At 63.8% G+C, this 57671-nt stretch carries 40 protein-coding genes (1 of these 40 cut by a window edge); 19 read left to right on the top strand and 21 right to left on the bottom strand.

What is annotated here, in order from left to right; all coding sequences use genetic code 11:
- From ACFRAH_RS03290 to ACFRAH_RS03270, 5 genes are all read left to right on the top strand, one after another.
- Window positions 1-785: the 3' portion of an MFS transporter gene (locus ACFRAH_RS03290; protein ID WP_377989485.1), read on the top strand. Its footprint begins 427 nt before the window's first position; 785 of the gene's 1212 nt are visible here — the last part of the coding sequence; its start codon lies beyond the left edge, outside the window; the stop codon is at window positions 783-785.
- Window positions 786-1136: 351 nt separating this feature from the next.
- The gene (locus ACFRAH_RS03285) at window positions 1137-2822 is read left to right on the top strand and encodes a multicopper oxidase family protein (protein WP_377989484.1); all 1686 of its coding nucleotides are present in this window, start codon (window positions 1137-1139) and stop codon (window positions 2820-2822) included.
- A 239-nt stretch (window positions 2823-3061) separates the two neighbouring features.
- Window positions 3062-3775 carry a hypothetical protein gene (locus ACFRAH_RS03280; protein ID WP_377989483.1) on the top strand — a complete coding sequence of 238 codons (714 nt, stop codon included), beginning with the start codon at window positions 3062-3064 and terminating at the stop codon, window positions 3773-3775.
- Window positions 3776-3777: 2 nt separating this feature from the next.
- Complete coding sequence (locus tag ACFRAH_RS03275) at window positions 3778-4356, top strand: hypothetical protein (RefSeq protein WP_377989482.1); 579 nt, start codon at window positions 3778-3780, stop codon at window positions 4354-4356.
- A 108-nt stretch (window positions 4357-4464) separates the two neighbouring features.
- Window positions 4465-5043, top strand: coding sequence for an HNH endonuclease (locus ACFRAH_RS03270; RefSeq protein ID WP_377989481.1), 579 nt, complete (start codon window positions 4465-4467; stop codon window positions 5041-5043).
- A gap of 111 nt (window positions 5044-5154) precedes the next feature.
- On the opposite strand, the gene mgtA is transcribed toward ACFRAH_RS03270, so the two are convergent.
- From mgtA to ACFRAH_RS03240, 6 genes are all read right to left on the bottom strand, one after another.
- Complete coding sequence (gene mgtA, locus ACFRAH_RS03265; protein ID WP_377989480.1) at window positions 5155-7827, bottom strand: magnesium-translocating P-type ATPase; 2673 nt, start codon at window positions 7825-7827, stop codon at window positions 5155-5157.
- Window positions 7828-8060: 233 nt separating this feature from the next.
- Window positions 8061-9530 (bottom strand): mannitol dehydrogenase family protein, encoded by a 1470-nt coding sequence (locus ACFRAH_RS03260; RefSeq protein ID WP_377989479.1) that lies wholly within the window; start codon window positions 9528-9530, stop codon window positions 8061-8063.
- A 25-nt stretch (window positions 9531-9555) separates the two neighbouring features.
- Window positions 9556-10617, bottom strand: a complete 1062-nt coding sequence (locus tag ACFRAH_RS03255) for an NAD(P)-dependent alcohol dehydrogenase (protein WP_377989478.1) — start codon at window positions 10615-10617, stop codon at window positions 9556-9558.
- A 45-nt stretch (window positions 10618-10662) separates the two neighbouring features.
- On the bottom strand, window positions 10663-11589 hold the full coding sequence (locus tag ACFRAH_RS03250) for a carbohydrate ABC transporter permease (RefSeq protein WP_377989477.1): 927 nt from the start codon (window positions 11587-11589) through the stop codon (window positions 10663-10665).
- Window positions 11586-12584, bottom strand: a complete 999-nt coding sequence (locus ACFRAH_RS03245; RefSeq protein WP_377989476.1) for a carbohydrate ABC transporter permease — start codon at window positions 12582-12584, stop codon at window positions 11586-11588. Before ACFRAH_RS03245 ends, ACFRAH_RS03250 begins: the two co-directional genes overlap by 4 nt.
- Window positions 12585-12610: 26 nt before the next feature.
- A complete protein-coding gene (locus ACFRAH_RS03240) occupies window positions 12611-13957 on the bottom strand; it encodes an ABC transporter substrate-binding protein (protein WP_377989475.1) in 1347 nt (448 codons plus the stop codon).
- A gap of 172 nt (window positions 13958-14129) precedes the next feature.
- Between ACFRAH_RS03240 and ACFRAH_RS03235 the strand changes: the two genes are divergently transcribed.
- Window positions 14130-15089: a sugar-binding transcriptional regulator gene (locus ACFRAH_RS03235; RefSeq protein ID WP_377989474.1), complete on the top strand. Its 960-nt coding sequence runs from the start codon at window positions 14130-14132 to the stop codon at window positions 15087-15089.
- A 13-nt stretch (window positions 15090-15102) separates the two neighbouring features.
- Here the strand turns inward: ACFRAH_RS03235 and ACFRAH_RS03230 are convergent, their stop codons facing one another.
- From ACFRAH_RS03230 to ACFRAH_RS03215, 4 genes are all read right to left on the bottom strand, one after another.
- Window positions 15103-15258, bottom strand: coding sequence for a hypothetical protein (locus ACFRAH_RS03230; protein WP_377989473.1), 156 nt, complete (start codon window positions 15256-15258; stop codon window positions 15103-15105).
- On the bottom strand, window positions 15255-15380 hold the full coding sequence (locus tag ACFRAH_RS03225) for a hypothetical protein (protein WP_377989472.1): 126 nt from the start codon (window positions 15378-15380) through the stop codon (window positions 15255-15257). Before ACFRAH_RS03225 ends, ACFRAH_RS03230 begins: the two co-directional genes overlap by 4 nt.
- Window positions 15381-15603: 223 nt before the next feature.
- A complete protein-coding gene (locus ACFRAH_RS03220) occupies window positions 15604-16113 on the bottom strand; it encodes a hypothetical protein (protein ID WP_377989471.1) in 510 nt (169 codons plus the stop codon).
- A gap of 44 nt (window positions 16114-16157) precedes the next feature.
- Window positions 16158-17369 (bottom strand): FAD-dependent monooxygenase, encoded by a 1212-nt coding sequence (locus tag ACFRAH_RS03215; protein WP_377989470.1) that lies wholly within the window; start codon window positions 17367-17369, stop codon window positions 16158-16160.
- Window positions 17370-17553: 184 nt separating this feature from the next.
- On the opposite strand from ACFRAH_RS03215, the gene ACFRAH_RS03210 reads away from it, so the two are divergent.
- Genes ACFRAH_RS03210 through ACFRAH_RS03195 form a run of 4 tightly spaced genes read left to right on the top strand, consistent with a single transcriptional unit; the run spans window position 17554 to window position 24293 of the window.
- Window positions 17554-18996, top strand: a complete 1443-nt coding sequence (locus tag ACFRAH_RS03210; RefSeq protein WP_377989469.1) for a DUF3375 domain-containing protein — start codon at window positions 17554-17556, stop codon at window positions 18994-18996.
- Window positions 18993-19652, top strand: a complete 660-nt coding sequence (locus ACFRAH_RS03205) for a DUF4194 domain-containing protein (RefSeq protein ID WP_377989468.1) — start codon at window positions 18993-18995, stop codon at window positions 19650-19652. Before ACFRAH_RS03210 ends, ACFRAH_RS03205 begins: the two co-directional genes overlap by 4 nt.
- Complete coding sequence (locus tag ACFRAH_RS03200; RefSeq protein WP_377989467.1) at window positions 19649-23041, top strand: ATP-binding protein; 3393 nt, start codon at window positions 19649-19651, stop codon at window positions 23039-23041. Before ACFRAH_RS03205 ends, ACFRAH_RS03200 begins: the two co-directional genes overlap by 4 nt.
- The gene (locus tag ACFRAH_RS03195; protein ID WP_377989466.1) at window positions 23031-24293 is read left to right on the top strand and encodes a Wadjet anti-phage system protein JetD domain-containing protein; all 1263 of its coding nucleotides are present in this window, start codon (window positions 23031-23033) and stop codon (window positions 24291-24293) included. The genes ACFRAH_RS03200 and ACFRAH_RS03195 overlap by 11 nt, the downstream gene beginning before the upstream one ends.
- A 242-nt stretch (window positions 24294-24535) precedes the next feature.
- On the opposite strand, the gene ACFRAH_RS03190 is transcribed toward ACFRAH_RS03195, so the two are convergent.
- From ACFRAH_RS03190 to ACFRAH_RS03180, 3 genes are read right to left on the bottom strand one after another with little or no spacing between them, the layout of a single operon-like run.
- Entirely contained in the window at window positions 24536-26677 is a 2142-nt protein-coding gene (locus tag ACFRAH_RS03190; RefSeq protein ID WP_377989465.1) for an AAA family ATPase, read from the bottom strand.
- Entirely contained in the window at window positions 26664-27230 is a 567-nt protein-coding gene (locus tag ACFRAH_RS03185) for a hypothetical protein (protein WP_377989464.1), read from the bottom strand. The genes ACFRAH_RS03190 and ACFRAH_RS03185 overlap by 14 nt, the downstream gene beginning before the upstream one ends.
- Entirely contained in the window at window positions 27227-28564 is a 1338-nt protein-coding gene (locus ACFRAH_RS03180; RefSeq protein WP_377989463.1) for an SIR2 family protein, read from the bottom strand. The genes ACFRAH_RS03185 and ACFRAH_RS03180 overlap by 4 nt, the downstream gene beginning before the upstream one ends.
- Before the next feature lie 424 nt (window positions 28565-28988).
- Here ACFRAH_RS03180 and ACFRAH_RS03175 point away from each other — a divergent pair, with 424 nt between their 5' ends.
- Entirely contained in the window at window positions 28989-29771 is a 783-nt protein-coding gene (locus ACFRAH_RS03175; RefSeq protein ID WP_377989515.1) for a GntR family transcriptional regulator, read from the top strand.
- A 167-nt stretch (window positions 29772-29938) separates the two neighbouring features.
- On the opposite strand, the gene ACFRAH_RS03170 is transcribed toward ACFRAH_RS03175, so the two are convergent.
- The 5 genes from ACFRAH_RS03170 to ACFRAH_RS03150 all read right to left on the bottom strand — a co-directional run bounded on the left by ACFRAH_RS03170 (window position 29939) and on the right by ACFRAH_RS03150 (window position 36510).
- Entirely contained in the window at window positions 29939-30913 is a 975-nt protein-coding gene (locus ACFRAH_RS03170) for an Ltp family lipoprotein (protein ID WP_377989462.1), read from the bottom strand.
- Between the two features lie 554 nt (window positions 30914-31467).
- Window positions 31468-32730 carry a S8 family serine peptidase gene (locus tag ACFRAH_RS03165; protein ID WP_377989461.1) on the bottom strand — a complete coding sequence of 421 codons (1263 nt, stop codon included), beginning with the start codon at window positions 32728-32730 and terminating at the stop codon, window positions 31468-31470.
- Between the two features lie 78 nt (window positions 32731-32808).
- The gene (locus tag ACFRAH_RS03160; RefSeq protein ID WP_377989460.1) at window positions 32809-33657 is read right to left on the bottom strand and encodes an esterase/lipase family protein; all 849 of its coding nucleotides are present in this window, start codon (window positions 33655-33657) and stop codon (window positions 32809-32811) included.
- Window positions 33658-34044: 387 nt separating this feature from the next.
- The gene (locus ACFRAH_RS03155; RefSeq protein ID WP_377989459.1) at window positions 34045-35046 is read right to left on the bottom strand and encodes a nucleoside hydrolase; all 1002 of its coding nucleotides are present in this window, start codon (window positions 35044-35046) and stop codon (window positions 34045-34047) included.
- Between the two features lie 33 nt (window positions 35047-35079).
- The gene (locus ACFRAH_RS03150) at window positions 35080-36510 is read right to left on the bottom strand and encodes an MFS transporter (protein WP_377989458.1); all 1431 of its coding nucleotides are present in this window, start codon (window positions 36508-36510) and stop codon (window positions 35080-35082) included.
- A 143-nt stretch (window positions 36511-36653) separates the two neighbouring features.
- Here ACFRAH_RS03150 and ACFRAH_RS03145 point away from each other — a divergent pair, with 143 nt between their 5' ends.
- On the top strand, window positions 36654-37526 hold the full coding sequence (locus tag ACFRAH_RS03145; protein ID WP_377989457.1) for a ribokinase: 873 nt from the start codon (window positions 36654-36656) through the stop codon (window positions 37524-37526).
- On the top strand, window positions 37523-38035 hold the full coding sequence (locus tag ACFRAH_RS03140; protein WP_377989456.1) for a GNAT family N-acetyltransferase: 513 nt from the start codon (window positions 37523-37525) through the stop codon (window positions 38033-38035). Before ACFRAH_RS03145 ends, ACFRAH_RS03140 begins: the two co-directional genes overlap by 4 nt.
- A 1093-nt stretch (window positions 38036-39128) precedes the next feature.
- On the opposite strand, the gene ACFRAH_RS03135 is transcribed toward ACFRAH_RS03140, so the two are convergent.
- On the bottom strand, window positions 39129-39599 hold the full coding sequence (locus ACFRAH_RS03135) for a very short patch repair endonuclease (RefSeq protein ID WP_377989455.1): 471 nt from the start codon (window positions 39597-39599) through the stop codon (window positions 39129-39131).
- A gap of 723 nt (window positions 39600-40322) precedes the next feature.
- The gene (locus tag ACFRAH_RS03130; protein WP_377989514.1) at window positions 40323-40658 is read right to left on the bottom strand and encodes a reverse transcriptase domain-containing protein; all 336 of its coding nucleotides are present in this window, start codon (window positions 40656-40658) and stop codon (window positions 40323-40325) included.
- 663 nt (window positions 40659-41321) lie between these two features.
- Between ACFRAH_RS03130 and ACFRAH_RS03125 the strand changes: the two genes are divergently transcribed.
- The 6 genes from ACFRAH_RS03125 (at window position 41322) to drmC (ending at window position 56325) form a co-directional block, all read left to right on the top strand.
- Window positions 41322-42482: a DNA cytosine methyltransferase gene (locus tag ACFRAH_RS03125; protein WP_377989454.1), complete on the top strand. Its 1161-nt coding sequence runs from the start codon at window positions 41322-41324 to the stop codon at window positions 42480-42482.
- A gap of 62 nt (window positions 42483-42544) precedes the next feature.
- Window positions 42545-45757 (top strand): DISARM system SNF2-like helicase DrmD, encoded by a 3213-nt coding sequence (gene drmD, locus ACFRAH_RS03120; protein WP_377989453.1) that lies wholly within the window; start codon window positions 42545-42547, stop codon window positions 45755-45757.
- Window positions 45747-49784 carry an Eco57I restriction-modification methylase domain-containing protein gene (locus ACFRAH_RS03115; RefSeq protein WP_377989452.1) on the top strand — a complete coding sequence of 1346 codons (4038 nt, stop codon included), beginning with the start codon at window positions 45747-45749 and terminating at the stop codon, window positions 49782-49784. The genes drmD and ACFRAH_RS03115 overlap by 11 nt, the downstream gene beginning before the upstream one ends.
- Window positions 49785-53522: a DISARM system helicase DrmA gene (drmA, locus tag ACFRAH_RS03110; RefSeq protein ID WP_377989451.1), complete on the top strand. Its 3738-nt coding sequence runs from the start codon at window positions 49785-49787 to the stop codon at window positions 53520-53522.
- Window positions 53519-55594 carry a DrmB family protein gene (drmB, locus tag ACFRAH_RS03105; RefSeq protein ID WP_377989450.1) on the top strand — a complete coding sequence of 692 codons (2076 nt, stop codon included), beginning with the start codon at window positions 53519-53521 and terminating at the stop codon, window positions 55592-55594. Before drmA ends, drmB begins: the two co-directional genes overlap by 4 nt.
- Window positions 55595-55599: 5 nt before the next feature.
- Window positions 55600-56325, top strand: a complete 726-nt coding sequence (drmC, locus tag ACFRAH_RS03100; RefSeq protein ID WP_377989449.1) for a DISARM system phospholipase D-like protein DrmC — start codon at window positions 55600-55602, stop codon at window positions 56323-56325.
- A 187-nt stretch (window positions 56326-56512) separates the two neighbouring features.
- Here the strand turns inward: drmC and ACFRAH_RS03095 are convergent, their stop codons facing one another.
- Window positions 56513-57415 (bottom strand): DUF3883 domain-containing protein, encoded by a 903-nt coding sequence (locus tag ACFRAH_RS03095; protein ID WP_377989448.1) that lies wholly within the window; start codon window positions 57413-57415, stop codon window positions 56513-56515.
- Between the last annotated feature and the right edge of the window lie 256 nt (window positions 57416-57671).

Below are 57671 nucleotides of genomic sequence, written 5' to 3'. Positions count from 1 at the left end.
TCGCGGCCGTCACCACTGCGGCCGCCACCATCGGCCTTGCCCTCGGCGTCTTCCTCTCCGGAGTGCTCGTCGAGTTCGGGCCGGCCCCGCGGGAGCTCACCTTCTGCGTGTTCGCCGCGCTCCTCCTGGGTTGCGCGGTCGCCCTCGCCACCCGCCCCGAGACCGTTGCCCGCACGCCCGGCGCCTGGTCCTCGCTGATCCCGCGGCTGGCGGTTCCGACGGCGTCACGCCCCTTTCTGCCCCTTGCTTCCGGCGTCTTTGTGGCCACCTGGGCGTTCGGCGGCTACTTCACGTCGTTCGGCCCCTCCATCGCGGCCGACGACCTCGGCTCGCACAGCCCCCTGGTCGCGGCCTCCGTGTACGCCTCCTACATGGCGCCGGGTTTCCTAGGCGGGTTCCTCGCGGGACGCTTCACCCCCGCGGCCGCGCAGCGCACAGGCATGACGCTGGTCGCCGCCGCGGGAATCGGGCTCGCAGTCGCCAGCACGGCGGGCATCCTCGGCCTGTTTATCGGCGCGGGCGTTGTGGGCGGCGTCGGGATGGGCCTGGCCACCTCCGGCAGCATGAACACGCTCCTGCCCGAGGCGCTCCCCCGCGAGCGCGCGGGCCTGCTCGCCGTCATCTACGCCATCTCGTACACCGGGTCCGCCGTTCCCAGCCTGGTCGCCGGGCAGGCCAGCCGGGTCCTCAGCCTCCCCGTCATCACCGCCGGCTACGCCGTCCTCGCCGTCCTCGTCTGGCTCGCCACACTCATCGCAGCCCGGAACCCTGCGCCCGTGCGCTGAGAGTTTTTGTACAGATAATGGCTCCTGAAGCGCCTTAGGCGGCCATTATCTGTACGAAAACTCGGGGTGCAGTTGCTTCTGCTGTTTTGTAAAGCCCGACGGCGGGAGGCAAGTCCGACGGCGGACCGCAAGTGCCGCCGTCGGATGTTTGTTCTGTCTTATCCCGAGGCAGTCAACGCCCCATTTGGGTGGAGCGCAGGCTGCGCCGGCAAGGTTTTCCCAACGCGTCCGGCCGACACTGGCGTCGCTGCACTTCAGGTCTTTGCATCTCCAGGGGGAGGACGGACTCGCGGCTACCGGTCGCGGGCCTTTGTATGTCAATACATGTGATCCCGATGCATGGAGGAGACAATGGCGTCTCGCAGGGAAGTACTGAAACTTGGTGTGGTGGGCGCTGCCATGACCGGAGTGCTGGCCGGCGGCGCTGAGCCGACGGCCACTGAGCCGATAACTCAGAGCCAGCTTGCCCCGCAGAACCGGCCGGTCCCGTTCAGGGCTGTCTTCCGGCGGCCCCCGGAGCTCGTTCCGTTCCAGAAGGGCTTCGACGGCGGCGACCCCAAGCGGCCGTTCGAGCGCTACGCCCTCACCCAGAAACTCGGGCAGGCCCGCATGCTGCCGGGCCTCACCACCACTCTGGCCGGGTACAACGGGATCTTTCCGGGCCCCACCATCCGGGCCAGGCAGGGCACCCGGATCGAGGTGCGGATCCGCAACGCGTTCCCGTCGCAGGGACTGGTCCAACAGGGGACACCCAGCACCTCCACGCACCTGCACGGCTCGGCGTCCCTGCCCCAGTACGACGGCTATGCCAACGACATCACGGTTCCCGGCTTCTTCAAGAACTACCACTATCCAAACAGGCAGACATCCCGCACGCTGTGGTATCACGACCACAAGCACCACATCACCGCCCAGAATGTGTATTCGGGACTGGCCGGGTTCTACCCGCTGTCGGACCGTTTTGAACGGGCGCAGCTGCCGCAGGGCGAGTTCGATGTGCCGCTGATGATTTCCGACGCGCTGTTCCAGGCGGACGGCTCGCTCGGGTACAACGACAACGGACAAAAGGGGCTGTGGGGCGACATCATCCTGGTCAACGGGGTGCCCTGGCCCACCATGAAGGTCAAACCGCGCATCTACCGTTTCCGCGTGCTCGACGCATCGATCTCACGTTCCTACCGGCCCACCCTCTCCAACGGTGAACCTATTTATATCGTCGGCACCGATGCGGGCATGACGCCGGTGGTCCAGGCCGTCTCGTCGTGGCGGCAGGGCACTGCGGAGCGCACCGAAATCCTGATCGACTTCCGCAAGTACAGGACCGGGCAGACCGTCGACCTGCGCAACCTCAGCAACAAGAACAACCTCGACTTTGCCAACACGGAGAAGATCATGCGGTTCCAGGTGGTGGCCGATTCGGGGTCCGGGGCCGGGTCCATCTCCGCCATCCCGACGAGGCTGGACAACGGCGGCTCGCCCAGGGCGTCCCAGGGCGGCATCGACACCATGAGCCTGACCCTGGCGATGGCCACGGTGAAGAGGCAGCTCAGGTTCGAGCGCGAGAACGGCCAGTGGAGCATCAACGGGGTCCTGTGGGACGACATCGAAAGGTCCGGGTTCACCTTGCTGTTCGGCAACCCGCGGCCCTTCGCCGTCGAGCAGTGGACCATCGTCAACCAGTCCGGCGGATGGTTCCACCCGGTGCACATCCACCTGATCGACGCCAAAATCATCGCCCGCAACACCAACGGCGGCAAACCCTTCGCCTGGGAGCTCGGGCCCAAGGATGTCTTCTACGCCGGTGAGAACGAGTCCATCACCGCGCTGATGCAGTTCGACTCCACCCCGCAGGAGGGAGGGCGTTACATGATCCACTGCCACAACCTGGTCCACGAGGACCACGACATGATGGTTCAGTACGCCGTGGGTGACCTGCGGACCAACAACCCGATCACCGCCGACCCGCCCAGGCGTGATCCGCTGTCCGCGAGCGCCTTCCCGCCCGTGTACCGGCCGCTCTTCCCGGCGGGGACGTGAGTCCTGGCCAAAGCCCGCCGGCGTCATAAGAGTTTTTGTCCAGATAATGGCTCCTGAAGGCCCTCGAGCGGCCATTATCTGTACAAAAACTCGGGGCAAGGGTGCCTGAACCGAGCCCCAAGACAACGTCGGCCCCGGGCCTTACAATGAGCATTCACAGGCAGGTGCGCGGGCGCTCCTGCTTCGTTCATGGGCGGTGTAAGCAGCCTTGAACGGATCATGAATGGGGATGATTGATCATGAGCGACGGCGCATCCGACTCCGGACCGGAACCCCGCGCCGTCCCGCCGCGAAAACCGCCGGATCCGCCTCGCCTCGGAGGAACACCGAAGGAAAGCCCGACGGCGGCCAACGGGCCGCCTGCCCCGCTCACCATGCGCGTGGCGGGCAGCGAGGACAGGCCTGCGCCGCTCGACAATTACGCAGACTTCATCGCACGGCTGGATGCCGCGGCCGGCAAGCTCACTCCGCGGCGGGACGCGCTCAGCACCGCCCTTGGCGCTGCGGAAATGCTCTTCACCCAGAACCAGGCAGGGCTCGAACTGTGGGGTCAGCGTCTCTCGCTCATCAGCCAGCTCCTGGCCCGGCACAGCAGCACCAATGAGGCGCGGAGATACAGCACCTTGAGGGAACTTCATGACGTTGCCGTCAAGATGGAGCGGATGTTCACCAGCCGCACGCACCGAGTGCAGGAAGTGTGCCGGACCATCCGTGCGCGCCGGGACCAGATCGAAACGTCACTGTTTGACCTGGAGAAGAGCAGGGTCAAGCTGGCGTCGTCCCGGATGCTCGCGCTGGAGCGGGAGAATCTCCGGAAGGTGGCCGATGACCTTTCCCTGTCCCCGGCGGGCGTCAGCCTTGGCTTCCCGGATCCGGGCCTTCGGGAAAGCCTTCGGGAGGCGCGGGAAGCAATCATGATGGCCGAGGCCCTGCTGGAAGTGAAAGGGAACTGATCATGCCAACTCAACGGACCGAGACCCGGGAAGTCTGCAGCTTCACCTCCAAGCAATGGAGCGGCAGGCCGGCCGACGGCGCGGGCGCAACCTTCGGCGGGTTTTCCGTCATTGGCTTCGTCCTGTGCCTGCTCCTGATGACCTTCACGCCTGCGCTCCGGGACGTCGGCGCCACGATGCTGTTCGTCGCCGTCTTCGCCACGACGTTCACGGTCCTTGCCCTCCTCGCCAAGAATTCGGCCGAGCGGGCATTTCTGCAGCGGCTGACCGGGACTGTGAATGAGGTGATCCTTGAACTGACGGCGGACCGGACCACGCAGATCTCGCCCGATGGACTCCGCTCGCTCATCGTCAACCGAGGGCGCCTCCCGCTGATGGTGAACGGGGTGTCCGGCCTGCAGCTGAAGGTCGCGCCGCTGCGCTCACCGAAGCCGAACCCGAACGCCAAGCCGACAACGGAGGCGGTCACCACGACGCGGATCGTCATCGCCGCCACCCCTCCCGATTACGGCATCAGCAGCTTTGACCGTCTCCTCGAAACCGCAACCACCGACCCGGGCTTCAATTCCGCCACGTCATAGTGCAGTAGACCCGTAGTGCGGCACTACGGGAGTTTTGTACAGATAATGGCTCCTGAAGCGCCTTTAGCGGCCATTATCTGTACAAAAACTCTGAGCCTTGGGGGACAAATGCTGGAATTGACGCGCATTTACTGGACGCGGGTGGCCCTGCGGGCGGCATACTCAGGGGCCATCATATGGCTGGCCGCCGCCGTCGTCCTTTCCTTCCGGCCCAACACAGTCCACCTAACCCTCGGCACGAGCCGCCCCTCGGTCTCCGACATCCTGACCAAGATGTTCGACGGCGTCCTGGCGGCGGCCACAGCCCCGGGGCTCGTCATGCTTGCCCTTGTGATCACTGCACTCATCATCCGCTCCCGGGACGTCCGCCGGCGGGATCCGGTCCGGCGCTTCACCCGCCAGCAGCGCCGCGAGGGCATGGCCCGCGCCGGCGGGCAGTGCGAGATGGAGGCCGGCTTCCGCCGTCGTTGTTCCCGGGCTGCAGAGCATGGCGACCACTTCTACCCGTGGTCCAAGGGCGGTTCCACCAGCCTGCAGAACTTCGTCGCGGCGTGCAGCAGGTGCAACCGGGCAAAGGGCGCGCAGATCCCGTCGCCCGCGCAGCAGGAAAGGCTGGAACGACGACGGCGAACCTACGTTGCGCTCGACGGTGCGGTCGCCGCCGGGGAACGGCAGCCGCTCCCCTAATGGGGGGAACAGGGCGAAATTTTTGTACAGATAATGGCTCCTGAAGCGCCTTTAGCGGCCATTATCTGTACAAAAACTCTGATGCAGACGGACGACGGCGGGACTCGCCTGTCATTTCGCGCGCACCTTGACGGGGGCGCTGAAGCGGAACGCCCGGCGGGAGATGTGGTGTGTGACGTGGCGGCGGCGGACGGGCGGCGGCGCCGCCGGTATCTGCTGCGCGTCCCTGGCGAAGAACCAGCGCTTGGCGAACTCCACCAGCACCAGGTACACCACGGTCATCCCGAGCAGGGCCAGGAAGAACGGCACGGGGAGCGGGTCGAACTCCAGCAGGCCGGCCACCGGCGAGAGCGGCAGGAAGATCCCCAGGGCCACCACGCCCAGCGACGCCCCGAGGAGGCCCGGTGAGGGCCGGCTGCGCAGGAACGGCACCCGCCGGGTCCTGATGGCGAAAATGATCAGCGTCTGCGTGGCGATCGATTCAATGAACCAGCCCGCACGGAACTCCCCCGGCACCGCCTTGAACACCAGCAGCATCAGCGCGAAGGTGGCGAAGTCGAACAGCGAGCTGATGGGCCCGAAAAGGAGCATGAACCGCCGGATGAAGGCGATGTTCCAGTGCGACGGCGCCCGGAGCTGCTCCTTGTCCACGCGGTCGCCGGGAATGGCCAGCTGGCCGGTGTCGTACAGCAGGTTGTTGAGCAGGATCTGGCCCGGCAGCATCGGCAGGAAGCTCAGCACCACGGAGGCTGTGGCCGCGCTGAACATGTTCCCGAAGTTGCTGGAGGTGCCCATCAGGACGTACTTGATGGTGTTGGCAAAGATCCGGCGGCCCTCCATCACGCCGTCGGCCAGGACATCAAGGTCCTTGTCCAGCAGGACGACGTCCGCAGCGTCCTTGGCGACGTCGGTGGCACTGTCCACCGAGATGCCGATGTCCGCCTTGTGCAGGGCCAGGGCATCATTGACGCCGTCGCCCATGAAGCCCACCGCCCCGCCGCTTTGCCGGAGCAGCGTGATGATGCGCGCCTTCTGTTCCGGCGAGACGCGGGCGAAGATGGTGGCCGTCCGCGCGGCGGCGGCGAGGTCGGCGTCGGACATCTCCTCGACGGCGGCCCCCGTGAGCGTCCCGCCGGAAGGCACACCGAGATCCGTGCAGACTTTCTCGGCCACCTTGGCGTTGTCCCCGGTGGCGAGCTTCACCGAAATGCCCAGCGCCTCCAGCCGGTCCAGGGAATGCCGGGCGTTGGCCTTCGGCCGGTCCAGGAACACCAGGAAACCTGCCAGGGTGAGGCCGCGCTCCTCCGCCGCGGTCAGCTGGCCCAGCCCCGGAGCCGGCCGGGACGCCACCGCCACAACCCGGGAGCCGGCGTCGAACTGTTCATCCAGCAGCCTCTGCACGGCAGGTGAAACCGGTCCGCAGAGGGCCAGGACGTCTTCCGGCGCGCCCTTGGTGACCAGCCGGACCGGGCCGCCGGCCTCGCGCACCAGCACAGTGGTGCGGCGCCGCTGGTGGTCGAAGCCGATGAGGCCAAGGCGTTCAAAGCGTGCCGGCTCGAAGCCGGCCGCCCCGGGGCTCTCCCAGAGTGCCGCGTCCAAGGCATTTTGCCCGGCGGAGGAAAGCTTTGCGCAGGCGTAGTCGGCCTCTGTGGCCAGCAGCCCCAGGGTGAGCAGACCGGCGTCGGACACGTCCGGGGTGGCCGGGAGCGCACCGGTGAAACTGATCTTCCCCTCCGTGAGCGTGCCGGTCTTGTCCGTGACCAGGATGTCCATGTCCCCCAGGTCCTCGATGCAGACCAGCCGCTTCACCAGGACCTTCCGCCTGGCCAGCTGCCGGGTGCCGGTGGCCAGGCTGGTGCTGACGACGGCGGGAAGCAGCTGCGGGGTGATGCCCACGGCGATGGCCAGGGAGAACAGCAGCGATTCCAGCAGCGGGCGCCGCAGCAGCAGGTTGGCGATGAAGATCAGCGAGGTGAGCGCGATGGCCACCTGCAGGAGCAGGAAGGAGAACCGCCGGAGCCCCAGCTGGAATTCGGTCTGCGGCTGCCGTTCGCCCAGGCCCAGCGCAATCCGGCCGAATTCGGTGCGCCCGCCGGTGGCCACCACCACCCCGCTGCCGCTGCCGGACTGGATGACGGTGCCCATGAAGACGCAGGATGCGAGGTCGGCCAGGGGCGTTCCGGCTGGCACCGGAGCCGGGTCCTTGGCGGCGGGCTGGGATTCGCCGGTGAGGATGCTTTCGTCGCAGAGGAGGTTCTGGGCGGCCAGGATCCGGATGTCGGCGGGAACGATGGCGCCGAGGCTGAGATGGACGACGTCGCCGGGCACCAGGGCGGTGACGTCCACTTCCGCGGTGGTTCCGCCGCGCAGCACGGCGGCGCGGTGGGTGACGCGGGTGTGCAGGGCTTCTGAGGCGAGCTCGGCGCGGTATTCGTTGGTGAAGCCGAGTCCCACGCTGACCAGCAGGATCACGCCGATGACGATCGAGTTGGTGGCGTCGCCCAGGAACAGGGACAACGCCGCGGTGGCCAGCAGCAGGACCAGGATGGGGCTGGCGAACTGCCGACCCAGTACTGCCCAGGGGTTGGCCCGGTGGGTGCGGACGGCGTTCGGCCCGAGGTCCCGGAGCCGCCGGGCCGCTTCCTCGCCGGACAGGCCGGCTGCGCTGGAGCCCAGCCGGGCCAGGGTTTGCTGGGCGGCCAGGCTCGCGGCATCAGTGATCGGAAGTTGGAGGGAGCGCCGCTCCCCGACGCTGACGCCTGCCATGCTGATCCGTTCGGACACGTCGGAATCCGGATATCCGGGTTTACGGCTAAGCGTACGACGCGCAGCTGGGTGCGCCGGTGAAAAATTCTGTGGGTTGCCCGACGGCGGCCGCTCGGCTAACCGCGCCAATGTGCCGGGAGTTTTTGTACAGATAATGGCTCCTGGAGGCCCTTAAGCGGCCATTATCTGTACAAAAACTCCGGCGGTGGGGCGGACGACGGCGGGACTCGCCCGCCGTCGTCCGCTTGCGTTTACTTGGAGGCCAGTCCGCTCAGCGTTTCCTTCGCGCCGTGCCGGTGGAGGCTGGCCAGCGCGTCGGTGTACTCAGCGACAAACCGTTCGTTGTCGATGAGGTCCCCGAAGACTTCCCGGTTCGCGATGAAGGAGAGCGGGTCCTGCCGCTGGCACGCGGCGGCGGTCATCAGGGTGTCCTTGAGCCGGTCCACCACCTCGATCGGGCTGCCCTGCTCGTCCGTCCCCTCCGCATACCGGGCCCAGCTCGCCACGATCGCAGCGGACCGGCTGATGTCTCCCCCGTTCTCCAAGTTGATCCGGACCACGGGCAGGAGCCATTTCGGGATCCGGTCGGAGCTCTCGGCGCAGAGCCGGGCCAGGGTGTCGCGGACGTGCTCGTTGGAGAAGCGCTCAATCAGGGTCTTCTTGTACGTGTGCAGGTCGATGCCGGGCACCGGCTGCAGCGTGGGGGTCGCTTCCCTGTCCATGTAGTCCAGCAGGAACTGTGCGAACAGCGGGTCCTGCGCCGCCTCGTGGGCGTAGCGGTAGCCGGCGAGGTGGCCGAAGTAGCACATGCCCTGGTGGCTCGCGTTGAGGAGCCGCAGCTTCATCAGCTCATAAGGCTCCACGTCCTCCACGAGCTGCACGCCGGCCTTTTCGAAGGGCGGCCGTCCCAGGCTGAAGTGGTCCTCCAGCACCCACTGCTCAAAGGGCTCGCACACCACCGGCCACCCGTCCGACACACCGAACTCCTCCGCGATGGCCAGACGGTCCTCGTCCGTGGTGACGGGGGTGATCCGGTCCACCATGCTGTTGGGGAACGGCACGTTCTCCGTGACCCAGGTGCCCAGGGCCGGGTCCTTCAACGAGGCAAAGGCGGTGAACATCTTCCGTGCGACGTCGCCGTTGCCCTGGATGTTGTCGCAGGACATGACCGTGAACGGCGCCAGTCCCCTATCCCGTCGCCGGCGCAGCGCCTCGGTGACCAGCCCGAAGGTGGTCCGCGGCGCGGCATCCGGCTGGAGGTCGTGGACCACGTCGGGGTTGTCGGCGTCGAAGTCTCCGGTGACGTGGTGGAAGTTGTACCCGCCCTCGGTGACTGTCAGCGAAACGATCCGGACGGCGTCGGACGCCATTTTTTCAATCACGGCCTCGGGATCTTCAGGCGCGAAGAGGTATTCGATGATCGAGCCGATCACCCGCCCCTCCCGCGTCCCGTCGGGGTTCTTCACCACCAAGGTGTACAGGCAGTCCTGGCTGTCCATGACCTGCTTCATCCGGGCGTCGCCGGGCAGGACGCCCACGCCGCAGATGGCCCAGTCGTGCGCCAGGCCGGCATTCATCAGCTGGTCCAGGTACATGGCCTGGTGGGCGCGGTGGAAGCCGCCGACCCCGAAGTGGACGATGCCGGCGGCCAGGGCCGAGCGGTCATAGGACGGCCGGTCCAGGCTGACCGGGAGTTCGGCAAGCGTTGCGTTCGTGAGCATGTGCTGTTCCTTTCGGCGCGGGCTGTCAGCGGCCCGGGTAGACGACGGCTTTGAGCTGGCCGGGCTGCTTGCCGGCCTTGAGTGCTTCCTCTGATTCGGCCAGGCCGAACCTGCCGGTGACCAAAATGTCGAGGTCGACTTTCCCGTCGGCGAGAAGCTGGATGGCGAGCGGCCAGGTGTTGATGTAGCGGAAGACGCCGGAGAGCCAGATCTCCCGGTTCTGGATGTACGAGACGGGCAGTTCGACGTCGTCCGCCCCCAGCCCCACGAGGATCACCCTTCCGGCCGGCCCCACGGCCTTGATCCCGGAACGGACCGCCTGCGGTGCGCCGGAAGCGTCAATGAACGCATCGACGTCGAGCCCCTCCACGGTGTCCGTCCGGGCGTTGAGCGCGTGGGTGGCGCCGTGCTGCAGCGCGAAGGCGAGCCGGTCCTCGGCGATGTCGCTGATAAAGATTTCGGTGGCGCCGAACGCGCGGGCGGCCTGGGCGGCGATGATCCCGATGGGTCCGGCGCCGGCGATCAGTACGCGGCTGCCGGGGCGGATACCCGCCCGCTCGCAGGCCCACAGCCCTACGGAGAGCGGTTCGATCAGGGCGGCCGCCTCGTCGCTGACGGTGTCCGGGATGTCGTAGGCGAAGTCGGACTGGATGGTGACGTATTCGGTGAAGGCGCCGTCCACCGGCGGGGTGGCGTAGAACTCGATGTCCGGGCAGAGGTTGTACCGTCCGGCCCGACACTGCGTGCAGGTGCGGCACGGGCGTTGGGGTTCGACGGCGACCCGCTTGCCGATGCGGGCAGGGTCCACGGCGGTCCCGACGGCGGCGATCCGGCCGGAGAGCTCGTGGCCGAGGATCAGCGGGTGGTCCACCACGTACTCGCCGATCCGGCCGTGTTCGTAGTAGTGCACGTCGCTGCCGCAGACGCCGACGGCAGCCACCTGCACCAGGACCTGGTCCGGCTCGAGCTCCGGGACGGGCAGGGTATGCAGGGCCATCTCGCCCTGGCGTTTGAGGACGGCGGCGCGCATGGTGGCGGGCAGTTCGGGGTGTCCGACGGCGGGCGCGGACTGGGTCGTTGTCGTCATGGAGGTCATCCTTTGGAAGTTGAGAGCGTTACTTGGCGGCCGCTGCTACTTGACCGCGCCGAGCGACAGCCCCTGGACGAGCTTGTCCTGGGCGGCGAACCCGGCGAAGAGGACCGGCAGGGAGATCACGACGGCGGCCGCGCAGACTTTCGCGAGGAACAGGCCCTGGCCGGAGACGAAGCCGGTGAGGAACACCGGGGCGGTGCCGGCGACGACGCCGGTGAGGACGCGCGCCAGCAGGAGTTCGTTCCAGCTGAAGATGAAGCAGATCAGGGCGGTGGCGGCGATGCCCGGCATGGCGACGGGGGCGATGATCCTGCGCAGGATCAGCAGCAGGTTGGCGCCGTCGATCTGGGCCGCCTCGAGCATTTCCTCGGGGACCTCGGCGAGGAAGGAGCGCATCATCCACACCGCGATGGGCAGGTTCATGGACGTGTACATCAGGATCAGGAACCAGATGTTGTCCAGCGCGCCCACGGTCCTGGCGAACAGGTAGAGCGGCAGGATCGCGGCCACCACGGGCATCATCTTGGTGGAGAGGAAGAAGAACATCACGTCGGTCCACTTCTTCACCGGCCGGATGGAGAGGGCGTATGCGGCCGGGATGGCCAGTGCCAGCACCAGGACGGTGGAGAGGACCGAGGCGGTGGCGGAGTTGATCAGCGGCGGCCACGGGCTGACGCCGGACGTGGCGCCGAAGAACTCCCTGTAGGCGTCCAGGGTGAGGTCCGCGGCGACGGACGGCGGGTTGGTGGCGGCGTCGGTTTCGGAGTGGAAGGAGGTCAGGATCATCCACAGCACGGGCGTGGCGAAGAGCAGTGCCAGCAGCCACGCGGCGATGCCGGCGGCGGTGTTGTTCCGGGTGGGGTCCATCCGGGACTTGCTGCCGAACTTACCGAAAACGCGGGAACCGCGGGCATTCCCGACGGCGGGACCGGGCTGCGTGCTGTGGGGTGCGGTGAGGGTGCTCATCGTGCTGCCTCCTTCTTGAAGAGCGAGAAAACGGTGCGCAGGGCGAACGTCGCCACGATGATGGTGCCGATGACCACCACGACGCCGGCCGCGGAGGCCAGGCCGTATTCGTTGGCGAAGTAGAACGTCTGGTAGATGGCGTAGGGCAGGTTCGCAGTGCCCAGCCCGCCCGCGGTGAGGGTGAAGACGGAGTCGAAGTTCTGCACGATGTAGATCGCGCCGAGCAGGCCGCCGAGTTCGATGTACTGGCGCAGGTGCGGCAGGGTCAGGTGCCGGAAGATGGCCCAGGGGGTGGCGCCGTCCATCTGCGCCGCCTCCACGGTGTCCATCGGGCGGGACTGCAGGCCGGCGAGCAGGATGAGCATCATGAACGGGGTCCACTGCCAGACCAGGGACGCGATCACGGCCATCAGCGGCGCCTGGGAGAGCAGATCCAGCTGGGGCGCGGCGGCGCTGCCGAACAGCGACCACACCCATGTCAGGATCCCGTTGATCAGCCCGTAGGTCGGGTTCAGCAGCGCGTGCTTCCAGATCAGGGCCGCAGCCACGGGCACCACCAGGAACGGTGCGATCAGCAGGGTCCGGGCCAGTCCCCTGCCCATGAACTTCTTGTCCAGCAGAAGGGCCAGGCCCAGGCCGATGAGCAGGCTCAGCAGGACCACGGAAACGGTGAGCAGGATGGTGGTGAAGATGGCCTGGCGCAGGTCGGGGTCGGTGAGGACCGTGACGTAGTTCTCCAGGCCGGCGAACGCGGTCTTGCTCGGGCTGAGGCTGTTCCAGTTCAGGAACGAGATGATCAGCGTCACCACGAACGGAAGCTGGGTAACGATGATGAGGAAGACCAGGGCCGGCAGCAGCGGTGCGCGCCGCGCCCAGGCCAGGGCGCGTTCCCGTGAGCGAGCGTCCCGTGGGTTGGGGTTCCGTGGGCTGGTGTTCCGTGAGGATGTGGCTGCGCTGTGCCCCGGACGGGAGATACGCGCCGTTGCGGTGGTCATGGTGTTCTCCTGCGGTTGGGTTGAGGTCACTTGTACTTGTTGCCGACTTTTTCGGCGGCCTGCTGGCCCTTGGCCAGCGCGTCGGCCACGGTGCCCTGGCCGGCGATGGCGGAGCTGATCCCCTGGGAGACGCTGGTGCCCAGGGCGGCGAACTCGGGGATCCCGACGAACTGGATTCCGACGGCGGGGCGCGCCTGGGCGCCCGGGTTCTTCGGGTCGGCGTTCTCGATCGCGAAGCGTTCGGCCTTGAAGAACGGCGCGGCCTTCTGGAACTCGGCGTTCTCGTAGGTGGAGATCCGCTTGCCGGACGGGACCTTCGCCCAGCCGAGCTTGGCGGCCACGAGTTCCTCGTATTCCTTCGAGCTGGCCCAGGCGATGAACTTCCCGGCGGCATCCTGCTTCTTGGAGGCCGCCTGCATGGCCCAGGACCAGGTCCACAGCCAGCCGGAGGACGCCGTCTTCTTCACGGGTGCCTGGGCGTACCCGATCTTGCCCTTCACCGGTGAATCGGGAGCTTCGAGGGCGCCGGCGGCGGACGTGGCGTCGTACCACATGGCCACCTTGCCCTGGCTCATGTTGTTCAGGCACTCGGTGAACCCGGCCTGCGCGGCCCCGGCCTCGCCGTGCTCACGGACCAGCTTCGTATAGAACTCGGCGGCCGCGGTGAACTCGGGGGCGTTGACCTTCGCGTTCCAGTCCTTGTCGTACCAGGTACCGCCGAAGGTGTTCACCACCGTGGTCAGCGGGGCGAACACCTGTCCCCAGCCCGGCTGACCGCGGAGGCAGATTCCCTTCATGCCTGGCGCCGCGCCGTCGGCCTTGGCGGCAAGGTCTGCCACCTGATCCCACGTGGGCTTCTCCGGCATGGCCAGGCCCTTCGCGTCCAGGATGTCCTTGCGGTACATCAGGAACGAGGACTCGCCGTAGAACGGCTCGCCGTACAGCGTGCCGTCCTTGCCGGTGAGGGACGCGGTGTACGCGGGCAGGATGTCCGCCTGGTTGAACTGGGCATCCTTCGCCACGCTGTCCAGCGGCGCCAGCCACTTGTTGGCGGCGAAGAACGGGATCTCGTAGTTGGACAGGGAGGCGACGTCGTACTGGCCGGCCTGGCTGGAGAACTCCTGGCTGATCTTGGCCCGGACGTCGTTCTCCGGCAGGACCGTGTAGTTGACCTTGATCCCCGTTTCCCTGGTGAAGTTGTCCGCGGTCAGCTTCTGCAGGTCCTCCATCTGCGGGTTGTTCACCATCAGGACGTTGATGCTGTTCGGATCCCCCGCGCTGTTGCCGCCGCCGGCCCCCGCGCAAGCGGAGGCGGACAGGGCGATGCACAGGGCACCTGCGGCCAGCGAGGCGGCGCGCATCTTGGGACGCATAAGAACTCCTTTGTGCTCAAAAGTCAGGACCGCTGTTTCGGCTTCGGATCTCATCTGAGCTTGCTCATATGAGCAAACCGACGGCGCTCATCTGTCATGTGACTCTAGTCATATATACTCGTTTGAGCAAGGGGCGGTACTCAAATGATCAGATGTGCGAGAGGTGACGGGCATGACCGAGCTTTCCCATGAAGAGCTTCTGGCGCGCATCAGCAGCGAGTACTACCTGGAGAACCGGTCCAAGGTGGAGATCGGCAGCAGCTACGGGGTCTCGCGGTTCCAGGTGGCGCGGCTGCTCACGGAGGCCCTCGAGAAGGGCATCGTGGAGATCAAGGTGAATTTCCCGTCCCGCGTCTCCGCCGCCGACATCCGCCGCATCGAGAAGTTCCTGGGGATCGGCGAGGTGGTCGTTGCGGACACCAACGGGGACGTGATCCAGGCGCGCGGCATCCTGGCCAAGGCGGCCGCCGTCGAAATTTCACGGCAGGCACCGGCGGGCGGGACCATGGGCATCTCCTGGTCCCGCACCCTGGACGTGGCCTCCCGGCTGGTGCGGGAGCTTCCCAAGTGCGACGTCGTCCAGCTCGCCGGCGCGCTCCCCACCGAAGGTGAGAGCAACCCCCTGGAGCTGATCCAGCGGCTGGGGCATGCGAGCGGGGGTCTCACTTGGCCGCTCTGGGCACCTTTGGTGGTGGAAGATCCGACGACGGCGGCCGGCTTGCGCCGCCAGCCGGAGATCGCCGGGGCGCTGGCCAAGGCGGACTCACTCGACCTGGCAGTCGTCGCGATCGGCGCGTGGAAGCCCGGCACCTCGACGATCTGGGACCGGGCTGACGCTCAGGTGAGGCAGGAAGCGGTGGAGGCGGGCGCCGTCGGGGAATGCTCGGGGCGGCTGCTGAACGCCAAGGGCGTTGCGGTGGAATCGGTCCTGGATGAGCAGATCATCGCCGTCACCATCAAGCAGCTGCAACGGACCCCGAAGGTGATCGCCGTGGCGCAGGGGGAAGGGCGGGCTGAGGCCGTGCTGGCCGTGGCCAAGGCCGGCTTCGTCACCACGCTGATCATTGATTCGCCGCTGGCCAAGGCCCTGACCGACCTGATCGGCGGGGAGAAGCCACCGGACGCCGGGTAAGCGTGGCGCCGATTCAGTCGCGCTCGTACCGGGCAAGTGCCTCGATGTAGACAGCGGCGGTCTCTTGGTCGCCCCGGTCGGTGTACTTGGCGATGATGTTCGCCAGGTCGTGTTTGATCACCCAGTGCGCGTCGTAGGGTTCATGCGGGCGGGGAACGTAGTCGTTCATGTTGTCCCTCCCGCTTGCGCCTCTTCACGCTCCAGCAGATAGCGCAGAAATGCCGCCTGGTTGTCGATTTCCCGCTGCTTGCGCGGGGAGACCCAGTCCAGCACTTCTTTGTCCTCGGCCATGATGTTCCCCCTTTCCAGGTTATGGATTGATGGTGAACCCATTCCGGCAAGATCCGCGAAAGTTTCCTGCAAGATCGGCGAAGGTCTTCCTCCACACCAACGCGGGGTCACTTACCGCCCAATTTCGGCCCGTCATTGGGCGCCAAGTGACCCCGCGTTGCCTTCCCGCAGGCCCTCGGGGCGTCGGTCCGCGTCGGCGAGCGCCGTGAGCTACCTCGAGCGCCTAGACTCCCTTCGCTCTGGCCTGAACCAGATTGGCGAACGGCAGCTTTCCGTAAATCCCAATGAATTTCTCGTGGTACCTGGCTTCGGCAGAATTCACCTCGGATGCCGGCAGTTCCTTCCACGCGATGACTAGGGATTGGGAGTCGGCGAGTTGCCAAATGAGCCGACCGCCCCAGTGGCCCACAGGCTTCCCGCGGCCGAAATCGGTGAACTCCTGAATACGCTTTCGTAGTCCGCGATTGCCCGTGCTTCCTGCGCCTGCTTTCCCGATGTAGAGGATGTCCGTATCCTCGATCCACTCTGTTTCCAAGGCGGGTTGGAGCACAGACGGATCACGCCGCTTGAACCGGCCTCCCGAGCTCTTTGCAAGGAACACCCGCTCGAAGCCCACGGGTTTGAGCACCACATAGATTCCGGGGGCACGCGGAACCCGGTTGATGTCCAACTGTTCGAATGAACGGAATCCGGCGAACCCGTCGTCTTTTAGCGTCTGCTTGTTGATCTGCAATGCGTGTTCCTTAATCTGGGCCGTTGCGCCTGAGCAGATAGCAGCTATTCGAGGTGGGCGTAATCCGGTAGCGCGAACGCCTGGGCTGGTGGGTCGCCCCGGCTCATACGGGTGGCGATTCCACGCACCGCCCGCGTGCCGGCTACGCGCACAGCAGCCTGCAGCAGTGCGACGCCGGCCCGTGAAGTGGGGTTCGCGATCCTCGGCACGCCGGGCGGCAGTTTTTGGACCTGGTCGACCCATGGCCGCATTATCCGCTCGTACGCGGCCAGTCCATCGCGTAAGGCCGTGTGCTTGGCGATCTCTCCCGCCAGCACGTACGCCCCGACGACAGCGAGAGTGGTGCCCATCCCTGTCATCGGGGAAGGACAATGGGCGGCGTCACCGGCCAGCACGACGGGGCCTTTCGACCGTCGAGGGGCGTGCACTTGGCCCACTTCCTCGAAGTACAGGTCCTCGACGTCCTCCAGCGCTCCAAGTACCCGGTCGGTCTCCCAGCCGCCGCCGGAGAAGGTCTGGCGCAGCAGGGCGCGCTGCTCCTCCGGGGTCCGCCCGCTGGCGGCGTTGCGCTTTTCACCCCGGGTCAGCGTGCGGGTGATCAGCACACGCAGGGTGCCGTACCGGTCCGGCCGCAGGGAGATGGTGCCGCCTGGGGTGTTGAACCACCGCCACCAGTCGGTGTCCGAGTCGGTGCGGGCGATCGTGGCCCACGTCGCCTCCAGACCCAGGGACGTCACCACCGGTTCGTCACCGAAGACCAGCCTGCGGGTGTCGGAGCCGATGCCGTCGGCGGCGACGACGAGGTCGAACCGTTCCTCGCCGCCCTGCTCGAACGTCACCAGGGCGGCGTCGCCCTCCTGCTGAAGCGACGTGATGCGGTCGCCGAAGCGGTAGTCGGTACTGGCAGAGGTGTTGGAGACCAGCAGCTCGGCGAGGTCGCCGCGCAGGATCTCAACCTCTGAAGTCAGGCTCATGCCGCTTGGGTCCCCGACCGGAAACCGCGCCAGCGCCTGCCCACGCGCCCCGACGAACTCCAGCCCAGACTCGCCGGTGTGGGCCGCGCGGACCTGGTCCTCCAGCCCCATCCTCCGGATGACCTGAAGTCCCGCCCCGTTGACGTCAACGTTCTGCCCGCCGGTGCGCAGAGCCGGCGCCCGCTCCACAACCGTCGTGCGCCAGCCATAACGCTCCAGCCAGTAGGCCAGCGCCGGACCGGCGACGCTGGCGCCTGCGATCAAAGCGGAAGGAGTAGGCATGTTCCGAGGGTAGCCCAAGCAACCGCGCTGAAGATGCGGAAGAGTTTTTGTCCAGATAATGGCTTCTGGAAGCCTCTGAGCGGCCATTATCTGGACAAAAACTCGAAATGCGTTGCCTTTGGATGTCCGCGGTGCCCCTTAGAGTGAACTGACGGTAAGTCAGGCGCAGCACCGCGAGGACCGGATGGACTACTACGCAATCAACGCCCTGCGTGGGAATCATGCAGGCTGGTCCCTGCTGCGCGCCCAGAACGCCCCGCTCGCGATCTCGTTCTTCATGGCCGCCTTCACCGGTCCCAACCAGCGAAACCTGGGCCGGCAGCAGCTCATCGACAGCCTGGATGACGTGCTCTTCGGGCTGCGGGATGCCTACGGCGAGGACAAGTTCCCGCGGCAGGCAGCCGAATACCTGGATGACTGGGCCGCCCCCGAAAGGGCCTGGCTGCGGAAGTACTACATCCAGGGTCAGGACGAGCCCCGCTACGACCTCACGCCGGCGGCGGAGGACGTGGTCCGCTGGGTGGAGAGCCTGAAGGGCAGGGACTTCGTGGCCACCCAGTCGCGGCTCACCAGCATCTTTGCCGTCCTCGAGCGGCTGGTCCAGCAGTCCGAGACGGACCCCGAGGTGCGCCTGAACGAACTGCAACAGCAAAGAGACGCCATCGACGCCGAGATGCAGCGCATCCGCGACGGCAACATCCGGGTCATGACAGCCCCCGAAGCGCTGGACCACTTCCAACAGCTGCAAGCATTGGCCAAGGACCTCCTCTCCGACTTCCGCGAGGTCGAACAGAACTTCCGGAAACTGGACCGCCAGGTCCGCGAGCAGATCGCCACCTGGGACGGCACCCAGGGCGAGCTGCTGGAATCGATCTTCGCCAACCAGCAGGACATCAGCAGTTCCCTGCAGGGCCGGACGTTCCAGGGCTTCTGGGACTACCTCATGTCGCCGGAGTCACGGCGGAAACTGCAGGACCTCCTCCAAAGAGCCACACAGATCGAGGCACTGGCCAGCACGGAGAACCTCCACACGGTCACCAACCTGCACCAGGACTGGCTGCCCGCCGTCGAACAGACCCAGGGCACCGTCCGCCAGCTGTCCGAGCAGATGCGCCGGCTGCTGGACGACAAGGTGTTCCTGGAGAACAAGCGCATCATGCAGCTGATCCGGAGCGTCGAATCGGGCGCGCTGGCAACAAGGGAACAGCCGCCGTCGGGTGACTTCATCGCCATTGACGGTCCGCAGGTGGACATCACGTTGCCATTCGAACGGCCGCTGTATGAGCCGAGCCGGCGGGTCATGGTGGAGGACCACATCGAAACCGCCGACGACGCAGACGTGGACGCCGGCGCACTGTTCAGCCAGTTCCACGTGGACAAGGAACGGCTCAAAGCCAACATCGACGCCGTCCTCGCCGAGGCGGAACAGGCCACTCTCGCCGAGATCACAAAGAAGCACCCCGTTACGCAGGGGCTGGCGGAGATCGTGGCCTACTACCAGCTGGCCACGGAGTCGGACTGGGCCACCATCAACGCAGAGACTGAGCAGCAGATAGCCTGGCAACTGGAAGACGGCAGCATCCGCGAAGCCACCCTCGAACAGATCATCTTCGGAAGGCCCGCATGAATCCGGCAGCGCATTTCCCAGCCACCACCGAAACGGAAAGCCGCACGCCCGAGGAACTTCCCGGCGTCGTCACCCGGCTCTTCAAAGGCGTGCTGTACGCCGAAACTGACGAGAAGATCTGGCAGTCGCTGCTTGGCCTGTCCTCCCAAGTCCGCGACTACGTGTCCGTGCTGGGGCTGGACCTGATCCTGGACGAGTCCGAGGGCTACGCGTTCCTGAAGTCGCGCGAGGATCCGGATGGCACGCTCCCCCGGCTCATCGCGCGCCGCACGCTCACCTTCAACGTCAGCCTCCTGCTGGTGCTCCTCCGCCGCCGCATGCTGGAGTTCGACATCAACAGCAGCGAGGTCAGGCTCATCATGACCGAGCAGGACATCGTGGACATGGTCTCGCTGTTCCGGCCGGAATCCAGCAACGAGGCCCGGACTCTGGACCGGCTCCGGGCCGACATCAAGAAAGTGGTGGAGCTCGGCTTTCTCCGGAAGCTCAAGGGGCAGGCGGACACGTACGAGGTGGCCCGCATCCTCAAGGCGTTCGTGGACGCCCAGTGGCTGGAGGAGTTCGATACGCGGCTGGCGGACTACCGGGCGACGCTCGGCGGAACGCTGGGCGCCGGCACGCTGGGCGCCGGGACCTCCGAGGAGGACGGCAAGTGAGCACTGAAGTTCAGGACACCCTGTTCAGCCTGGAGGAAAAGACGGACGACGGCGGGACTCCCCCGGGTTTCCGGCTGCACCGTTTGGAGCTGCTCAACTGGGGGACGTTCCACCAGGGCGTGCGGACGTTCCGGCTGGACGGCGCCAACAGCCTCCTCACGGGCGACATCGGCTCGGGAAAATCGACGGTGGTGGACGCGATCACCACCCTGCTGCTGCCGGCCAACAAGATCGAGTACAACAAGGCGGCGGGCGCGCAGAAGAAGGAACGCTCGCTGATGTCGTACGTGCGCGGCTTCCACAAAAGCACGCGCAGCATCGGCGGCGAGTACTCCAGGCCGGTGGCGCTGCGCAGCACCGGCGCCCTGACCGTGGTGCTCGCCGTGTTTCGCAATGCGGTGCTCGGCAAGTCGGTCACCCTGGCCATCACGCTGTGGGCCACGCAGGAGGCCGGCCAGCCCAGCCGGTTCTACTCCCTGGCCGAGGCGGACCAGTCCATCGCGGTGGACTTCTCCAACTTCGGCCAGGACCCGGCGAAGCTGAAGAAGAAACTCCGCTCTGCCGGAGCGGCCGTGCACGACACCTTTGAGCCCTACGCCGCGGCCTTCAAGAGGCAGTTTGGCATCAGTGGCAACCAGGCCATGGAGCTGTTCCACCGCACGGTGTCCATGAAGCAGGTGGAAAACATCACCTCCTTCGTGCGGACCAACATGCTGGAGGAGGACAACGTCGCCGAGCGGATCGGCAAACTCATCCACCACTTCGACGACCTGAAAAAGGCCCACGAAGCGGTGCTGCGGGCCAAGGACCAGATCGCCCTGCTGACGCCCATCAGGGACGGCGCCGCCCAGCACGCGAAACTGAGCCACGACGACGAGCTGGCCCGCCAGCAGCGGGACCAGCTGCATCCCTGGTTCACGGACCGGAAGCTGCAGCTGAGCCTGGAGCACCAGCAGGAGCTGGAGCGGACCGGGGAACGGCTGAAGGAGGACAGTGCCAAACTCCGCACGGAGATTGCGGACAAGCGGCACGAGCTGCAGGCCGTGCAGGAGGATATTCGCACCAACGGCGGCGGCCGGCTTGCCGCGATCGACGCCGACGTCGCCCGGCTCGCTGTTGAGTCGCGGACCCAGCGGCAGCGCTTCGAGACCTACACGGAGGCCGCGAAGGACCTGGGACTGCGGACGCCCGAGGACCGGGTGCTGTTCGACAGCAACCGTGCCCGGCTTGGCGAGGTCGAGCAGCAGCTTGCCGCCCAGTCCGATGATCTGCAGGAGAGCCGCACGGCACTGACCATCACCCGCACCGGGCTCAACGCGCGTCTGACGGAGATCGGTGCAGAACTGCGCAGCCTGCAGTCCCGCCCGAACCTGCTGCCCATACCGCAACTGGAGCTCCGCCGTCGGCTGTGTGACGGGACGGGGATCGCGGAAGCGGCGCTGCCGTACGCCGGAGAGCTACTAAAGGTAAGGGACGGTGAGGGCGCGTGGGAGGGCGCGGCAGAGCGCACGCTGCACGGCTTCGCGCTGTCCCTGCTGGTGCCCGCCGAGCACTACGCGGCGGTCAGCAGCTGGGTGGACGCCAACAACCTCAAGGGCCGGCTGGTCTACCTGCGGATCGGGGAATCTCCGGCGGCCAGGACGGCGGAGCCGGGCACGCTGGCCGCGAAGATCGCTATCAAGCCGAACACCCCGTTCCGCAACTTCCTGCTGGACGAGCTCGCCACCCGGTTCGACCACTACTGCTGCGACACCCTCGAGGACTTCCGCCGCTACCCCAAGGCGCTCACCGTCAACGGGCAGCTCAAGGGCGGCCGGGGCCGGCACGAAAAGGATGACCGGCGGGAGCTCACGGACCGCCGCAACTACGTGCTCGGCTGGGACAACCACGACAAGATCAGCCGCTTCCTCACGGAGCAGGACGAGGTCAGGGGCCAGCTCCGGGTCACGGAGGCGCAGCTGGCCAAGGTGAACGAGAACCTCGGGGCGCTGGGCCGGCAGAACCAGCAGCTGGGCACCGTGCGGTCGGTGGCGGACTTCGGCGAGATCAGCTGGCAGCTCACGGCGCGGCGGATCGAGGAGCTCAAGGCCGAGAAGGCCGAGCTGGAAACCGCCAGCGACGTGCTCAAGCAACTGACCGCCAAGGAGTCCGCGGTGACCGCGGAGCTGGAACGGCTGGAGGAGCGGGCCGGCAAACTGCAGCAGCGTCTGGGCGAAAATAATAAGGACTCGAAAGACATTGCTGAGGCGATTGCGGACTGTCAGGAAACTCTCGCCGAGACTCCCCTGACGGACGACGGCGGGGTGCTGGCCGCCGTCGAACATCTCACCAAAGCGGCGCTTGGGGACAAGACGCTGACGTACAAGAACACAGGCACGGCGGAAAGCTCGGTCCGTGCCGGGCTGACGGATACCATCGACGCGCTGTCCAAGCGCATCGCGCGGGCGGCGGAGGGCACCGTCCGGCTGATGGCCGACTTCCGCAACAAGTACCCGAACGAGACCACGGACATCGACGCCACCCTCGAGGCGGCGCCGGACTACAACCGGCTGCTGGAGCAGCTGGTGAGCAATGACCTGCCGCGGTTCGAGGCGCACTTCAAGGACACGCTGAACCAGAACACCATCCACGAAGTGGTTGGACTAAATGCCTTCCTTGAAGGTCGGAAGCAGGACATTGTGTCGCGGATCCGCGACATCAACCAGACGCTAACGGGGATTGAGTACAACCCGGGCCGGCACATCCAGCTGGAGCACCAGAACAGCACCGACCTAGACGTCCGCCAATTCGGCATTGATCTGCGGGCGTGTTCGGAGGGGACCATCGGCGACGAGGACCAGTACTCGGAGCAGAAGTACCTGCAGGTGGAGCGGCTGATCGAGCGCTTCCGCGGCCGCGAGGGCAAGACCATGCTCGATGAACGATGGACTGCCAAGGTCACGGATGTGCGGAACTGGTTCACGTTCTCGGCGTCGGAGAAGTGGACGGAGACGGGCGAGGAGTTCGAGCACTTCACGGACTCGGGCGGTAAGTCCGGTGGGCAGAAGGAGAAGCTGGCGTACACGATTCTAGCGGCGGCGCTGGCGTTCCAGTTCGGGCTGGGGTCGGGGGCCTCGTCCAAGAAGGCCAACAGCGGCCGGAGTTTCCGGTTTGTGGTGATCGACGAGGCCTTCGGGCGCGGGTCGGACGAGTCGGCACGGTACGGGCTGCAGCTGTTCCAGCGCATGAAGCTGCAGCTGTTGATCGTCACGCCGCTGCAGAAGATCCACGTGATCGAGCCGTTCGTCTCGCACGTGGGGTTTGTGGCGAACACCAACGGCGACGATTCGCAGCTGCGCAACATGACCATCCAGGAGTACCGCGACGAACGGGACCGGCGTGCCGGCTGAGTCCTGGACCACGGTTTCCGGGTTGCGGGCGCTGTCGCTGAAGGCGTGGAACAGCGGTGCGCTGCTGCGGGAATTGCTGGAACCGTCGGGCGCATACCCGCGCCGCCGTTCGCTGAAACGCCCGACGGCGGCAGCCCCGTTGAGCGATTACGCTGCGGCCCATCGGTGGGCGGCTGAGCTGTTCGCCGGGGTTGGCCCGTACGAGCTGGAAACGGCGGAGGTGGGGCGCCGGACCGTGGGCTCCAACCGGGTCCCGGCCACGGCTGTGTTTGCCACCGTGGAGGACGAGGTTGGCTTCATCGGAAAGTCCCGGGAGGCGGCGCGGTTTCGGGACCTGACGGCTTCCCTCGGTGAGCTGGATCCGCTGCTGGCTGGCTGGGCGGCGCGGCGGCCGTTGAAGCTGCTTGAGCTTGGTTCGGATGCTCTGACAGCAGCACGAGTGGCGCTTTGGCTTCGGGACAACCCGGAGCCTGGGATCTACGTCCGCCAGCTCGGGCTGCCCGGAGTGCACACAAAGTTCATCGAACGAAACCGGCAGGTCATCGATCAGCTGCTTGCCGCCCTTTCGCTGGCATCCGAAGGCAGCGAAGAGGATACCGACGCCGATGCTTCGTCGGAGGTCGCCGAACCTGCTGTGGCTGGGTCTGATGCTGCCCTGGAAAACGGCACCGGCCGCACTCCCGCAGCCCGTTTTGCCCGCAGGCATGGGTTCCTGCATCCGCCGGAGCTCGTCCGGTTCCGCATCCTCGACCCCGGCATTCCTGCTCTGGGTGACGCACGGGACATCACCGTCACAGCTGAAGCCTTCAGCACTCTGAAGCTGCCGGTGCACACCGTCATTGCTACCGAGAAACAGATCAATTTCCTTGCGCTTCCGGAGCGGCCCGGAACCCTTGCCCTCTACGGGGCGGGTTATGGCTTTTCGTCACTGCGCGACGCGACTTGGCTTCGCGACTGCAAGGTCCTCTACTGGGGCGACATCGATACGCACGGCTTCCGGATCCTGGACCAGCTCCGTGCGGTCCACCCGCATGTGGAGAGCGTGCTGACGGATGATGAGACGTTGCTTGCGCACCAAGACTCTTGGGGATCGGAGCCGGCGCCGTCGAGGGCTGCGCTGACGAGACTCATGCCGGAGGAAGCCGCCCTGTACGAAGCGCTGGGCAACGACATGTATGGACTAGCCGTCCGCCTCGAGCAGGAGCTCATCAGTTGGGACTGGGCGCTGGACCGACTCCGCCCGGGGAATTGAGCTTGTCGAAACCAAAGTACCTTCCTCCTCGATGAACGCGAGTGGTATTTGTATAGGCGTGCTTCCCCCTAAACTGCCCGAATCCCCCTGTTAGCCCACGTCACTATCGTGGTTTTCAGCTTCCCGGCCACGTTGTAAAACAAGTTCACCTTGTGTGAGTAGCCCTTTAGGAATGCATCATCGTCTATCACGGATGTTGAATTGGAACTCGAAGCGCGAATCTACCGAAGTAGCATGTGCCCTTAGCCGGCTCGACCTAGCACACGAATCGGGTCCTCAAGAATCTGCCCATTCACGTCGCGCTCATCGACCGTGGGACCGCTGCGATCCCACCCAGTGAACCTGATGATCTTCGTTCGGGAGCCTTCGTCTCGCGGGGCAAGCTTTCGTTCGAGCAGCCCGGAGAGCCGTCTCTCATGTGTAGACACAATGAGCTGTCGCCGCGCCCTGAGGTGCCTGCAGAGGTCAGCAAACCCGAGTACATTCACATCATCCATCGACTGAACTGGGTCATCCAGCAATAGAAATGGCAATCCCGTGCCCTCCATCGAAAGACTCATCGCAATGAAGTAGGACAAGGCGACAATGTTGGCTTGCGAGGTAGAAAAGATCAAGAGCGGGTCTGCCGAAATGCGAGCCACAGGATCGATGACCAGGGGACTGGTAGTCCCCCTCCGATAATATGTGTCCAGCTCGAACTCAACAGTCTTGAACGCGGGATGTGGATCCAGACGGTGGAAGATATCCGCAACCAACGGTTGAATGGAACGGAGCCGCCTTTCAGTGACTTCTACTCTGGCCTCAAGCGTCTTCTCGGCGAGATGTCGCAGCCTTGCTGATCTAGTAGTCTCCGCGGCCAACTGACGTTCTACGGCGGCGACCGCTGCTTTCAAGCTGGTGCGTTCAGCAACGCCGCGCTCTATTGCATTCTGGTCGTCTTGGCGATCGAAAGTCTCCAAGAGGTCATGCAGGGCCCGGCGCGCTCCGCGAAAATACTCTGACACCGGAACCGCGATTGACCCAAAAAATTCGGTGGTGAATTGATCGAACCTCACGAGACGGATGTCCTCAGCGAGAGCTTCGACTGCGTCTGCAGCTGCCCTGTCCGCGACGCTGAAAGCCCGCCAGCTCTCGGCTCGCTGCTCGGCGGCGGCAAGTTCGTCCGCAGCCACGGAGGCCGTTCTTGAAGCGTTGTTGAAGTTGTTCGCCGACTCCACAAATGCTGTCTCCAGTTCGAGGAGTGTTCCGGTAGCCTCCGCCCGCTGAAGCAGCTCACGCTCAACATGCTCACGGTCGATACCCTGGCCACAAACTGGGCAGTCATCCGACAGCATCGGTATAGCAAGGGCAGCCAACTTTGCCACGTCGGCCGCCGTCAATCGCGCTGCGTTCAACTGTGACTGCGCCACCCCTCTTAGGATCTCGGCAGCGTCCCTCGCCTCCTTAGCCCGTTCGGCTTCCCCGCGAAGATCATCAATAGTGTCAGCGTTGGGACGATCCCCCAAGCCTTCGCGCAGCTGAGAGGCACGGCGGACGGCTGCGTGAGCGGAGTCTATAAGCTCGGCCGCGCGGCCGACTTCTGTAGCTGCGAAACGCACACCATCTGGCGACTCCAGGTTCAAATCAGCGTCGCTGAAGACCACTCCGACGGGCGTTGCGTGCAGCTTGGAGAGGACCTCATTGCGTATGGCTTCAATTTGGGGGCGACTCGCCAACCTTGCTTGCGCTGTCTCGAGTCGATCCTGTGCTTGCTTCAGCGCGACGACTAGCTCGGCGTGTTCACTCCAAACCTGTCCCTGACGGTCGGACGCCTGCTTCGCCACAGACTTCATAGCGTCCTCAAAGTCTTCCAGCGCTCCAAGTCCGAGCACTGTGCTCAACTGCCTATAGCGCTCCGCCGGCTTTGCTTCCAGCACACTCCGCAGCACGTCTTGCTGCATCAAACCGGAAGTGCCTAGCGCTGAATGGAGGGACAATTCGCTATTGGGCAACAGGATGCGGCGAAGCTCTGCTTCGGCTTCTGCGCCAAACAACGGTGCTGCGCCCTGTCGGCCAAGCTCAAGAGTGCTTCCCCCTTGATCGCCCGTACGACGTAGCGTCACTTGCCCTGCCGGCAGACTGAGATCTATCTCGACCGAAGCCTTCCGCCCTATTCGGTATTGATTTACCACATGTTCCACGTTGCGTCGCGAGCGCAGAGCTTCAAGTCGTTCAATCTTGCCGAGCAAGACCCACTGCAACGCATCGAAGAAGCTCGTCTTCCCAGTGCCGTTCGGTCCGGTGACAACAACCGCCGATGCCGAGAGATCGAACTCCCGGACATCACGAAAACCGCGAAATGCTTCGACACGCAGTCTGTCGATGCTGGACTTAAAGGACGTCATCGAGAGATGCCCCCTGTTCGAAAGCAGTAACAGCGCGCCGCGCAAGCTCCTCGTCAACGCCGTTTGAGATGAGTGTTTGCAGAAGCGACTCCAGCGCGTCGGTGTGTACGACGGTGGCTGTAGGCGTCACGGGCTCAAGAAAAGGGGCGAGGGCATGTCTCAGGGCTTCCGGCGTCGGGTCCACCCCGGTGTGCGCGATGCGGCGCACACGCGATGTGTCGTGATTGATGGCGTAAAGGTCGCGAGTGACGGCGTCATCCTCGGCAGACTTCTCCTGAGTTAGCAGGACGAGGTACGTATCCCACTTTTTCGGCCCGAGTGCTACAGACTCGATGCGTTTCGAGAGAGCCTCGAAAACCGCGGGTTCCGCCAGGATCAGATTGCGAATGGTGTTCATGGCGGCCACGGCGACGACGAAATAGCTATTCTCCGCAACTACCAGCTCGATATTCTCCCCGATGGTCTCGACCTGGAATCCCTGTTCGGACAAGACCGTCTTGGTGAAGCCGAGAAGCTCGTTGTCGGACCGACCCGACAATGACGTAGTTTTCACGATGCAAGCACCTCATCGGCGTGTGTGATGTCTGGTACCAGGGCAAGGGGCCCATCAACGATATCCCGTTCATCAGCGTCGCCCATGATGTTATTGGGGAGCGAACTGGACTTGGTGATCCGTCCCACACCGCCAGCAACCACGAAACGTGGATGGGGCTCATCCCGGTATGCATGGGCCTGCAGCCGATATTCGGCGGCCTCGACGAGATGTCGCTGCGGCACCGTCTGCGTCGCCACTAGTACCTCAATAGGCCCTTGGTCAGTATCAAATACGAGATTCTGGGCAAGCCGGACCGAGTCTCCCCCGAGGCGCCCCAAAGCGATAAGGACCTTACCCAACTCCGGACTCTTGAGGACGGCCTCGCCGGCCCGCGGGTTGATGTCAACTTCACGCGCCCATTGGAGCACAGTTAACGAGTCGGACTTGAACAGCCCTTCCGTAGCTTTTTCGAGGTTAGCTGTGAGCTCAGCGTCAGACGCTATACCGGCGCTGTGCTCACCAAACCGTCCGATTATGTATGCCGAAGCGATCTGATCCATGAACTGGTCGGCCGTTGCTGGTATCTTGTGATCGTTGCGAAGGTTTGGCGCGACGGTTCTCCACTGAGAGCTCTCCCAGCCTGACTCGATGTCTGGCGTTACGACACGAATATTCTCGACGGAACCGACTTCGTTGATTGCTTCCTGGATGCGCTGTTTCACGTACCCTGCAACGTCTCCGATCCCAATAAACACCACGACGGCACTCCCGAGCCGTGCGTGAGTCTGTTCACGCACCCAAGGAGGCGGGTCCTGTAGATGACCGCTTGTCACAAGCAAGGAATTGGGCTGTGAGGCACATCCGTGAATCTTGAGAACCGAGGGCGGGGTAATTTCCGCCAAGTCATGATTGCTGGTGACAGTTGGCAGGCGTTCCTCGCCGGCTCCTCGCTCGATGCAGTTGTCCCAATTCGTCGTCAGGACATCAATTGCTCCTTCGAGCATCAGGTGCGCCAAGACGCGGTGGGCATACCCGGGCTTAGCCGACTTGAAGTTCGCCGCTGAGGCCGACGTTTGGCGCAGGGCGCTTTCCCCGTTGGGAAGGGCCGCGACGGCATCTGCAACGGCAACAAGGTCCCACGGGTCGATGCCCTCGAGACTCGGGAACGCCGCCTTGAGCCGCGTATGGATTACTTTTGAGAGAGATGCGCCCGTCGGGAGGTTAGTTGGTTGAGAGAGGCTAATACCCGCACCAGCGTAAATCACGACCTTGCCGCCCGACATCGCTTGAGTTGCCAGCGCGACCGCATATGGCGGAACGTTGGCCGTGACTGAAGGCGGGGCGTGCGACATGCCCCAAGTCTAGTGGTGGTTACAAGTACCAACAGCGGACGACGTAACGGTGCATCCTCTGGCCTTTCCCGCGGAGGAGTCTCTCTGGGAATCCAGGCGGTTCCCCGGTGGCGACTCTTTTCGTCCGTGTGTCCTCCCCATTTTTGCTGTCGTATCCCGCCAAGCCTGCTTGCCTCTGGAGCCTGAAGCCCAGACACCACCATTCAGCTCGCACCTGTAACGGCCGATCGAATCACGTTCAGATTCGATGAAACAAAGCCAAGGTTCGGTCCGTTCCAGAACCCATTGTTGCTACCATCGACCGGCTCACCAGCCGCTTTCAAGTGCGCGAGCACTATACAAGTCCCGGCAAGCAACTTGTCCAACAAGCCCGTACCCCTTGCTACGCTGGAAACTCTCCATGAACAAAAAGCGAGGCAATAACGTGCACGAGGACGCCGTCCGGTTCCTGTCCCAGCCGGTGGAGGCCCAGCCCGGCTCACCGCTCCGGGTCGCCGTCTACTCACGGATCGCCGAAGCCATCCGCAACAACCTGCTGCAGCCCGGCTCCATGCTCCCCACCGAGACCGAACTCGGCACCGACATGAAGGTCAGCCGCACCGTCGTCCGCGAAGCCCTGATGCTGCTTGAGGAGGACGGCCTGATCCGCGCCCGCCGCGGCGTCGGCCGCTTCGTCTCCGACACCCTCCCCCGCATCGGCATCGAACGCATCCGCCCCTTCGAGGAGGTCCTCGGCGGCCCCGGCCACCAAGTCCAGATCAAGCGCATCCAGGTCGAGAAGCAGCCCGCCTCCGAATTCGTCGCCCCCGGCGTCAGCGTAGAACCAGGCAGCGACGTCTGGCTCTGGGAATCCGTCCTCATCCGCGACGGCGAACCGATCGCCCACCTCCAAGAAAACATCTCCGCCCTCCCCGTCAGCTTCGCCAGCGGCGCCGCCGAACCATTGGAAATTAAGGACGACGGCGGTACCACCTTGCTCACGGCGCTCAACAAGGCGACGGGCCGGGGATTGGGGCCGGGCGAGTGCCAGATCAGCCTGAGCCAGGTCGGCCCGAGCCGCGCGAAGCTGCTGGACCTGCGCCCGTCCGACCCCGTCCTGGTCCTCACGCAGTACGTGCGGCACGCGAACCGGCCCTTCTACTTGGCCAAGTGCCTGATCGCCGACCGGGCAGGGCACCTCTCCGTGATGCAGTCCCTCCAATCCTGAGCGGGCCGGGAGCGCAGTCACACCGTGCGTTTTCGCTTCAAGGCGTAGAGAAATTTCCCGTGGTGTTCGTGCAGCAACAGACTATTCGAAGAGTAATGCCCCGGCCGCAAACGGCCGGGGCACCCCTTGCGCCCTGAAGCTGCGCGTTCCAATCAATGCCGCATGTTCTAGAGTCCAGTCTTGCTCACGCCGTACTCGGCCTGCGCCGGGGTGAAGCCCTCAAAGAGCAGTTGGTCAACCAGCCCGGCACGCGAGAAGGACGTGTATTCCAGGTAGTCCTTGGCCTTTTTCGCTGCCTGATCGTTCCAATTGACGCTCACGCGATCCACTGCCCAGGTCGCATCCGCTGTCGAATACTTCTCAAAGACCAGCTGTTTGATGAGACCGGTGCGCGAGAATGCGGTGTACTCGAGATAATCCCCAGCCTTCTGCAGGGCATTCTGCTGACTGATCGTGCCAGCTTCGGCAGCAGCCTTCGCAGCAGCTGCAGCCTCCGCCTTAGCCTTTGCAGCAGCGTCGGCCTTGGCCTTGGCCTCAGCGTCAGCCTTCGCCTTGGCCTCAGCGTCAGCCTTAGCCTTCGCCTCCTTGGCAGCCGCGTCAGCCTTCGCTTTGGCCTCAGCGTCAGCTTTAGCCTTCGCCTCCTTGGCAGCCGCGTCAGCCTTCGCTTTTGCGTCAGCCTCAGCCTTAGCCGCGGCGGGATCCAGCGTTGCAGTCTCGGCCGGAGCAGCACTTGCGGGAGCAACCGAAGAGTCTTTGGAAGTGGAAACGGCCGGCTCGGACGACGGGGCAGCTGCACTGCGGCTGGCGTTGAAGATAATGCCGAGGAGGATGAAAGCGCCCGTGACGATCAAGGCCACTTTCTTGTGCCTGTGGTAACCCTCCAGCGGAAGGCCCTGCTTATCGCGGGTCTTGTTCACGAGTACGAGGATGAGGTCGATCAGGGCCCATATCCCCAGACCGCCGAAGGTGATCAGCTTGAGGATGCCAGTACCGACTTTGCCCAGATAGAACCGATCCACGCCCAAACCGCCGAGGAGCAGGGAGAGCAACCACGTCACGAGGAATGACTTATTGCCCTGTTGTCCCTGCCCCCTCTGCGGGTACCCATAAGCGGCGCCCGGTATGGGCGGCTGCTGGGACATTTGCGGGTGGGGCTGCTGATTCAGGACTTGCCCCGGGTACGGCGTCTGGGCGGGCTGGCCAGGGTACGCAGCCGGCGGCTTCGGCGGCATGGCCGGCGGCCATTCGGGCTGACCGAAGGCGGAAGCCGCTCGGGGTGTTAGAGGCTGTTCGGGATAGGACTGGGACATGCTGTTCCCTTCGATGGTGTGTCATGCGGATCATCTCGTCTTGAGGGCGTCTGGATTTCCCATCGAAAGCCGGCTTCCCCACAAGCCGCGTATTCCGCATTCATCTTTTTGCCACATGCTCAAGCTCGCCGTGGGTTTGGCAACGCAATACGCAAGGTTCAGCGCAGGATTTTGCAAAGGTCTAGCGTGCGTCAGACCCGCCGTCGGATCCTGACGGAAATCGCCGAGACAGCGGTAACGCCAGGCACGCGAACCGCCCCTTCTACCTGGCCAAATGCCTGATCGCCGACCGTGCCGGGCACCTCTCGGTGATGCAGTCACTTCAGTCTTAACCCAAAGACTCCGCCAGCATGAGCTGGCGGAGTCTCCGAGCAAGGACGCTCTGACTAGCGGACGGCCTTGTCTGCGTTCACCCGGCCATACGCCCAGAAGGTGCCCGTGCCGGAAATTTTGTCGGCGGTTGATTCGACATTTGCCCGGACGGACGTGTTCGTGGCGCCGGCATGCGAGCCCCAGGCAAGGGCGGCGGTTGCAGCGACAATGGGTGAGGCCATGGAGGTACCGCTAGCAATGTCGTAACCCGTGTGCCGGCCGTTCTGCGTGCCCAGGACGAAGGTGTGGTTCGGGAAGGTCGAGTAGACATTGACACCGGGAGCCGCGACATCCACCCACTGGTCGCCGTAGCTTGAGAAAGATGCCTTGGCATCGTTGTTGTCGGTTGCGGCCACGGCGATAACGTTTGGATAAGCGCCCGGGTAAATCTTGGCCTGGGTTCCGGCGTTGCCTGCCGCGGCGACTACCACCACTCCTCGGTTCCACGCATTGTTGACCGCAGTTTCCAAGGTGCGGGATGCGACGCGCTGCCCAAGGCTCATGTTGATGACCTTGGCACCGTTGGTGACGGCCCAGTTGATGCCGTTTGCTATGGCTGATGAAGAGCCGGATCCGCTGTCGTTCAGCACCTTGGCATCCAGGATGCTGCAGCTCGGGCACACACCGGCCACACCGATCGTGTTGTTGGCGGTGGCGGCAACGATACCGGCGACGTGTGTGCCATGACCGTAGTTATCTTCACCCGTTGCGGTACCACTGAAGTTGGCGCGTGCAACAACCTTTGGCGCGATGTCGGGGTTGTCGCTTGCCACACCTGAATCAATGATGGCGACCTTGATGCCGCTGCCGGTCGTGACGTTCCATGCCTCGACGGCGTCGACATCAGCGTCCTGCTTGCCCGTGGCCACAGTCTGCGTGCCGTCGGTGTTGGTGAATGATTGGCCGTTGTTTTGCAGTGCATATTGGCGAGGGAAGTACTCGTCGGCTGTGGCAGCAGTAGCCAGCTCGTCCGGCTCGGCGTACTCGACCACCGGGTTTCGGTTCAGGGCTTCGATGAGTTGAAGCTCTTTGCCGGCCGGCACTTTGACAAGTTCGGCCCCGGTGCTGCCGATGCCGGGACCCTCCTTGAGGCCGTGCTGGCGCAGTACGCCCGTCGCCGAGGCTTTGTCACGGAACTTGACCATGATTTGCCCGGCGATGTGCGACGACGGGGTCGCCGCGTTGCTCGCGGTCACCGCATTGCTTGGAGCTGCAAACGTGATTGCGCCACTGCCTATGATTACCGCCGCGAGGCTGGCTACAACGATTCTTTTCATGGGACGTATCTTGCTTCAATCCGCACGTGCTGGACAGTAAATGCCCGAAAATTACTCCCTGCCTGCCGTCACTGACTTCTAAAGGCACTTCGGCTGGTAGGCCGGATCAGCGGGGCCGGAAGCCTGTCCCAGGGCATGGGCCACGATCTGGTGCACCACGGGGTCGTTGGGCGTCTGGTCGTGTTCGAAGGCGTCAGCCGGGCACTTGTCCTGGATGGTGACGTTGGTGACCTGCCGCGCCGGGCCGTTGAGGAACTGACTGTTATAGGGAACGACCACTTCGTCGTGGACCGTGGTGATGACAGTGTAGGAGGGTCCCGCAACAGTGTCGCCGATGGAGTTGAGTTTCTGCATGAAAGCCGACCCTGCCTGCTGATCCGCGCAGGCGGCACAGCCCAGTCCGGTGTAGTTGGGATCGGGGACAACGCCCGGCGACGGGACGATCACACCTTCGGTGCCGTGGTTGGAGGGCGCGATCCCAACGAGCTGGTGGACATACTTGGCGCCGCCCAGGAAACCCATGTAGTAGCGCGGCATCATGCCACCCTGGCTGTGGCCCACGAGGTCCACTTTCTTCGCGCCCGTGGCTGCCCGCACTGAATCCACGAACGGGGCGAGTTCCTGGGCCGATTTAGCCACCGGCGCGGTGGCGTAGACACCATTCGTCTCGCCGTAGTTGAGGGCGAAGACGCAGTACCCGGCGCTCTTGAGATACGGCGAGAGGGTGGACCAGTTCTTTTCCATGCTCTCGAACGTTCCGGGCACCAGAACCACCGGATACGGATGCTCGGCGCTTGGCTTGCAGGACCAGTCATTGGCTCCGGGCGGTGAAACCTGCACAGTTCCCGCATGGGCGGGAGCCACGGCCAGGGAGCCGGCAAGAACGGCAATGGCGGCGGCGGACAGGGCTTTGATGAGCAGTGACATAGAAACCTCTTTGTTCGCGTGTCAGCGGGGGTGTGGGCCCGGCAGTAATCCGTATTCAGCGGGTCAGCCAGCGTTGCCCGGGTACCCAATGTAGGCAGCCCGGGGCCCGACCCCGCCATGGTTTTGCACGGACGTGCGCCGAATTCCGCTGCCCGGGCGAACTCTGTCTGCCCTGACACGATGCCCCGTTTTAACGCAAAGTTACTGGTCAGTACATATTGTCGCGGCGTAAGCCTTGCGAAAACCACCAAGCGCGGCTGCACAAACGTTCACTGCCTGGGCGGTACAACCATGCCAGCTCGCCTCGCCCGAGTTTTTGTACAGGTGTCGCGGCCTGACTCGTGCCAAGCCTGGATTATCTGTACAAAAACTCGGGCAGCCCAACGCCTAGGCGACCGCAGGCACCTGGCCGCCCACCGCCGTCGTACTTTCCGAAGAGAACGCCAGCAGCGTCTCCACCAAATGCGGCGCGAAGTCGTCCTCCAATGACAGCACCACCCGGCAGCGGGCGCCGGGCTGCTCAGGGTAGTCCATGTACAGCCCGCGCATGTCGCAAACGGTCTGCCCCCGGCCCGGTCCGGACGTGGTGTCGACGTCCACATGCACCACCGGCGCAAGGGCGGGCCTAACAGAACCAACAGCGAGAGCCGCGGCAAGAGGATCATGCATCGCGGAGCAGGCGCGGCCGAACAGGCCCTCGTAGAACCGGAAGTAGTAGCCCAGCATCTCCCCCAGCGCACGCGGCACCGCGCCGGACGAGGCGAGCAGCTCCTGCCGGTGGTTCTCCTCCAGCACGTTGGTCATGGTCACGTCCAGCGGCACCAGGGTCACGTTCCAGTCCGCGGCCAGCACCAGGGCGGCGGCCTCGGGGTCGTTGGCGATGTTCGCCTCCGCCACCGGCGTGAGGTTCCCCGGTGCCAGGGCGGCGCCGCCCATGATGGTGATCTCGGCGACCAGCTGCGGCAGGGAAGGCTCCAGCCGCAGCGCCTCGGCGATGTTGGTGAGCGGGCCGATGGCCAGGACCCGCAGCGTGCCGGGGTGCTCCTGCGCGAGCCGCACCAGCATCTCCGCGGCGGTCTCCGGCGCCAGCTCAGCGGCCGCCGTCGTAAGCTCAACCTCGCCGATGCCGTTGGCGCCGTGCACCCAGGGTGCTCCCCCGCCGAAGGAACCGGCGAGGGGGTCGTGCGCGCCGAGGGCGACGGGGATGTGCGCGTGCCCGGCGAGCTCCAGCAGGTCCAGGGTGTTGCGGGCGCCGACGGCGGCACTGACGTTGCCGCTGACGGCGCCGATCCCCCGCACGTCCGCCTGCGGGGAGGCGAGCAGGTAGGCCAGGGCGAGGGCGTCGTCGATGCCGGTGTCGCAGTCGAGGTAGAACGGGAAGCTGGTCATGGGGTGGTTCTTCTTTCGGTTGGTGCGGAAGGTCTAGTGGGTTTCGCCGTTGGGGGCGGGGACGAAGAGGCTGACGATGAACGCGGCGGCGGTGATGCCCACCGAGATCCAGAGGGCGGTGGCGTACCCGGCGCCGGTCGCCTGGGCTGCGAAAGGAGCAACAATCACGACGCCGAGACTCGCCCCGATGCCGAAGGAGGCACCGTTGACGCTGGGCAGGGAAGCGGGCGCTTCCTTGGGCGAGAGCAGGACGGAGAGTCCGTTGATCGCGGTGAGGAAGAGGCCGTTGTAAAAGATGCCGAGAGTCGCGACGGCGACCATCACCGCGATCTGGTTGCTCGAGAACACGGCGGCCGCCACGGCGCAGGCCAGGCTCATCGCGGTGCCGGCGCGAAGGACCTTGATCCAGCCGCGGCGGCCGGCAAGCCATCCGGCGAGCGGGGCGGCGAAGACGCCGATGAGCGCGGCCGGGGTGAGGAACAGCAGGGCGGAGAGGGACGGGCTGAGCCCGAAGCCGGAGCCCTTGTCCTGGCTGAGTAGCACCACGGTGAAGTTCATAATGGCGAAGATGCCGGCGAGGGTCAGGACGGTGCTGGCGATGACGGGCCACACCTGGCGGGAGCGCAGGTGGTGGACGGCGATGAGCGGGTGGCTGCGCCGCTTCTCGATGATCCAGAAGGCGGCGAAGGACGCGATGGTGCCGGCCAGCAGGGCCAGGGTGCCGGGGGCGGTCCAGCCGGCGGCGGACCCGCCGGAGACGAAGTAGGTGATGAACACCAGGAACACCGACAGCGAGCCCGCTCCCCACCAGTCCATGGCGCCGCGGATGTGCTGCGGCCGCCCCTTGGGGACGGTCTTGAGGATGCAGCCGGCGGCAATGGCGGTGAGCACCAGCACGACGGCGAAGATGGACCGGAAGCCGAGGGTCTCGGACATCAGGCCGCCGACGTAGCCGTCCACTCCCCCAATGCCGCCGTTGATCGCGGCGATGATGCCCACGGAGGTGCCGAAGACGCGCGGCTGCAGGTTCTCGCTGAGCACGATGTAGGACAGGGCGAAGACAGCGCTGGACACGCCCTGCAGGAAGCGGCCGGCAACGAGCAGCGGCAGCGTGGGGGCCGCGATGCAGAGGATGGTGCCGGCGCCCATGATGGCCAGCACCAGCAGAAGGGCCGGGCGGCGGCCGATGAAGTCGCTCCACCTGCCGATCACGGGGCCGGCGATGGCGCCGGCGAGGAAGAACATGGACTGCACGGGGGCTGCGGCGTCGGCGCCCTGGCCGAAGCTGGCGGCGATCTTCGGCAGGGCCGGGGTCACCATGCTGGCGTTGAGCTGGAAGGACAGCACACCGAGCAGCAGTGTGGTGATCAACAGGGCGGCAGGGCGGCCGGCAAGTTTGTTCACGTCGGTTTCGCTTTCGACGGCGGGGGGCGGCGAGGTGCTGGCCGTGGCTGGGGTGTTCACATCAAACTCCATTGTTCTCTGCAGGAGGTCCTGCCATTGGGAAAATCAGTTGTTATACAACCATGTATGACGAACAAGTACAACCATGGCGTACACTATTTCCTAATTCAGCCGCCCCTGGCTCGACCTGATAGGACTTCCTTATGAGCACCCAGCTTCCTGCCGTCACCGTCGTCGGCAGCATCAACCTCGACATCATCGCCACCACCGACCGGCTCCCCACCGCCGGGGAAACCATCGGCGGCGGCGTCCTGAGCCAGCAGCCCGGCGGCAAGGGGGCCAACCAGGCCGTGGCCGCCGCGCGGCTGGGCGGCAGGGCCCGGATGATCGGCGCGGTAGGCGACGACGCCCAGGGCCGCCTCATGCTCGAGGCGCTTTCTTTCGCTGGCGTGGACACCACGGACGTGTCGGTGCTCGACGGCGACCCAACCGGTACCGCGCTGATCGTGGTGGACCGCGACGGTGAGAACCAGATTGTGGTGTGTCCTGGGGCAAATTCCGCGTTTTCCCTGGAGGGCGTTTCGTTTGATCCCGACGAGACCGTGCTGTGCCAGCTCGAGGTCGGCCTGGACGTGGTGCTGGAGGCCTCCAGGAAGGCCGCCGGGTTCTTCGTGCTGAACGCCGCGCCGGCAATGGAACTTCCGGCGGAGCTGCTTGGGCGCTGCGACCTGGTGATCGTCAACGAGACGGAGTACGAGTTGATCCCGGAGCTGGCCGGCGCGAAGCTGGTCGCGGTGACGTATGGCAAGGACGGCTCTGCAATGTTCGAGCACGGCCGGAAGGTGGCCGCGGCACCGTCTGTTGCTGTTTCCGTGGCGAACACCGTGGGCGCCGGTGATGCGTTCTGCGCGGCGCTGGTTCTGGCGCTGCGGAGCGGGCTGGACTACACGCGGGCGCTGGCCGTGGCGAACGCTGTGGGCGCAGACGCCGTGGGCGATCCGTCCTCACAGCCGGATTTGGCACAGCTGGGCCACTACGTGGAGCGGACGGCTGCTGCTTCGGACGCTTCCTCGTGAGCGTCGCGCTGCCGGTGACTATCGCCTTTCGGCCCGCCGTGCCGACGGACTTTCCGGAGGTCCGGCGCATCACCAGCGACGCCTACCTCCGCGCGGGGCACTTCGCGGGCGACCATCCGTACATGAGTGTGCTGGAGGACGTGGAGCACCGGGCCGAGCACGCGCAGGTGTGGGTGGCGGAGGCCGCCGGGAAGGTGGTGGCGGCGGTGACGCTGACGTTCGCCGGCCAGCCGTACAGCGAGATTGCGCAGGACGGCGAGCTGGAGTTTCGGATGCTGGCGGTTGACCCTGAGTGCCAGGGCGGCGGCGTGGGCCGGGCCGTAGTGCGCCAGATCGTGGAACATGCCCGGCAGTTGCCCGGCATCCAGGCCATCAGCATCACCAGCGCCACGTTCATGGAACCCGCGCACCGGCTCTATGAGTCACTGGGCTTCCGCCGTGCAAGGGAGCGGGACTGGTACGTGCCTGGCGAGGACGTGCTGCTGTGGGTGTTCCGGCTGGAGGTTTGAAGGGCGGACCGCCGTCCGGCACGGTGGGACGGGTTTTGCCTGAACACGCCGAACTTCTCGCTCGCGCTGCCCGGCATGCCGTATGACGGCCCCGCCCCGGAAGCATTCATGCTGCGGGATGACCTCATCGGTCATTTCCGGCACTATGCGGCGAGCATCGGCGCTCCTGTCCAGCGCCCCCAATACGCCTTACCTATGCGTGGAGGCCGAGAGCCTGCCCTGGGTCGGTCCTGGAGGATTCGCGCCCGGCGATCGATGTCATCGAGCATCTCAAGGTATCGGCCCTAACCGGTGTCTCGGAATGTGGGACGGATGTCCACCAATTCTCCTCGAAGGGCTATCGAACCCCGGTACCGTTCGAGGCAGTTGAGTGAGTCCCCCTCAATTGCCGCAATCCGTTCCAAATATGGCTGGAGCCACTTTGGCGTCCGGGCCAGACCAAGGCCAGTGAAGGATGCCGCCGACGATGCATTTACTGCCGGTTCGGCCGCTAGGCGGTAGTCCTGGTTCTCGGCAATAAGCCGAAACCGACGCATAAGTGCGTAGATTTTTGACTGCACTGTAGGTGACACGTCGGATTCGCGGAGCATTTGCGAATGCAATTTGTCCAAGTCTTCAAGAATTCTATTGACCTCCGTTTGCAGCCACTGCCCGCCTCGGCAGTCCCTTTCAGCTATGGCGGATTCGACGCGGAAATACATGTGTTCGACAGAATACGATCTGGACATTTTCCCTCCAAAGAACAGACAATAGCGGTCGTCGAACTCATATGCGCGTCCTGATCATGGAATTTATCCCGGAATCTGTCCGACGTCAGCAAGTAGGGACAACGTCTGAGAGGCAAGTGTCCAGGGGCAGGTCGTCCAATCACTGTTCGTGGCGATTCCATTTCTTCCTAGGCTACGCATTTGTGAGGCCGGACCTTAGACAAACGCACCCCTGTCATCGGTCTGGCATTTGTCTTTTCGTCAGCCGATGCCAAGATCCGCCTCGGGGGCTGCTCCTGCCGTGGCCCGAAGGCCGGATTCTGTTCTCCCTCATCTAGCAAATACGCCAATAATCGGTCTTCCGAAGGTTCACCAGACAACGCGGTCTACGGGACAATCGGTGTCCCCAGCTGGGGATCGGACGGCTTAGCAAGCGCGCTCCGCCTCTGGCCGACGACGCTCCGGATTTGGGCGGCTACCAAGACAGGGTCTTCATGCGCCCAGAATCGCAACACTGTCCATCCAGCAACACTGAGCAGTTCAGTCGTCTCAAGGTCGCGGGCTCGATTGGTGTCGATCTTGAGACGCCAATAGTCGACGTGCGAGCCCGGCTCTCGATAGTGTTCTGGGCATCCGTGCCAGAAGCAACCGTCTACGAATACGGCGACCTTGACGCGACGGAAAACCAAGTCAGCGCGTCGTCGTAATTCGAGGATCGGCCGCTCGGCGACCCGGTATCGCAAACCCAACGCGTGAACCGCCCTTCGGACGGCCAGTTCGGGCTTAGTGTCCCGCGACCGGTTGCCCTGCATTACCTTCCGGGCGGCCGGAGTAGCTGCCCAGCTAGGGACCTTCATCTTCTCACCATATGCCCACACGGGAGCGCCATAAACGCCTAATGGTTGAGCCGACAAAGGAGGACGGAGATCGCCCTTCGATGCCAGCGCAGCTGGGGTATCCGATCTGCCCCGTGCACGCCTAGGGACGGCAGACATGAAAGGGAAGGCTTCGTCTCCCGACGTCGAGATCACTATGCTGCCGGCAGGTGCAGTTTCCGCCGCGGAAAGCTCCTGCCACGACCTCTGTAAAGGGGCCGGCCCATCCAGGTTCGATGTCAACCGCGTGGGCAAATAGGCCACCGATGTGAGTTCGATAATCCTCTATCGAAGAAAAACCTCGCGAGGCGGAATAATCGCCCAGTCCAAAACGTGCAGACCCGTAGAAATGCCAGTTCAGGGTTTTTTTGAAGTCTCCACGCAGCCTCACTCGATCCGAGTCGACTAGCAGGCCCAGCACCACGAGTCGTGATCCAGGTGGGCTGATGCGGATCTTGTCTTCGTGCATACCGAAATGGTTTCGAGCTATTTCGCCGCGCGCGCTTTGAATGAGGGCGAAGGCGCTGGCTCGGGAGAAGCCCGATTTCGAAGAAAACGTTAGATCGTCCGAGTAGCGTGTGTACTTGAATGCGTTCCTGCTTGCCAATCGCAACATTGAGCGGTCCAAGTTTTCTGCGACTAGGTTCGCGAGCATCCCGCTCGTCGGTGCCCCTTGTGGCAGGTAGTCGAGTGGGGTCGGACCTGTCAAAGCGCCGAGACTGCCTTTATTGACCCTCGTGCAAAGTTTGCCAGCTGCACCGAAGTGATTTCGTCGCACCCGACTTTCCGGAATATCCTCGCAACCCGCCGTGCGTCGATGGAGTGAAAGAAGTCCTGCAGATCAAGCTTCACGAGCCAGCGTGCCCCGACGTGGACACGGGCACAGTCCCCGACGGAAACGCCCTTGCGATACGCAAAACTGGATGCCCAAGCGTGCGAACCGAGAAACATATGGTCCAAGATCCACCGTTGAGCTTTGGCCAAATCCGGTTCGGGTGCAGCGATTGTTCGCACCGATCCCCTGGCCTTGGCAACTTGAATTCGCGATAAGGGTCGATACTGCGCGCAGCCACATCTCGGAGGTAGGCCGGCCGGAGGCCTATTGTCAATGCAAGATGATCCAAATCTGGGATCGGGCGCTTATTGATTAACATTGGTCGCCCTCGCAGCTGGACTCGGGCCCTGCTGCCGGACCTGAGGGAAGGGAATGAAGCGAACAGGACCGTCAATGTCTACATGATCGGAACGATGAAGCGACAAAACCCGTATTTCAAAGCCAGCTCAATTGGCTGGCCCAGCGTATCGCGAGACGCTTATAGGACCTCCCCCGCCAACCCAGATTGGAAAGTGAAGCCCATGCTAGATATTGACGATCCTGTCCTGAGCGGAACCTACCCAAGTGCACAGCGGCTCGTCAAATCCAAGGTCCATCTGAGTTCAGGACCAAGTCAGGTCCCGGATAGGCGGCCCGTGGCCGTCGACGCGTTGGATGCGATCCCTTGGCCCCATCGAGCTGCCTATATCCTTAGTCCATCGAAAGTCCCTTTGTGGCTGGCCTGAGAAGCTCGTCCAGCAAGTTCGGAAGCCCTACACTCCCGCCGCCCAGGATCTCCGACCATCGACGTGGCGTGGTGCTTGCGATCGCCTTATTCACCAGTCTCAGGGCGCGACCAGTTCCCCCAGCAATAAGAAGAATTGAACGGTATGGATCACGACGCAACAATCCTCAGCCTCTTTGCCGGCATCGGGGGCTTCGAGCAGGCGTTTCGAAAAGCCGGGTTCTCGGGCAAGGTACTGGCCTATGAGAACTGGCCATCAGCCCAATGCGTCCTCAGCAAACGTTTTCCGTCTGCCGATTTGTTCGAGGACGTGCAGGACCTACATGCAAAGCTGCACGACGCCGAGATCGTGACAGCTGGGTTCCCGTGCACCGACCTATCCTCAGCCGGCAGACTCGCCGGAATCTCCGGCGACGCTTCGGGCCTCATAATCGGCGTCCTACAGGCAATCCAGACGCAGAAGCCTGAGTGGGTTCTGCTTGAAAACGTCCCCAACATGTTGCGGCTCAAGGGTGGCGAGGCGATGTCCATCATCGGGAGCATGCTCAGCGCCAGTGGATACCGCTGGAGTTACCGCACTCTCGATGCCCAACATTTTGGCGTAGCCCAACGGCGCAAACGAGTATTCCTGCTCGCCAGCCGCCACCAGGACCCGGACCGCGTGTTGTTTCGGGACTACGCAGCGCCATCCGAAAGCACGCGGAGCACCACAAACCGTATCCACAAAGCTCATGGGTTCTACTGGACTGAGGGCAATCGCGGCGTTGGTTGGGGCGACGGTGTTGTGCCAACGATCAAGGGATCTACCACTGCGGGAATTCCCTCGGCCCCCGGCGTCTGGCTTCCCGGAAAGCCAACCGAATTGAAGTTCCGGACGCCGTCCATTGAAGCCTTGGAGACACTGCAAGGCTTCCGCCCGGGCTGGACCAGTGCAGCACCGTCAAGGGACCGCTGGAAGCTCGTTGGCAACGCAGTGGCCGTCCCGGCGGTGCAGTGGATAGCCGAGGGGCTCAGAGCCTACGACCAGTTGAGTAGTGTCCAGCTCCCCGGCGAACTTGACGTGAAACAAGGATGGGGTTCGGCGGGAATCTCGGTCGGCGACCAGGTGCGGCGCGCAAAAGTCTCTGAAGCCCCCGTCACCGGACCCTTGCGCCGGACGTTCACTCTCCAAAGGGTTCTCGAGGAGAGGGGCTCAAACGCCCTTTCTGCGAAGGCGACGCGAGGGTTCGCCTCGCGGCTACTGCGCAGCACCCTCCGCTACCAGGACACCTTCATGCGAGACCTCAAGGAGTATGCCTCCCTCTGATGTCGGGGTTGGTGTGTATAAATAGTGGGAGCATCAACGAAATCGAAAAATGGGGAGCATTAATGACAGTCGCGCCTGCGGCGTCGGCAGTTCACGACGAGCTGCCTGAGGTCGGTCAATTGGTCACGGTTCGAGGTTCAAAATGGATCGTCACCGACATCGCCGCACAGGCCCTGGAAAGGTCCAGCGCGGACGACGGCAAGGCTGAGCTGCAGCATGCGGTGTCTCTCCAGTCCATTGAGGAAGAACACTACGGTCGCGAGATGACCGCCATCTGGCAGCTTGAGCCGGGACGGGGCGTCATTCTTGAGCAAGGCCTCCCTACGACAGTCGACCCAGAACATTTCGACGATCCGACCACGTTCGCTGCCTACGTGGATGCCCTCCGCTGGGGTGCCCTGACCTCGGCGGACGCCCGGACCCTACAAGCCCCGTTCCGCAGCAGCGCAACCATCGAGGCCTACCAGCTTGAGCCGCTCCGACGTGCGCTGGAAGCACCTCGAGCAAACCTCCTCTTGGCCGACGATGTCGGCCTTGGCAAGACCGTCGAAGCAGGCCTGGTGGTGCAGGAGCTTCTGCTCCGCCATCGAGCCCGATCCGTCATCATCGTGTGCCCGGCGGGTCTCGTCATCAAGTGGCAGGAGGAGATGCGCGACAAGTTCGGCCTCGGCTTTGAAATCGTCAACTCCAACACGATGCGCGACTTCCGGCGACGCTTCGGAGTGCACGCAAACCCTTTCATCCTGTTCCCCCGGGTGATCGTCTCCATGTCCTGGCTGCCGTCGCCGCGAGCCGAGCGACTCCTGCGGGACGTCTACGCCCGCGCCGACGACAAGCGTGTTGCCGACCGGTACGCCTTCGATGTCGTCATCGTCGACGAAGCTCACCATGTAGCCCCGGCCACGCCTTCGCGAGGCGGCAATGACAAGAGCCGCTACGCCGTCGACAGCCAGCGAACGGTCTCCGTCCGCGAACTCGCGAAGCGCTGCGAACACCGGCTCTTCCTCAGTGCAACGCCGCACAATGGTTACACCGAATCGTTCACGGCTCTCATGGAGATGGTCGACCCGCAGCGCTTCGCCCGCGGCGCCGATCTCGACGCCAAGGCGCTGCGCGAAGTGGCAGTCCGCCGGCTTAAGAAGGACCTTCCGGATGAGGGCTTCCAGCTGCGGGAAGTGCACACCCTGCTGTTCCAGCCCTCCGACGACGAGTCTGAGGCCTACGACCGGCTGATCGCCTTCACCAAACGGCGCAACGCCGCCGTAAAAGCCGAGAAGGGCAAGCGAGCCGCCGACCTCGCGACTCTGATCCTGAAGAAGCGGTTCTTCTCCTCGCCAACAGCATTCGCCTCGACCGCCGAAACGTATCTCGCCACCCGTCTCCGTGGAGACGACGATATCGACTTACCTGACTACGACGAAGTGCTCGGCGACGAAGCCTCCGACGAGGAAGAAGGCCGCCTGGAGCAGCCTGAGCTTGAGGCACTCCGCACGGCACAGCGCGCCCAGGTTCCGCTGACCGATGAAGACGTCGCGGACCTTGAGTGGCTCATCGCCTGGGGCTGGCGCTACGCCTCGTTGCCGGACACGAAGCTTCAGGCGCTCATCAACCTGATCCGGGGTCAGCTGCTCACTCCCGACGGAACATGGCTGAACGAACGCCTCGTCATCTTCACCGAGTACGTCGCCACACTCAACTGGATTCGCGACATCCTCAATGCGTTTGACCTCGGAGGCGACCGCCTTGCCGTGATCGAAGGCTCTACCGATGCCGAGGAGCGCGAACTTATCCGCGTGCGCTTCACCGAGAACCCTTACAAGGACCCCGTGCGGATCCTCATCGCGACTGACGCCGCGGGTGAGGGCATCGACCTGCAAACACACTGCCACCGCCTGGTCAGCTTCGACATCCCGTTCAACCCCAACCGCCTTGAGCAGCGAATCGGCCGCATCGACCGATATGGGCAGACCGAACGCCCGCAGATTTACCATCCTGATCCGGAAGACAAGTCGGCTACCTCCTCGTACTACGCCAGGGACACCGACTACCTGGCCCGCGTCGCCCGCAAGATCTCACGGGTACAGGAAGACCTCGGGTCCGCGGGCGACATCATTGATCCTGACATCCAGCGAACGCTTGGCTACGGAGACTTGCCCGCCAGGCCGAAACTAGTCAAAGGCTCCGGCGAGCAGATCATTCAGGCGGCCATGCAAGGCGAACACAATCTCCGCCGTGAACTAACGTCCCTTGCCGGCCGGCTTGAGAGTTCCCGTGACCGCCTTCACCTGCGTGACCGCAATCTGCGCCGGGTCCTGGAGACGGGGCTGCGGGTGTCCGGCCAGCCCGGCCTCATTGGTGTGGTCGACGACGACGAACAGGCCGACCTCTACGCCCTGCCGGCCGGACTCGACCGTGACCGTACCTGGGCGCCGGGGCTGGAGGGGCTGCGCACCCGTCTGCGCCCGGATCTGGCACGCCCCATCACGTTCGACGGTGGAGAGGCGAAGGGTCGCTCCGATATCGTCTACGCCCACTTGGGGCATCCGCTTATCCAGCGCGCCGCGCGTGAACTGCGCGGCCAGATCTGGACCCGCTCAAATCACATCCATGGTGTGAGCGCCGTGGTAGTCGACGGGCTGGAGCAGTCGTTCGTCGCCGGCGTCGCACGTCTGGTCGTTGTCGGCGACGGCGGCACTCGCCTCCACGAGGAAGTGTTCCTTGCCGGCACCCGGCTCACTCGACGCCAGGAACTCGGCGTCGAACGCTCGGAGGAACTTCTGGTCACAGCGCTGGACGCCGAGAAGTTGACTTCACCTGCCCCCGGAGTGCTCGCCGGACTGGCCGATCTTTGGAATTCAGATGGCGCCGACGACGGCGGCATTCGCCAGCGCGTCGCCGACGCCGTCGCTTCCCGGGCCCAAAGGCTGCGCAGCGGGATCGAGCAGGACCTGAGCAAGCGCGAGACCGCCGACCTCGAACGTGTGGACGAGGTTTTCGCCCGGTTCCGCCAGACATTGGCGGGCACGCTCGACAACGCCGAAGAGCGCAAACGCGAGCTGGAGGACATGTTGTTCCACGAGGAGCAGCGCCAACGCGAGAAGGACCTGATGAACATCAGGCGGCGTCTCGACGCCCTTGCCGAGGAGCAGCGCGATGAGCGGGACGCCGTGTCCAGGCGCTACGCCAATCTGCAACCGCACACATTCGTCGCCGCGGTAGTGTTCGCACTGAGCCCGGCCGATGCAGAGAGACTGGGAAAGAACGATGGCAACTAAGGACCCTTGGGAGTGGCTGTCTCTCGTCGACGTTGACGGCCCGTTCCTTTCGCGCGCTGCCCTCAAATCAGTGTTCCCGACTGGTCTTGACCGGCCGTACAACGCCATCGACGACGTCAACAGCACCTTTGTCTACGAGCACACTCTGTGGTCAAAGGCGTGGACGGCCCGTCAAGGTCAGCCAGGGATTGAGCTCGCCTGGCGCGACCGCTGGGTCACATCAGTCCTACGCGATCTTCTGCAATGGGGCGACTACCTCGTCGAGCACCCCGATTCCACGATCGTCGCCAGTTCGCCCGACGGCGACGTGACAGTCCGTCCCTGGGCGGCGTTGGACGCAGGTGACGGCCCGGCCGCGCTGGTCGTCGTTGTCGACCCGACCGACGATCTCCGACGAACCGGCGCCGATGGTTGGGCCGCCGACGCCATCGACCGAACTGCTGCCCTCCTGCGCGAAGCGAAAGTCAGTGTCGGGCTCGTCACCGACGGCCGCTGGTGGGGCATCGTCTCCGCCGTCCGGGACGTCACTACAGCCAGCGGCGTCTTCGATTCGCTCATCTGGCGCGAGGAACGGGACAGCAGGGACGCATTCCTAGCCCTCGCCGGGCTTGTCTCGCTCGCTGGCGGCGCCACCGAGAAGCGCCTTCCGAAATTATTCGAGCTCAGCGTCGCCAGCGCCGAGGCAATCACCGAGGCACTGGGCGACCAGGTCCGTCGCGCGGTCGAACTCGTACTCCAAGCCATGTCCGAGTCGCACTTGCGGGCCATGGCAAACGGAGAGGAGTCTCCTCTGCCGGACGACAGCAAGCAGGTATACGAAGCGGCAGTTTCCGTGTTGATGCGCGTCGTCTTCCTCCTCTTCGCCGAGGAACGCGCACTGCTCCCGCAGCATCAGATGTACCGTGACTCCTACGCAATTTCCGGGGTGCGTGTCCACCTGGAGTATTCTGCGCAGAACAGCACCGAAGAAGCCCTCGACCACACCTGGGAGACCTGGCACCGCCTGCTCGCCGCCAGCACTGCGATCTACTCTGGCGCCACCTTCGAAGACACGCGTATGCCCGCATACGGTGGGTCGCTGTTTGACCCGGCCCGCTTTCCGTGGCTACGGACGACCAACGCGCAGGGGCAGCTGTCTGTGCGTGTCTCCGACCGTGTCATGCTGCGAGTCCTGAGGGCTGTTCAGATCGCCGATGTAGGCGGCGAAGCCCGCCGGCTGTCTTTCCGCGACCTCGACGTTGAACAGATCGGCTATGTGTACGAGGGCCTGCTCGGGTATTCCGCCGAATACACCCAAGACGTGGTCGTCGGACTCCATGGCAAGAGCGGTTACGAGCCTGAAATCGCCTTGACCGAGCTCCGCGCCATCGCCGATGTCGCAACGAATGGCTCAGACTTTGCCAAGAAGCTCATCGCCCATCTGAAGGAAGCACAGCCAAATTCGAAACCGGCGACTTCACGACAGATCGCGAATGCATTCGATGCCAATGTCGAAACGAATTCCGCCCATGCTCGCACGCGCTTAGGCTTTGTGCTGCTCGGCCGCACAGAGATCCTCGATGAGCTCGCACCTCTGCACGCCCTAATCCGAAATGACCTGCGCGGCTTCCCTTATGTGGTCCCGGCAGGGGGCCTTGTGATGACCGAGTCCCCGCAACGAGCCAACACGGGCACCCATTACACCCCTCGGTCACTGGCAGAAGACGTCGTACTCCACGCGCTCGAACCCCTAGTCTTCTCGCCGGGTCCCCTCGATACGGAGAACCGGGACGACTGGGTCTTGAAGAGCTCTACTGAGATTCTGAACCTCAAAGTCGCAGACATTGCCGCCGGCTCCGGCGCGTTTCTCGTTGCCGCCGCCCGATACCTTGCTAAGCGCCTCATCGAAGCCCGCTCAAAGGAGGGGCTAAGCGCTGCCGCCAACGAGGACGCTAAGCGGTGGGCCATCCGCGAAGTGGTTGCTCGCTGCCTCTATGGAGCCGACATCAACGGCATGGCCGTCGAGATGTGCAAGCTCTCTTTGTGGCTTGTCTCGATGGACCCCGGCAAGCCATTTTCCTTCGTTGACGACCGTGTGTTCCATGGGAACTCACTGCTCGGCGTCACTTCCGAACGGCAGCTCCGCGCACAGCATATCGACCCCAACCACAGCCGCATCCTTCAGCGAAAGCTCCTTCAACTCGACGTCGACAGCGACCTCGCCCGCGCTGCGCAGATCCGCCGAGAGCTCTCAAGCGGCCAGGTCGATGACGCCGACCGGATGCGCTCCACGCGCGCCAAACGGAAGCTCCTGGAAGAGTCGCGCGAGGTGACCGCTAAGCTCCGCGATGTGGCCGACGGCATTGTTGCGGCGGGGCTCCGTGAAGGCGGCAAGCCTGGCAAGGCGTTTGAAGCTCGCTATGAAGAACTGGCCGACGCTTTATTCTTGGCGTACCCGCAGAACGATGGGGACGGCGAACGGAGCCGCCTCGATTCGATCCTCGCGGCTGGTCTGACGCCCACCGTCGACACAGGTGAAGCCCGTTGGCGCCCGCTTCACTGGGTGATCGAGGCGCCCGATGTCATCGTCGACCGTGGCGGCTTTGACGCCGTCATCGGAAACCCGCCGTTCTTGGGCGGAACGAAAATTTCGTCGGCTGCCGGAGACCGATATCGCCAGTGGCTGTCGGCGCGAATCGGCGGCGGCACCACGGGAGCCGCGGATCTCGTCGCATATTTCGTGCTCCGGGCTGACCAATTGACGACCGATGCGTCCGTCGTTGGCATGATCGCGACAAATTCGATCGCGCAGGGGGCAACACGCGAAGTTGGCCTTGATCGCTTCTGCGCCGATCGCGAAGTGTTTCGGTCGATCCAGAGTAGGAAGTGGCCCGCCCGGTCGGCCAATCTACATTTTGCCGCATTCTGGGCGACAAACATTCCCGTGTCACCTAACGTCGACCGAATTGCCGACGATGTTGCTTGCCGTGGCATTACAAGCCTGCTGGAGCCACGCGGCCGCTCGGAGGGGACCCCTGAAGTACTTCGGGAAAACGCCGCAATTGCCTTTGCGGGGGTCAAGATTTTCGGACAAGGATTCGTTCTCACTCCGGACGAAGCCGCTTCAATGGTGGCAGCTGACCCGAGAAACGACGAGGTAATTCGCCGATATCCGAAAGGAAAGGAGGACATAAACGGGAGCCCGACCCTCCAGGCTTCTCGATGGGTTATTGACTTTCAAGCATTTCCGCTAGAAGTGGCGCAGACGTATGCCCTTCCATATCGACGCGCTGAAGAGCTGGTTCGGCCCGTTCGACTGAAGGCGCCCAAGTCTTATAGTCAACGCGTGCGCGACAACTGGTGGCAGTTTGAGGCCCGTCGCGAAGGCTTGATTCAGGCTCTCATTGGGCTTAGTTCTGCCATAGTTCAAGTTCAAACTAGCTCCACGCTTATGCCAGTTGTCGTGTCTTCAAACCAAGTGTTCGACCAAAAGCTCGTCGTTTTCGCATCGGAAGATCCAGCATTCCTCGCATTGCTGAGCTCAACAGTCCATCAACTTTGGGCTATCACTTGGGGATCGACCCGAACCGCGGACCCCGTCTACACCCCCTCAGACGTGTTCGAGACTTTTCCTTGCCCTGGCATCACGGAACGGATGTTTGATGCAGGGAACGAGCTGGATGAAATAAGGCGGAACACTATGCGTCGACGCGGACTCGGACTCACAAGTTTGTACAATCTCGTAAACGACGCAACCGTGACTGACGACGCCGATGTCTCCCGGGTCCGTGACCTTCACGTCGAGATCGACCGCGCCGTGATGGAGGCCTACGGATGGTCAGACATTGCGCTCGACCACGGCTTTCACACGTACCGGCAGATGGAACGCTTCACAGTGAGTTCAGCTGCCCGCGTCGAGATTCTCGACCGGCTGCTGGAAGAGAACCGCCGCCGAGCGGCAATCGAGGCGCAGAACGGCGGAAAGACGCTTACCACCATCGAGCTCGACCTTGATCCGGAGACCGCCCCAGAAGGAGCGATGTTCTAATTGACCACAAAGACAGTGCCCTCCCAACCGGCGACCTCCGCCGAGGTTCGCGACGAGCTTATCGACCTATTGCACCGGGACCTGATCGGACCGTGGGGCGAGCCCGACGAGACTGTCAACGGCACCCCGCGTGCCCGCTACCTTGTCGGAGCGCTGGCGCCGGTCGCGATCGGTGACGACGACCCGCTGCCACAGGCAAAGGCTCAGTTGGCGGTAGACAGCCCGGATGACTTCCGGGACTCCGACGTTGCGGCAGTCCTAGACGCAGACGCGAGCCACGATGTCCAAGGCGTTGTGGACGAGGCCGACGAGACTATCACCGATGCAGGCGGCACCGACACCGACGAAGACCGAGGCCCGGAGTCCAAACTCATCGCGCCGTCGTCGATGGGGCTCCGCTTCCAGGTCGGCCCCGACGTTGGCAACCTCGTTTTCACAGCGCGATGGGGTCAATACACGTCCCGCCGGGAAACCGACGAACACGGCCGCACGCAGACTTTCTACGATCGGACGGACCACGTCGAACCGCGGATGATCGACATCGCGGCGATCGGCGCCGGGCAAACGCATACCGAAGTGATCATTGAGGGCCACGTCGCGATCTCGGTCGAAGTCTTCGAGCACGACGGGCTGCGGGTAGTAGAGGCCGCCCTCCAGAACACAAAGGTCACCGGTAAAGAGCTCCCGCCCAAGGTCTGGCTGTTCCAGACCCAGCTGGAAGTCAGCACCGAAGACGGAACCGCAGTGTTCCGGCCCACCCGCGACGCGCTTGAGCAGGCACGCGACTTCGGCGACCCCGAGGTGCTGCAGCTCGATCTTTTGTACCGCGATCGCCTTGAGTTCGCCGTCGGCCGCACGGCATCCACCACCTGGACCCTGCCGGATCCACAGTCCCGCACGGCCACTGCGGTGCGTACGACCTGGCTGCCCACCGCCGAGGTCCCGCAAACCCTTGCACCAACCATCAAGGGGGCCGAGATGAGCATGCGGCTGCTCGTGGAGGCATCTCCTGATCAGCTTGGGCAATACCTAACACCTTTGCTCGACGGCTATGAGCACTGGCTCCATGAGCGACGCCTCGACGCCGCGGCTCTGCCCGAGCACCTCCTGAAAGTCGCTGAAACCGGAATTCAGGACGGCGAGGATGCGCTGAAGCGCTTGCGCGCTGGCCTCCGTCTGCTGACGAATACTGATCCGAAAGCCCATGCAAGCGAACAGGCTCGAAAAGCCTTTGCCTTCATGAACCGCACGATGCGCGATCAGCGTCTCCGATCCCAGATAGCCGCGCTCAGGAATGCGGACCGCACATTGCCGGTAAAGGATGCAACGGCAGCGATCGATGCAAAGGGTGATGGCGCGGCTTCATGGCGTGCCTTCCAGCTCGCGTTCATCCTGATGCAACTGCCGTCGATCGTCGACCCGACGGTGCCTCGGCGGTCCGGCGACTTGCCCCGCGCGGAGTTGCTGTTCTTCCCCACCGGTGGTGGCAAGACCGAGGCCTATCTGGGGCTCGCGGCATTCACATTCGGCATCCGCCGCCTCCAAGGCGTCATCGAGACGCCCGGCGGCCTGATTGACGGCCGCGACGGTGTCGCCGTGCTGATGCGGTACACGCTCCGCCTGCTCACCTCTCAGCAGTTCCTGCGTGCCACCACGCTCATGTGCGCCGCCGAGGTAGTGCGGCGTGAAGACCCGGCGACGTGGGGCGAGGAACCGTTCCGCATCGGCCTTTGGGTAGGCTCAAGCGTCAGCCCGAAACGCTTTGCCGAGGCGGAGCAACAGGTGCGCGACGTACGCAATGACGACGGCAACTCCGCCTATGGACTCACGGTGCTCCAGTTCAGCAGCTGTCCCTGGTGCGGAACGCCAATTAACCCCAAAGCGGATGTCGTTGCCGTGAAAACGACCCAGCGCATCCATGTCTACTGCGGGGACAAGCTCGGGCGGTGCCCGTTCTCGGCGGGTGGCAGCGCGATAGACGGTCTTCCCGTGTTGACCGTCGACGATGAGATCTACCGCAATCCACCGACCTTCCTACTGGCGACCGTCGACAAGTTCGCGAGACTGGCCCGCGAGGGTGAGGCGGCGAGCCTGTTTGGCTACGTGTCTCAACGGTGCGAACGGCACGGCTACAAGCACCCCGACACAGTGACCTCTGTATGCGGAGCTAGCGGTCACACCTCAAAATCGGAAGGCGGGAGAACCTATCCAAAGGCCATCGTGAAGGGTGTGGACCGGCTGCGTCCGCCGGACCTCATCATCCAGGACGAACTCCACCTCATCACCGGCGCGCTCGGCACTGCAGTGGGATTGTTCGAAGGAGCCATAGACACGCTTTCAACGTGGGAGTATGGCACTGCCGACAGCCCCGCGCTAGTGAAGCCCCTGGTTATCGCCTCCACCGCGACCGTGAGGAACGCCCGCGATCAGGTGATGAAGCTCTATGCACGCCAGGTGCAGATCTTCCCACCCCAGGTCCTATCAGTGACAGACACCTTCTTCTCGAAGGAAGTCACGATCAGTGAGAAGGACCCCGGCCGGCGTTACGTCGGGGTTTGCGCCCACGGGGCCCGCCTGACCCTGGCGGAGATCCGGGTCAGCGAAATTCTGCTCCTCGCCGGTCAGAAGTTGTTCGACGCCCATGGTGCGGCGGCCGAGCCATACGTGACGCTGGTTGATTACTTCTCCGCCACCCGGGAGCTGGCCGGCATGCGCCGCTATCTCGAAGACGACATCGTCACCCGAACCAGCAACCCCGACAAAAACTCTGGTTACCCCCGGCGGGGGTCCAGTGGGCTGCGGATCGGCGAGTTGACGTCCCGCATCTCGTCAGCGGATATTTCGAAGACGCTAACCACCCTGGGTGTTCCGTTTGACCCTGACCGGGATACGACTGAGGCTAAACGGGAATACGGTGTGCGGGCCGCAGCCGCCAAGAAGGCCGGCCGGAAGCTTCCCCCGCGGGATATGCCGTATGACGTGGTCCTCGCTACCTCCATGCTCCAGGTAGGTGTAGATGTGCCGCGGCTTGGGTTGATGCTGGTGGTCGGCCAACCGAAGAACACTGCGGAGTATATTCAGGCGTCTTCGCGCGTTGGTCGTGAAGCCTCCAAACCCGGCCTCGTGGTGACGCTCGCCAACCGGTCCCGGCCGCGGGACATGGCGCACTATGAACAGTTCGAGCACTACCATGACACGTTTTACGCGCATGTCGAAGCACTGTCCGTGACCCCGTTCTCCGACGCCGCTTTGGAGCGAGGCCTGACTGGCGTGCTAGTGTCGGCGGCCCGCGTCGCCGACCAACGGAATGAGCCCTCACTCTCGCCCGAAATCGGGGCTGGGGCGATCGTGCAGCGGCGAACGTTCGCCGACACCCTTGTCGACAGGCTTGTCACACGGGTCAGAATTGCCAGCGGCGGGGACGACGCGGTAGCGGAAGCTGCCAAGAGCAAGCTCATCCTGCGCCTCGACAAGTGGACGGACGAGTCGGACAAATGGTCAGGCGCCTTGACTTACCAAAAGGACTCCCTGGGCGGTGGGCAGATCGTGTCACCCCTGCTGGTGAGCCCGGAGACAGTGGTTCCCGACGAAGACAGCCGACTTTTTCAAGTGGCCAACTCGATGCGCGAAGTTCAGCCCGAGATCAATCTCCTTGTAACACCGATCGTTGGCAGACTAGCGGAGCCGCTAAGTGCAGCTGCGCCGAAATGGGTCTTCTCGAAGAAGGATGCGAAATGAGTCAAGTCGTAGAGGAAGAAGCATCCAGCGTCGCCGGAGTAGTGGCCAACCCGTTTGGGGAGCTGGAAGCCGTCGGCGCGAAGAACCACAGCCGCGTAGGCTCAGTGCGACCTAGCGCCCTGCTTTATACCTCGGGCATTGGGGCAACGGTGGACATGCCTCATATAGCGGTGATGCCCCAAGGCCTTGACGCTTGGGAGATCGCTTACTCGAAGCAGGGCGGCCCGCAGCTGGTCTTGGTGCCGCGCCTGCTCGCTGCGGTCCGCAAGATGTTGCCTCGTGTCGAAGAGCTGCGGCAACCCCCCTGGGTGCCGGAGAAGGCCCATGAAGGTGGCACTCCCATCGGAATCCCGACCCGCGTATTCCCCCAGTGGCTGCGCTGCACCGGCTGTGACCTGTTGGCACCTATCTCGGAGTCGACCAAGTTCGAGTTCGTGAACACGAGCAAACACCGACCTGACAAGGCGCAGTTCGTGCACAAGTCGTGCAAGGGCCGCCCAAAGAAGGGCCAGAAGCAGGGCACTTTGGAAGCGCGGCCGCGCCTGGCCGTGCCTGCCCGCTACTTGATCGCCTGTACCGACGGGCACCTCGACGAATTCCCTTATGTCGAGTGGGTACATGGCGCCGACGGCGACCCCGTGAAGTGCAAGGTCTCCAAGCCTGAGATGCGAATGATGGAATGGCGCTCGAACCTCGGACCGCAGGTGAAGATCTATTGCGTGGCCTGCGACGCCTCACGAAATATCGCTGAGCTTACGCGGGCCGGCGGAGAAGAGATGCTTCCCGACTGCCGTGGACGGCACCCGCACCTTCCCACTTACGCCCCGGCCGACAATCCGTGTCGGGCGGACGTCCGACTGATGCTGCTGGGCGCCGCGAACCAGTGGTTCCCCGCCTCGGTGAGTGTGCTCGTGCTGCCTGCGCGTAAGCACATTTCCAGCGCGGATGTGGCCGAGACAGTGCAGGGATTGCCGGCCGTCACCTTCGCAGAGGTGCAGACGCTCGGTGACCTACTTGCGTGGCGTAAGTTCGGCCCGAAGGACGTCCGCACGATCTTTGACGGAATTGCAGATGACGCCCTCTGGAACGGAATTCAGGTCGCTCGAGGCCAAGCTGTCGCTGAGCCCGAGTCCTTACCCTCGGGCTTCGATCCGATCAGCCTGCTGGAACCGGAGTGGGACACACTCGTTCACCCAGAGGATTTCGAGCGCGAAGACCGAAAGGCTGGCTTCCGTGTGCGGCCCGTGGACGTGGCATCGGTCCTGCGGCCGGTTCTGTCCCATGTCGTGGCGGTGGAAAGGGTCAAGAAGGCCAACGCGTTTGTCGGTTTCACGCGCATCGACGCCCTGGACCGCGTAGGCGACGCTCCCAGCCGAATCGCGCCGCTCGTCCAGTCAGGTAAGCCGCAGTGGGTGCCGGCAACGGAGGACCGCGGGGAAGGAGTATTCCTGCGGTTTGACGAGCAGACGGTCCGAGAGTGGGAAGACGGCGTAATCAATTCAGACGTTTGGCGCGCCCACATGGCAGCACACGACCGCAACGTGGGCCGTCGCCAGAGCCGCACGGCGGAGAAAATTGATGCAGCTGAACGGATGCCGCCGCCGCGGTATTGGGCGCTGCACACGATGTCGCATCTGCTCATCCGTGAGATGGCAATGTCCAGCGGCTACGGCTCTGCATCACTATCCGAGCGGCTCTACGCCTGGCGCGAGACGGAGGAACGGGAGGCTGCCGCAGGCATTCTGATCGCCACGACATCCCCCGACAGCGAGGGAACCCTCGGGGGGTTGGTCGACCTGGCCAGAACGGAGCGGCTCGAAGGTGTATTCCGGGATGCGCTGCGGCGAGCGGAACGGTGTTCTTCGGACCCTATCTGTGCGCATCGGGTGCCCAGCGGTCAAGAGGACTTCCTACACGGTGCGGCCTGTCACTTCTGCCTGTTCGTGTCGGAGACGTCCTGCGAGAAGGCTAATCGCTTCCTTGACCGTCGCTTCGCACTAACGCTGAATTCAGGGCCTGAGTACGCGGTCGATGGTCTGCTCCAACCGGTGCTCGAAGCCTTCGGAGGCTAGGCATCGTGGCAGATGCATTGCTTCAGTTGGCGCAGGCCTTGTCTGCCTCACAGGCGACGAGCATCGCCGCATCATTGGAAATCGACGGGCGGCTGGACCGAGCAGCATCATTTTTGCCGGGCTCCTCGCATGCCGCGGTTGAGCTGCTTACCAAGGCGCTCTCGTTGCTGGGTGAACCAACACTGTTGGCATCGGTGCTACGCGGATATGCATCCGCTGCCAATCGGGGGCCGGCTCCGCCTCGGGCTGTCTGGAGTGGTCCGAGCTTCCCCGGCGACGGCGACCACACCACGGCAGCTGTTGCCCATCTGGTCGACGAAGCTAAGGAAGACGTCCTAGCCTCAACTTATTCCGCGTCGACTACCTCACCATTCGTCGAGGCCCTTTGGCGGGCAATTGCCAGAGGCGTGTCCGTCACGCTCGTGCTTGAAGGGTCAAGGATGGAAGAAACCGCCGCAAAGCTCCAAGCCAAGCTCGAAGGCGCCCGCTTCCTCAAATATGTTCCACCAGCGGGGCAGTACGGAGTTCAACATTCAAAGGTCGTCATAGTGGATTCTTCTCTGGCGATCGTGACGAGCGCTAACTTCAGCGATGCAGCCGCTCACCGAAACCTCGAAGCAGGTGTTCTAATCCGTGATCCCCTTTTTGCATCCAGACTCAGACAGCGCTTCACCTCGCTGCACAAGTCCGGGTCGCTAGATCATCTTTCGTCGAATCCAGCAAAGGTTTGACCGAGCCCACCACCGCCATGACCTCCCTCATCTCCCGGTTGGACGCGTCCACCAGGAGAACTCGAAGATGCGCGAGCTGTGAAGCTCTTCGGCACGCCCGAAGACCAGGACGATCTCGGCAAGGGGCAACTCAGACGCGGTCGGCGGCAGTCTTTTCGCTGAAGATCGGTGCTGCCTCCTCACCTACTCATACATTCGGTAGAACGGCTTCCTCGGCCGGTAATTCTGACGCTGAGCGAGTTTTGGGTGCCGCTGCAAACGAAAGCGCATCTAAGTTGCAGGATTTTTTCAGGTCTCCCTCCAGTCGGTAGAGGCCCGTCCCTTTGGGCGATCCAAATCCGTAGAGTCGGTAAAGGTGATAAAGCTCCGGAGAGGCTCTTGAGGCACGGACTTCGCCCCGGGTGACGAAGAAAGGAACGTCTATCGCATACTTGGTGGTCTTGACCTCGATCCATTTTTCTCGGCCGGTCGGGTCAAAGGAAAGCACGTCATATCCGAGGCCATCCCCTTTCGTTTGCGCAACATGCTCAACGCGGTCGGCCAACTTCCTTCGACCAATACTGTGAAGAAAGGACTGCTCGCGCTTTACGACAGCCAGTTCACCCGCCAGACCAAGTGCTCGGTTGGCGGCTTCTAAGGCAAGATAGTCTCGTTTGAAAGTCCGTGCCATTGCCCGACAATGCAAAAGATCCGTGATTACTTCGGGCGGAGCCACCGTCTCCCGCAGAATATCAACGGGTCCGATAGGAGCACTCTCCGTAAGCACGGTTTCGAGAATTTCATCGATCGATTTGCGGCGAGTTAGCTCTCCAAGTACGGACTCCACCAAGCTCCGCTGATAGTTAGCGCGCGGAGATAGACCTCGGAGGTGTGGGTATCCAAGCCCAACAAGCACCGCACTAATGTTGCTCATTTTTTGCTCAATTGATTTTACGTTCCTTGACGTCAGACGCGCTGACAGCTCTCGATAAATTGCGGCTTTGACAAGGTGTCGCCCCTGAAGATCCATGAACCACATGTCAAAGTATTTGGCGACAGTCGCACTAACTTCGGCGTCAGTCCACGGTTTTCCCGTCTCACCCATAATCATTGAGCCAGGATATAGCACGTGACGCTACTCCCGGCCGGTAGAATATCCAGTTTGCGCATAGTCGGCTGTTGTATACGGCGAAGTGCTCACCTAAACGTCACAGCGAGCATTGGGGGCAGCAGCCAACCAGGCTCAAGGCAGAAATTACACGACTCTGGGGGGCATACGAAGCACGACCGGGGGCAGTGTTTTATGTGGCGTCACACGTACAGTCAGGCACGAGCTCATTCGGCAAGGCACGACGCCCAAGGTCGCG

This window comes from Arthrobacter sp. NPDC056727 (assembly GCF_042790555.1).
Classification (GTDB): Bacteria; Actinomycetota; Actinomycetes; order Actinomycetales; family Micrococcaceae; genus Arthrobacter.
Note: the sequence above shows the minus strand (reverse complement) of the source record. Positions and strands in the feature narration are given on the sequence as shown.

Coding starts and splice junctions, on each gene's coding strand:
- ACFRAH_RS03240 (WP_377989475.1), bottom strand. CDS start 13,957: ATGCGTCCCAAGATGCGCGCCGCCTCGCTGGCCGCAGGTGCCCTGTGC.
- ACFRAH_RS03205 (WP_377989468.1), top strand. CDS start 18,993: ATGAATCCGGCAGCGCATTTCCCAGCCACCACCGAAACGGAAAGCCGC.
- ACFRAH_RS03260 (WP_377989479.1), bottom strand. CDS start 9,530: ATGCTCACGAACGCAACGCTTGCCGAACTCCCGGTCAGCCTGGACCGG.
- ACFRAH_RS03155 (WP_377989459.1), bottom strand. CDS start 35,046: ATGACCAGCTTCCCGTTCTACCTCGACTGCGACACCGGCATCGACGAC.
- ACFRAH_RS03180 (WP_377989463.1), bottom strand. CDS start 28,564: ATGTCGCACGCCCCGCCTTCAGTCACGGCCAACGTTCCGCCATATGCG.
- ACFRAH_RS03275 (WP_377989482.1), top strand. CDS start 3,778: ATGCCAACTCAACGGACCGAGACCCGGGAAGTCTGCAGCTTCACCTCC.
- ACFRAH_RS03190 (WP_377989465.1), bottom strand. CDS start 26,677: ATGACGTCCTTTAAGTCCAGCATCGACAGACTGCGTGTCGAAGCATTT.
- ACFRAH_RS03135 (WP_377989455.1), bottom strand. CDS start 39,599: ATGAAGGTCCCTAGCTGGGCAGCTACTCCGGCCGCCCGGAAGGTAATG.
- drmB (WP_377989450.1), top strand. CDS start 53,519: ATGAGTCAAGTCGTAGAGGAAGAAGCATCCAGCGTCGCCGGAGTAGTG.
- ACFRAH_RS03235 (WP_377989474.1), top strand. CDS start 14,130: ATGACCGAGCTTTCCCATGAAGAGCTTCTGGCGCGCATCAGCAGCGAG.
- ACFRAH_RS03215 (WP_377989470.1), bottom strand. CDS start 17,369: ATGCCTACTCCTTCCGCTTTGATCGCAGGCGCCAGCGTCGCCGGTCCG.
- ACFRAH_RS03250 (WP_377989477.1), bottom strand. CDS start 11,589: ATGAGCACCCTCACCGCACCCCACAGCACGCAGCCCGGTCCCGCCGTC.
- ACFRAH_RS03095 (WP_377989448.1), bottom strand. CDS start 57,415: ATGATTATGGGTGAGACGGGAAAACCGTGGACTGACGCCGAAGTTAGT.
- ACFRAH_RS03125 (WP_377989454.1), top strand. CDS start 41,322: ATGGATCACGACGCAACAATCCTCAGCCTCTTTGCCGGCATCGGGGGC.
- ACFRAH_RS03230 (WP_377989473.1), bottom strand. CDS start 15,258: ATGAACGACTACGTTCCCCGCCCGCATGAACCCTACGACGCGCACTGG.
- drmD (WP_377989453.1), top strand. CDS start 42,545: ATGACAGTCGCGCCTGCGGCGTCGGCAGTTCACGACGAGCTGCCTGAG.
- ACFRAH_RS03225 (WP_377989472.1), bottom strand. CDS start 15,380: ATGGCCGAGGACAAAGAAGTGCTGGACTGGGTCTCCCCGCGCAAGCAG.
- ACFRAH_RS03160 (WP_377989460.1), bottom strand. CDS start 33,657: ATGTCACTGCTCATCAAAGCCCTGTCCGCCGCCGCCATTGCCGTTCTT.
- ACFRAH_RS03115 (WP_377989452.1), top strand. CDS start 45,747: ATGGCAACTAAGGACCCTTGGGAGTGGCTGTCTCTCGTCGACGTTGAC.
- ACFRAH_RS03170 (WP_377989462.1), bottom strand. CDS start 30,913: ATGTCCCAGCAGCCGCCCATACCGGGCGCCGCTTATGGGTACCCGCAG.
- ACFRAH_RS03145 (WP_377989457.1), top strand. CDS start 36,654: ATGAGCACCCAGCTTCCTGCCGTCACCGTCGTCGGCAGCATCAACCTC.
- ACFRAH_RS03280 (WP_377989483.1), top strand. CDS start 3,062: ATGAGCGACGGCGCATCCGACTCCGGACCGGAACCCCGCGCCGTCCCG.
- ACFRAH_RS03165 (WP_377989461.1), bottom strand. CDS start 32,730: ATGAAAAGAATCGTTGTAGCCAGCCTCGCGGCGGTAATCATAGGCAGT.
- ACFRAH_RS03255 (WP_377989478.1), bottom strand. CDS start 10,617: ATGACGACAACGACCCAGTCCGCGCCCGCCGTCGGACACCCCGAACTG.
- ACFRAH_RS03270 (WP_377989481.1), top strand. CDS start 4,465: ATGCTGGAATTGACGCGCATTTACTGGACGCGGGTGGCCCTGCGGGCG.
- ACFRAH_RS03210 (WP_377989469.1), top strand. CDS start 17,554: ATGGACTACTACGCAATCAACGCCCTGCGTGGGAATCATGCAGGCTGG.
- ACFRAH_RS03245 (WP_377989476.1), bottom strand. CDS start 12,584: ATGACCACCGCAACGGCGCGTATCTCCCGTCCGGGGCACAGCGCAGCC.
- ACFRAH_RS03285 (WP_377989484.1), top strand. CDS start 1,137: ATGGCGTCTCGCAGGGAAGTACTGAAACTTGGTGTGGTGGGCGCTGCC.